Below are 57116 nucleotides of genomic sequence, written 5' to 3' on the forward strand. Positions count from 1 at the left end.
CGGCGGCGAGGGCGACGGAGAGGGCGTGGACGTGTCGGCCGAGTCCGCCGACGAGGACGGGTGGGTATTCCCAGGAGAGCATCAGAATCCGCTGCCGGCCCTCGACCGGACCGCCGGAGGCGGTCGGCAGCCCGACGTGCGGCCGCGAGGTGGGGATGGGGCGGCAGGGGAGGTCCGGGCTGGTTGAACCGTTCGCGAGGTGCTCGCCGACCCGTCGGGGCGTCACATTCGTCTCCGTCCAAGCGAGAGTGGGCACGCCGGCACCGGTGCCGGCAGAAAAAGAGCGGGAAGGGGTGCGGCCGAACCGGCCGGGCGGGCCGTCCCACCGCCACACCGCGGCACGCGACCCCACGTACAAGGAAAGTGCAATCGGGCCGGATCCGCATCCCGAAAAGCCCGAAGGTGACCGACGACACCGGCACCTCGGCCGGGCGTCCGTCAACCGCCTCCACAGTGGTGACCGAGCATCCTCCGATCGGGTCGATCGTCGACCGTCGTTCGACCGTGACCGGCGGGGGGCCACCTCCGGTCCGGAGGGCCGCCGGCCCGGTCGGGTGCTTGTTCCGCGTTCGGCCGGCGTACCACGAACCGCAGGTTAGCTTGTGGTGAGGCGTACGGCGGCGGTCGTCGGCACGGCGACCCGCCGCCCCGGTCGGTCTGCTCGGACGACCAGGGCCACGGGCGGGAGGTGTGACCGGGTGCGTAGCGAAGACGGGGTCGGATCCGCGGAGGAACCGCGCGAGATGGCGACCAGAGGGACGGGGCCGATGCCCCGGCTGCTCGGTGCGCTGAGCGCCGGACTCGGCGTCGCGTTGCTGGCCGTACCGGACCGGCTCGTCGAGGTCGCCGGTCTGGACCACCTGCCGAACCATTCGACCATCCTGCGCGGCGTGGGGGCACGTGAGCTGGCCAGTGCCGCCGGGTTGCTCAGCGGGCGACGGCCGGCGCTGTGGATCTGGACCCGGGTCGCCGGGGACGCGATGGACCTGAGTGTGCTCGGTCTGGCCCTGAGGATGGGAGACCGCGAGCGGCGCCGGCGTCTGGCCGTGACCACGGGCGTCATCGGCGCCATCACCGCGCTGGATCTTCTCGCCGCGATGTCGGCGACCGGCGCCGCCCGTGCGGATCGACGAGTGATGCGGCTGCGGGCGTCGGTGACGGTGAACCGGCCCCCCGACGAGGTCTACCGGTTCTGGCGGGACCTCGCCAACCTGCCCCGCTTCATGCGGCACCTGGAATCGGTACGGGTGGGTGGCGACGGGCGGTCGCGGTGGACGGCCAAGGCCCCGGCGGGAAGCAGCGTGTACTGGGACGCCGAGATCATCGAGGACCGGCCGTCCGAGGTGCTCGCCTGGCGCTCGCTGCCCGGCACGATGGTGCCGAACGCGGGCCGGGTGCGGTTCGTGGCGGTTCCCGGCGGACGGGGCACCGAGGTCAGGGTGGAACTGGGCTACGCGCCGCCCGCCGGCAAGCTCGGCCGGATGGTCGCCAAGCTCTTCGGCGAGGAGCCGACGCAGCAGGTCAAGGATGATCTGCGCCGATTCAAGCAGGTGATCGAGACGGGCGAGATCGTCCGGTCGGACAGCAGCCCGGACGGTACGGATCTCCGTCGACACATGATGCGGCGTCCGGCACAACCGCTGGCCGGTTGAGGGATCGGTAGCGGTCCGGCGAACGGGGGAGCCACGATGCGAGCGAACTGCTGGATGGGCCGCAACACCGTCGAGGTACGCGAGGTGCCGGACCCACGGATCCTCAGTGATCGGGATGCCATCATCCGGATCACCTCGACCGCGATCTGCGGCTCCGACCTGCACCTGTACGACGGCTACATCCCGACCATGAAAAAGGGCGACATCCTCGGCCACGAGTTCATGGGCGAGGTGGTCGAGCTGGGTCGGGAGGTCCGCAACCTGCGCGTCGGCGACCGGGTGGTGGTGCCGTTCCCGATTGCCTGCGGTCACTGCGCCGCCTGTACGCACGGCTTCTTCTCGGTCTGCGAGAACTCGAACCCGAACGCGGCTCTGGCGGAGATGGTGATGGGACACGCGCCGGCCGGTGTCTACGGCTACTCGCACATGCTCGGTGGTTTCGCCGGTGGGCAGGCCGAGTACGCCCGCGTTCCGTTCGCCGACGTCGGCCCGATCAAGATCGAGGGCGATTTCCGGGACGAGCAGGTGCTCTTTTTGTCCGACATCTTCCCGACCGGCTACATGGGTGCGGAGATGTGCGACATCCAACGTGGTGACGTCATCGCGGTCTGGGGCGCAGGCCCGGTGGGACAGTTCGCCATGGCCAGCGCGCGGATGCTCGGCGCGGAGCGGGTGATCGCCATCGACCGGTACCCGCAACGGCTGCGGATCGCTCAGGAGAACACCGGCGCGGAGATCATCAACTACGAGCAGACCGACGTGCTCGAGGCGCTGCGGGAGCTGACCGCCGGCCGTGGGCCGGACGCCTGCATCGACGCGGTGGGAACGGAGTCGCACCACCCGTCGGGTGCGATCAACGCGTACGACCGGGGCAAGCAGGCGCTACGGCTGGAGACCGACCGGCCGCACGCGCTACGTGAGGCGATCATGAGTTGTAGGAACGCCGGCATCGTCTCGGTCATCGGGGTCTACGGCGGGTTCGTCGACAAGTTTCCCATGGGTTCACTGATGAACCGGTCGCTGACTTTGCGCAGCGGTCAGTGCCACGTCCAGCGTTACCTGCGGCCGCTGCTGGATCGGATCCGCCGGGGCGAGATCGACCCGAGCTTCGTGGTCACGCACCGGATGCGGCTGGACGAGGCTCCGCAGGCGTACGAGATGTTCAAGAACAAGCAGAAGGACTGCAACAAGGTGGTCCTGACGGCCTGAGCCGGGTCAGTCCGGGTACGGCCACTCGTGGACGGGCTGGTTGCTGTGCATCAGCGGCATGTAGCGCCGGAGCACCTCGCAGAGCGCGGCCGACCGGTCGAGTCCGCCGACGCGTTCCAGTTCGTGCAGGGTGGCCACCTGCCAGGTCGCGCCGTTACGCCCGGTCAGGCAGCGCTGCTCGATGATGCCGAGCAGCCGGTCGGACTCGGCCGGCGCCAGCCCCCACCGGTCCAGGCCGCTGCGGGCCAGGGGCAGCAGGCGGCGCAGCACCAGTTCGGTCACCGGCAGGTAGCCCAGACCGGGCCAGTAGATATGGGCGGCGATGCCCTGCCGGGCGCAGGTGTGGAAGTTCTCCTCGGCGGCGCTGAACGACATCTGCGACCAGAGCGGGCGGTCGGACTCGGCCAGGCTGCGGACCAGCCCGAAGTAGAAGGCGGCGTTGGCGATGGTGTCGACCACCGTCGGCCCGGCTGGCAGCACCCGGTTCTCCACCCGCAGGTGCGGGCGCCCGTGGACCACGTCGTACACCGGGCGGTTCCACCGGTAGACGGTCCCGTTGTGCAGCCGCAGCTCGGACAGGGCGGGGATGTCGCCGCGGGCCAGGGTGGCCGCCGGTTGTTCGGCGTCGCAGATCGGCAGGAGCGCCGGGAAGTAGCGGACGTTCTCCTCGAACAGGTCGAACACCGAGGTGATCCAGCGTTCCCCGAACCACACCCGTGGCCGTACGCCCTGGGCTTTGATTTCCTCCGGCCGGGTGTCGGTGGACTGCTCGAACAGCGGAATCCGGGTCTCCCGCCAGAGTTCCCGGCCGAACAGGAACGGTGCGTTGGCTCCGAGCGCGATCTGGATACCGGCGATCGCCTGGGCGGCGTTCCAGTACGCGGCGAACTGGGCCGGACTGACCTGTACGTGGAACTGGGTGCTGGTGCAGGCGGCCTCGGGGGTGATGGTGTCGGCGGTGGTCTCCAGCCGCTCCACACCGGCGATCCGGATCGCCACGTTCTCCCCGCGCGCGGCGAAGATCTGCTCGTTGAGCAGGGTGTAGCGGGGGTTCGCCGACAGTGCTTCGACGGTGAGGTGGTCCGACCGCAGCGTCGGCAGGATGCCGATCATGACCAGTTGGGTGTCGACCGTACGGGCCTTGAGGTTCGCCGAGTTGAGGCTGGCCCGTACGTCGGATTCGAAGTCGGCCGTACCGGTGCCGGCGAGTTGGCGCGGTGCGACGTTGATCTCGACGTTGAACTGGCCCAGTTCGGTCTGGAACTGCGGGTCGGCGACCGCGGTCAGCACCTCGGCGTTGCGCATCGCGGGCATCGAGTAGTCGTCGACGAGGTTGAGTTCGATCTCCATCCCGGTGAGCGGCCGGTCGACGTCGAACCGGGACTCGCGCAGCATCTCGGCGAAGACGTCGAGGCAGTGCCGGATCTTCTCCCGGTACCGCGCGCGGTCCTCACGCGTGAACGTCCGCGGGCCAACCTCTTCACCCATCAGGTCACCATCCAGCTACTCCGAGTGGTTCCAACCTCGCACGGCCGGTGCCGCAAGGGAAGTCTCGATCGACATGGTTCCCCGACCGGACCGAGCCGACACACCCGCCACCGGCCCCTCTCGGTCTGCGGGAAGCCCGGATACGGCGGTATCGGCCGAGGGCGACCGTGGGCTCGCGTACGATCACGGGTCGGAAGTCGAAGGAGGGTCGATGCGGCGTACGGCGCAGAAACTGTTCGTGGTGGCCGCGATCGCGGAGGCGATCTCCTGGTTGGCACTGCTGACCGGGATGATCTTCAAGTACGGCCCCACCGAGAACGAGATCGGGGTGCAGATCTTCGGCCCGATCCACGGCGGACTCTTCGTCGCGTACGTCGGACTGGTCCTGCTGGTCAGCCGCCTGGGCCGGTGGAGCTGGTCGGTGACGCTGGTGGCGCTGGTCTGCGCGATCCCGCCGCTGGCCACCCTCGGCTTCGAACGCTGGGCCCGGCGTCGCGGCCTGCTGTCCGACCCCGCCCCGGCCCGGACCCCGGTGCCGGTCGCCTGACCCGCCGTCACCAGCGGCCGGCTCGGTCGGCGCGGTCAGCCGTTGACCACTGTGCAGGCGGCGATCGCACCGATCAGCAGCAGTCCGAAAATCGCCTGGAGCAGCAGCGCCGGTCCCAGGTGCGACCAGACGGTCGGTGGGCGCGGGGTGAGCAGCTGCGCGGTGGTCAGGTTCACGATCCGTTCCACCCGTGGCGCGAGCTGCGTGTCCTTCTGCGGCCGGATGGTCACCTGGATGTGGTCGGCCGGTTCGATGGCGCTCTGCGGCAGGTGACCGTGGATCTCCATCTCGCAGAGCACGCCCTCGCTGTCCCGGATCCGCAACGGCGTGACCAGGAACTCCGGGCCCTTGCGCAGCTCCTTCCAGCGACGCTGCGCCCCGGCTCCGGACCCCGACCGCAGCAGCGAGGCGAACAGCAGCAGGATCACCCGCGCGACCCCGGCCGTGGCGAGCACCGCGACGACGATCGGTTGCTGCACCCGCATCTCGCGTGAGTAGCCCTCGAGCAACCGGATGACCCGGCCGGTGACGATCGGCCCACGCCGGTACGCCACTCGCTCGGGATAGAGCTCGCTGTCCATTTTCACCACCGAGAGTCCGCTTTGGTTCACGCATTGTATCTGTAGCCCCCGGTGGGCGGAAAGTGAGTGAATCCCGCCTCCGGTGATCGCGGTCAGGTGACAAGCCGGACGGCGCGGGTATGCCAGCGGCGAGTTGGAGAGGGGTCGACAACCATGGAGCTGTCCTTCCTGCGCCCGATCTACGCCCGACCGGGACCCTGGGCCTCGGTCTACCTGGATGCCTCACGTGACAGCCAGGACTCCCGCCCGGCGCTGGACCTGCGCTGGCGTGCGCTCCGGGAACGGCTGGCCGAGCAGGGGGCCGACCCGGCGACGGTCGCGGCGCTCGACAGCGTGGTACGCGGACACGATCCGATGGCCGGCGACTACGGGTTCGCCGCCTTCGCCAACGACGGCGAGGTGGTGCTCAGCGAGTACCTGTCCGCCCCACCGATGAAGGATCTCGCCGCGAACGGACCGCTCGCCCACACGATGCCACTGCTGGCCCAGCGCGGCGAACAGATCGCCTGGGTACGGGTGCTCGCCGACCGTACCGGCGCAGACGTCGACGGGGTCAGCGCCGGCGGGGTGACCCGCCGCGCGCAGGTCAGGGGCGGCAACAGCTTCCCCATCCGGCGGGTGGAGCCGGGCGGATGGTCGCAGTCGAATTTCCAACGGGCCGCGCTGACCGCATGGAAGCGCAACGCCAACGACGCTGCCGCGGCCACCGCCGAACTCGCCGATGCCGTCGGAGCCGAGGTGGTGGTGGTCGCGGGGGACACCCGAGCCCGGCAGATGCTCGCCGCCCAGTTGCCGGCACGCTGGCAGGACCGGATCGTGCACACCGACGCGGGCTTCCGGGCCGCAGGCACCGACAATGCCGCGCTCGACGACGTGACCGTGCAGGCCATCGCCGAGGTGGCGACCGCGCACGCCGACGCCGCCCTGGACAAGTTCGGGATGCAGGAGCAGATCGGCAACGGGATGGACGCGGTGGTGACCGCGCTGCAACGCAGCCAGGTCGAGAACATGCTGCTGGTCGACGACCCGTCCTCCACCGACCAGCTCTGGATCGGTCCGGAGCCGACCGACATCGCCACCGGACCGGAGCAGCTCACCGCCATGTCGGTGGCCGACCCGCAATCCGTACGGGCCGACGCCGCCCTGGTCCGGGCACTGGTCGCCACCGACGCCGGGCTGACCGTACTCGGGCCGGACGAGGCGCCGGATCTGCCCGACGGCGTGGGCGCGATCCTGCGGTACGCCGACGCCAGCACCCCGGGGAGGACGGATGGCTGAGCCGACAAGGGTGGTGGCGGACCTGCTCGTCGAGCGGCTGCGGGCGTGGCACGTGCCGCGGGTCTTCGGTGCCTCCGGTGACGGCGTCGAGGGGATCGTCGCGGCGCTGCGACGGGCCGGCGGCAAGCCGGCCTTCGTCCAGGCGCGGCACGAGGAGACGGCCGGTTTCATGGCCACCGGGCACGCCAAGTACAGCGGCGGGGTCGGTGTCTGCCTGGCCACCCAGGGGCCGGGGGCGATCCACCTGCTCGGCGGTCTGTACGACGCCAAGCTCGACGGCAAGCCCGTGGTGGCGATCGTCGGCCAGCAGTTGGACGGCCCGTACGGCGCCGCGTACCGGGAGATCGAGCTGCTCCGGCTGTTCAGCGACGTGTGTGAGTTCGTCCGGGTGGCGAGCACCGCGGAGCAGGTGCCCTCGCTGATCGACCGGGCGTTCCGTACCGCCGTGGCGACCCGGAGCCCGACCTGCGTGATCGTGCCGCAGCAGTTGCAGACGGCCGCCGTACCCGATCTGCCGCCACGGTCGGACGGCGTGTTCTCGATGGCGCCGGGGCTGCCCCCGGCCCGGGTGATGCCGCACGAGGAGGACCTGAACGCGGCGGCGCAGTTGCTCGGCGCCGGTCGGCGGGTGGCGATGCTCGTGGGACAGGGTGGCTACGGCGCGGCCGAGGAGATCGTCGCCCTCGCCGACCGGGTCGGCGCCGGCATCACCACCTCGCTGCTCGGCAAGCCGGTGCTCGACGAGCGGCTGCCGTTCCACACCGGGGTGATGGGGGAGTTGGGCACCACCGCGAGCGCGCAACTGCTCGGCGGTTGCGACACCCTCCTGCTGGTAGGCACGAACGATCCGTGGACCGACTACTACCCGATGCCCGGCCAGGCGGCCGTGATCCAGGTCGACATCGACGGCCGCCGGGTGGCGAACCGTTACCCGGTGGACGTGCCGCTGATCGGGGACGCGGCGGAGACGCTGCGCGCCCTGCTCGACCGGGTGCCGCAGCGGGCCAACCGGGAGTGGCGGGAGACCATAGAGGTCTCCTTCGACCGCTGGTGGAGCGATGCCACGGCCCGCGCCGACGCACCGGCCGAGCCGATGAACCCGCAGCACGTGCTGCGCGAGCTGTCGCCCCGGTTGCCCTGGGACAGCGCGGTCGCGGTGGACGTCGGCTCGGTGACCTACTGGTACGCCCGCCACGTGCAACTGCCGCCCGGTGTGCCGGCGCACCTGTCCAGCACCCTTGGTGCCACGGGCTGCTCCCTGCCGTACGGCATCGCGGCGAAGTTGGCCGCGCCGGACCGGCCCGTGGTTGTCCTCGCCGGTGACGGGGCGATGCAGCTCAACGGCCTGGCCGAGCTGGTCACGGTGGCGAACCGCTGGCACGAGTGGGCCGACCCCCGGTTTGTCGTGCTGGTGCTCAACAACCGTGACCAGGCCGGGATGAGCCAGACCCAGCGCGGGGCGGGACAGGTTGCGGTGCCGGAGGCCCAGCGGCTGCCGGACGTCCCGTACGCGGGGTGGGCCCGGCTGCTCGGCATGCACGGGTTGCGCATCGACCGGCCGGAGATGATGGGGGCGGCCTGGGACGAGGCACTCGCCGCCGACCGGCCCACCCTGATCGAGGCGGTGGTGGACGCCTCGGTGCCGCTCTCCCCGCCCGACCAGCCGTTCGCGGACCTGCGCGGGTTGCTGGCGGACCGCGCGGAGGACGGCGGCGAGGTGGCCAGCCGGGCCCGTGCCGAGCTGGTCCGGGAGCGGGCGGACGGCGGCGACGACCTGACCTGACCTGAGCGGGGTCGTGGGCGCAGGTGGCGACTCAACGCCCGTGTGTTCCGGGACGACGCGCGGTACGCAAGCGGTCACCCGGTAGGCAACCGGGTGACCCGGGATGTGCCGGGCGTTCACGGGCCAGTGGCGCAGAAGGGTGCCGTCCTCGGATTAGTCACGCAGGGTTGCGGAAAGGTCGTTTGAACGCGATCCGGACGGGAAGCCCGCGTGTGGCAAGTGGACGGATGAAGGGCGGGTCCCGGTGCGGGAGATGCAGGAATGGGTGGCCGCGAGTGGGCCCGACGTCCCCGGACCGCGGCGGATCGTGGCGTTGGACAGCCCGGCGCGGGTGCTGCTCGCCGCGGCGTCCCGGGCGCTGCGCGGCGAGGACTGCGCCGATCTCGGCTACCAGCCGATGCTGGCCCGGTTTCCGGGCACCCCGGAGGCGGTACGCCGGGCCGCGGTGGCCCGCGCGGGCGGTCGGGCGGCCCTGCCGGTGCGCCAGGTGGGGCAGGTCGACGCCGAGTGGGTGGCCCGGTGGATGGTGGACCACTATCCGGCCGGCGAGTTTCCCGGCGTGGTCCTCGGTTCGCCCAGCGGTGCCGCCGTGCACCTGGCCACCGCCCTGGGCATGCCGTGGCTCCCGGCCGGTTTCGAGGTCTCGGTGCAGTGGCCCCAGGGGGCGGTGGACAACCTGGCCGGTTCCTACGCGTACGGCTCCCAGGTGGCGCAGCGGCTGGTCGCGGTGAATCCCGGCATCCGGGTCCGGCAGGTGCACGATCCGGCGGTACGGGGGGTGCTCGCCGGGTCGACCGTGTCCCTGGTGCTGCGCTGGCGGCAGTTGCCGCAGGCGTACCGGAACTTCCTCGACGAGCGGCTGGCACCGGGTGCGCCCGTGCTGTTGCTGCGGGACGTACGGACCTGGCCGGTCGCCGATCAGGGGCAGGGACACGCGTTCCAGTTGGGCAGCCCCGGCAGCGGGATGACACCGGCCGACTTCCGCATCCTCAGCGAGCCGCTGAACCAGGTGCTGCGTACCGCGGGTGGCGATCCGCAGCGGTGGGAACCGCCGCCGCCGGTCGGTCCGCAGGGGTACGCCGAGCACGGCATCGAGCCCGGCTTCGAGCAGAGCGTGCTGGACTGGGTCCGGGAGGCCGACAGCGCCCTGCACCGGGTGCTCTTCGCCGAGCCGGAGGCGCTCAGCGCGTCGACCGCGGACGTGTACCGGGGATGGCTGCGGGCCGCCGGCAAGAGCGGTGACCGGTGCGTGGTGGAGTGCGGGCGGCTGATCGATCCGTGGCAGGTGGTCCGGGCGGGGCTGGTGCCGTACTGGTGCGAGAACGCGACCAGTCGTCGGGTGGCCGGCGCGGAGTGGTGGCTGGCCGGCAGTACGGCGTTCAGTTCGGTCGACGTGCTGCCCGAGCCGCCGGGGATGCGTTCACCGGCACTGGCCGGGCTGCCGCAGTGGCTGGCGGTGGCGTCGTTCGGTCGCCGTCGCCGGGCCCTGGACCGGATCGCGGCGCGGGGCTATCCGGTCACCTCGGTACCGACCCGGCACGCCACCGAGGTGTTGCGCGGGCAGCCGTACGACCTGCCGGCGCCGCCGCGCCTCGGGGTGCAGGAGGCACTGGCCGGCCTGCGGGCCAGCGGCACCGCGCACGGACTGCTGGTCTGTTGAGGGCATCCGCCGTCCTGTCGAGGGGGTCCGCCGGCCAAAACATCCCGCGAAAGTCCGGTCCCGTGATTGAGTACCTACAGAGCGGGAACGTCGCTGACTGCAACCGGTTGACTGCGCTACGTGACGAAATGGTGAGCGGGCGCTGTTGGGCTGTTTCCGGTCAGATCTTCGCGCTCCGGTCCGGTCCACCGTGGCGAGGGCGTCACTGGCCGGTTCCGTAAATCCGGGTGGGGGACCTTCCTGAGGGAGGCGCGGATGTTCGGACAGATCAGCACGGGCACGACCACGAACGCGAGTACGACCACGAGCACGGACACACCCACGACTACGCCCACGCCCGCGCCGAACGAACGCGGGCTGGAGGACCTCGACGCGGCCGCGCTGGCGTACGCGGCACGGATCGAGGGCCTGCCGGACGAGCGCCGGCAGGAGGCCCGTGACGACCTGGTCCGGTTCGCGCTGCCGTTCGCCGGCCGGCTGGCCCGCCGCTACCGGGGGCGGGGCGAGCCGTTGGAGGACCTCGAACAGGTCGCCCGGCTCGGCCTGGTCAACGCCGTCGACCGGTACGACCCGGAACGCGGTTCGTTCACCGCCTACGCCGCGATCACCATCGTCGGCGAGATCAAGCGGCACTTCCGGGACCGCACCTGGGGGGTGCACGTCCCGCGCCGGCTGCGCGACCTGATCCTCGAGGTCGGCCAGGCGACTGCCGCGCTGACCAGCGAACTGTCCCGGGCACCGACGGTGGCCGAACTGGCGGCGAGGCTCGAAACCCCGCAGGAGGAGATCCTCGCGGCCCTCGAATCCGCCGCCGGTTACAGCCCGGCCTCGCTCAACGCGCCGGTCGGCGGGGAGAGCTCGGCCGAGTTCGGTGACCTGGTGGGGGAGTCCGACGCCGATCTGGAGTCGGTGGACGACCGGGTGACCGTCAGCGGCCTGCTCGGGCGGCTGCCCTGGCGGGAGCGGCGCATCCTGGCCATGCGGTTCTACGGCAACCAGACCCAGGCCGAGATCGCCGCCCGGTTCGGCATCTCCCAGATGCACGTCTCCCGGTTGCTCTCCCGCGCGCTCACCTGGCTGCGCCAGGCCATGCTCGCCGACGCTCCGGCACCCTGGCAGGCCGGCGGAGTGGATCCGGACGCCCCGGAGACCCGGCTGTCGGTCCGCCAGTCCGGTGACCGTACGGTCATCGCGATCGGCGGCGAACTCGACCGCGACACCAGCGACCAGTTGCGACGCGCGGTCGTCGAGGCGGTGAGCAGTGGGCAGCCCACCGAGGTGGTGGTCGACCTGGTCGACGTGGGACTGCTCGAGCCCGGGGGGATAGCGGCGCTGATCGCGGGCCGGGACGCGGCCGCCCGCAGCGGCGTGGCCCTGAAGCTGACCCGGGCCCAGCCCGGCGTACGGCACTCGCTCGCCTCGGCCGGACTGGCACCGCTGCACGAGTGACCGCCGGGCGGTGGGATCGTCACCACCGCCCGCCGGTCCGGGCCACCACCACGACGGCATCGACTCAGCCCTTCCCGTCCTCTTCCGGCGGTTGGCCGGTACGCCAGTGCTCACTGCTCGGGCCGCCCCGGTCGTTGTCCAGTTGCACGTCCGGCGCGCTCGGCTCGAAACTCGGCCGGCGTACCTCCTCCGGCTCCGGGACCTCGATCGGGCGGGCACCCGAGCGCGGATCGGGCTGCCAGCGGGTCGCCTCGCGGGCACCGTACGCGCCTCCCGGGCTTGACTTGTCCGAGCCGTGGTGCTGCTCGGCGTGCAACTCGTCGCCGATGTCCTGTGGCGGTTTGGTCGAGCGCTGTGGCAGATCCCGGCCGAGATCGGCCACCAGTGGGCCGTACTTGGCGTCGAAGGCGGGACGCTCGGAGCGGATCCGCGGCATCCGGTCGAAGTTGCGCAGCGGTGGCGGGCAACTGGTCGCCCACTCCAGCGAGTTGCCGAAGCCCCAGGGATCGTTGACGGCCACGATCCGACCGAACCGGTACGACTTCCACAGGTTGTAGATGATGAACAGGGTCGAGGCGCCGAGGATGAACGAGCTGATCGTCGAGACCATGTTCAGCGCGGTGAAGCCGTCGGTGGGCAGGTAGTCGGCGTACCGACGGGGCATGCCCTCGTTGCCCAGCCAGTGCTGGATCAGGAAGGTGCCGTGGAAGCCGATGAACATGGTCCAGAAGTGGAGCTTGCCGAGGCGTTCGTCGAGCATCCGCCCGGTCATCTTCGGGAACCAGAAGTAGACCCCGCCGAACGCCGCGAACACGATCGTGCCGAACAGTACGTAGTGGAAGTGCGCCACCACGAAGTAGCTGTCGTGTACGTGCCAGTCGACCGGCGGGCTGGCCAGCAGGACGCCGGTGAGCCCGCCGAACAGGAAGGTGACCAGGAAGCCGATGGCGAACAGCATCGGCGTCTCGAAACTGATCTGCCCCTTCCACATGGTGCCGATCCAGTTGAAGAACTTCACCCCGGTCGGTACGGCGATCAGATAACTCAGGATGCTGAAAAAGGGCAGCAGAACCTGCCCGGTGCCGAACATGTGGTGGGCCCAGACCGTCATCGACAGCACCGTGATGGCGATGGTGGCGAAGACGATGCCCTTGTAGCCGAAGATCGGCTTGCGGGCGAAGACCGGGATGATCTCGGTGATGATGCCGAAGAACGGCAACGCGACGATGTAGACCTCGGGATGGCCGAAGAACCAGAACAGGTGTTGCCACAGCAGTGGGCCGCCGGTGGCCGGATCGTACACATGGGCGTCGATCCGGCGGTCGGCGTAGAGCGCGAGCAGCGCGGCTGCGAGAAGCGGGAAGACCAGGATCACCAGGACCGCGGTGAGCAGGATGTTCCAGGTGAAGATCGGCATCCGGAACATGGTCATGCCGGGCGCCCGCAGGGTGATGATCGTGGTGATCATGTTGACCGCGCCGAGGATGGTGCCGAGGCCGGAGACGACCAGCCCGATCACCCACATGTCGGGTCCGATACCGGGGCTGTGCTGGGCCCGGCTCAGCGGGGTGTAGGCGGTCCAGCCGAAGTCGGCCGCCCCGTCGGGGGTGAGGAAACCGAGCACCACCAGCGAGCCGCCGAGCAGGTACAGCCAGTAGGCGAATGCGTTCAGCCGGGGGAAGGCAACGTCCGGTGCCCCGATCTGCAGCGGTACGACGTAGTTGCCGAACGCGAAGACCAGCGGGGTGGCGAAGAGCAGCAGCATGATCGTGCCGTGCATGGTGAAGAGCTGGTTGTACTGCTCGTTGGAGAGGAACTGGAGTCCGGGGCGCCCCAGCTCGGCCCGCATCAGCATCGCCATCACGCCGCCGAGGATGAAGAACACGAACGAGGTGGTCAGGTAGAGCAGGCCGATCTGCTTCGCGTCGGTGGTGCCCAGCAGCTTGATCAGGTGGCTGCCCCGGATCGCCTGCCGGATCGGACCGGGGTATCCGCCGAAGCGCGCCGGTGCCAGCACGATAGGCCCTCGTTCGCGTTCCCGCTCGGTGGTTACCCGCTTCGGCATCGCTTCTCACCCCGTCATCACCGCAGAAAGGACGGGCGTGGCTACCCGGTCTGCGCGGGTCGAAACCCGGCACGTCGGGAAATTTCGGTCTAGCGGGACGCCGCCCCTCGGGGCGGCACCTTCGAGCAGTCGGAACCCGATCGGATCGTCGGGCCGCGAACCGGTGGAGGACATGCCGGACCGGGCCTCCGGTGCCGCCCCGCCGACCGGCTGGCGTGGCGACACCGGGGGTCGGCCAGCCCGGTCCCGGACGGGCCGGGCGGGGAGGCGGTAACCGTCACCGGTCGACCGGTGCGCGGGTGGTCAACAGCCCGAGGCCGATCATGCCGAGCCCGAGGCCGAAGTGCAGCCAGTCGTCGGACCGGTTGAGCGGCAGGAAGTTCGCCGCGGTCTCGTGCCCGATCACCAGGCCGTACAGCCACAGCAACAGGTAGACCGCGCCGCCGCCGACCAGGAACCCCCGGGACCCGGCGATCGTACGAGCCAGCGCGATCCCGGCCAGCCCGAACGCCAGGTGCACCAGGTTGTGCAGGACCGACACCTGGAACACCCCGAACAACTCGGCGCCGGAGGCGTGCCCGGCGAAGCCGAGCCGGTCGTACCCGGTGGTGACACCGGGGATGAAACCGAGCACACCGATCAGCAGGAACACCGCTCCCACCGTCGCCGCCGAGATCCGGACCAGCGCCGGTCCGGACCATCCGCGCGTCGCCTCGGTGGATCCGCCGGTCGGGGCGTGGAACTCTCCGGCCATTGCCGTACCTCCGTCCGCCGGCCGGCCGGATTCCCGGTGCGCCACCGGACAAACCTCCCCCGCCGGACCGTGTTGCCCTTGTCCCCAGCCGGGTCAGGCGGCCCGCAGTACGGGCCCGGCCAGTGACCGGACCCGGTGGTAGAGCTCGACGTAACGCTCCGCCATGATCGCCGGGGTGAACCGGCGCGCTGCCTCCCGCCGGCACTCGTCCGGGTCGATCAGGCTGGCGGCGACCAGCAGGTCGGCCAACTCGTCCTCGTCGTCGGTGAGCAGTCCGGTCCTCCCGTGCGCGACCAACTCGGGCAGGCAACCACGCGCGGTCGCCACCACCGGTGTGCCCAGCGCCAGTGACTCGACCACCGCCGTTCCGCCCGGCTCCTCCCACCGCAGCGGGAACAGGGTCGCGCGGGCGCTCGCCACCAGGTCGTCGCGGTCCCGGCCGGCGACCGTACCGACCCACCGGACCCGGACACCGTCGACGTGCGGCGCCACCCGCTCGTCCCAGTACCGCACGTCCGGGTTCTGGCGGGCCTGCTCGTCCGCGGCGGCCAGGTCCTCCGGCCGGTGGTACGGGCCGACCGGCCCCGCCAGCACCAGCGGGAAGCCGGCCCGGTGGGCCAGCCGGGCGGCGACGTCCTGCCCCTTGCCCGGGTTGATCCGCCCGAGCACCACCACGTGCTCGCCCTTCTCCACCGCCGGCCGGCGGTCCGCGTCGACCGCCAGCGGGGTGGCCAGGTGCACGTGACCGACCGAGTGGGCGCGCAGTGCCGCCGGGGCGCGGGCCAACTGCGCCGCCGAGACGCCGTTGACCCGTACCCGGTCCCCGCCGTCGAGCTGTCCGTAGAGGTCCGGGTGCTTGCCCAGATCCCAGTGCAGGGTGTGCAGTACGGGCGGCCCGTCGGGGCCCATCGCCGCCAGTGTGGCCAGGCCGACCGCCTCCACGTGGTCGTGCACCAGGTCGATGTCGTCGCGCCCGCGTACGGCCCGGACCACCCCGCCGAGGTGCGCCTGGGCGATCCCGCACACCTGGTTGTACGGCCGCTGCAACGACGGGAACTGGCCGTCGGCGAAGACCGACAGCCGCTCGTCCGCGGCCAGGGTGCTGGAGCCGACCGAGGCCAGCACCACCCGTACGCCCAGCCGTCGCAGCTCGGGCACGAGGGTGGCGACCACGTTCTCGATCCCGCCGTAGCCCGGTGGCGGTACGGACAGCCACGGTCCGGCGTTCATCAGCACGGTCAGCCCCATCGGGACCCGGCCCGGCTCACTGCGGCACCGCTTCGCCCTGCCAACGCCGCATCGTCTCGCGGAACTGGATCAACGGCGGGCGCTCCTGCACCGACACGTCGCTGACCACGATCTCCCGTTCCAGGTTCGGCAGCGCCTCCGTACCGCCCCGGCGGAACTGGGTGAGCAGGGTGGCAGGCGGCGTCTTCGACCTGACCTGACCCTGACGGTGCAGCCGGGACCACGCAGTCAGCATGATCTGGGCCGACATCCGCCCCAGGGCCGCCGTGTCCTGGTGCCGGTGCAGGCGTTCGCCGAGATCCACCTGGGCCAGTGCGTCGAGCCCGACCAGTTCGAGCAGGTCGATCAGCATCGCCGTCTCGACGCCGTACCCGGAGACGAACGGGACCCGTTCCAGCACCTCGCGGCGGCCGGCGTACTCACCGGCGAGTGGCTGGACGAACCCGGCGAGTTCCGGCCAGAACAGGTTGAACAGGGGCCGGGCCATCAGTTCGGTGACCCGTCCGCCGCCGTCCGGCTCGACGGTGCCCGCCTCGATCAGCGGACGGTGGTAGAAGCCCTTGACGAAGCAGACCGACGGGTCGGTGAGCAGCGGCCCGAGCAGCCCGGTGACGAAGTGCGGACGGAACTCACGCAGGTCGGCGTCGACGAAGGCGATCACGTCACCGGCCGCCGCGGCCAGGCCGGCCCAGAGGGCGTCACCCTTGCCGTCGAGCCGGGGCAGCCCCCGGGTCACCTCGTCCTGGCTGACCACCCGCGCCCCGGCGGCGGCCGCGACCTCGGCGGTGCGGTCGCTGGACCGGGAGTCGACCACGATCACCTCGTCGACCAGTGCCACCCGTTCGACCAGGTGCTCGCGGATCGTCGCCACGATCGCGCCGACGGTCGCCTCCTCATCGAAAGCGGGTATGACCACACTGACCGTGGTGTCGCCCTTGGCCCGGCCGAGCTGATGCGCGGTCCACTGCCGAGCCGAGCCGGTACGGTACGTGGACCAGGCTTCCACCACGGGTGAGACGGTCGTTTGCGAGTGCCGCACAGGCCCACCCCCGAGTCATGAGTCGATCGAAGCGTTAGCGGATTTCCCGGACGGGGACCCAACTAACCGGTGACGCTCTAACATATTGATCACCAAAATCTGCTATTTCCTGTCTCGTCCCGATGAACGTTTGATGTCGCCCCTGTCGTGGCAACAGGTGTCCGATGATGTCACTGGGGCCTGAGCGGAGGTCGGTTTGATGGCCAGGTGTCGTATTGGCCTCATCGGCGCGGGGAATGTGGCCCAGCGTCACGCCCGGGTCCTGGCCGGTTTTGCCGACGTGCACCTCACCGGCGTCACCGACGTACTGCCCGACGCCTGCGAGCGCCTGGCCGACCAGCATGCCGCTCCGGCGTACCCGGACGTCGCCACGCTGTTGGAAGCGGACCTGGACGCGGTCTACGTCTGCGTACCGCCGTTCGCGCACGGCCCGGCGGAGGAGGCGGTGATCGCCGCCGGACTGCCCATGTTCGTGGAGAAGCCGGTCGCCGCCGAGTTGGCCACCGCCGAGCGGATCGCCGGCCTCGTCGCCGAACGGGAGATCCTCACCGCGGTCGGCCACCACTGGCGTTACCTGACCGTCCTGGACCGGATGTGGGACCTGCTGGCCGGCCGTCCGGTACGGATGGTCGGCGGTGCGTGGCTGGACAAGGTGCCGCCGGTGTCCTGGTGGAGCCGGCGGGAGCTCTCCGGTGGCCCGGTGGTCGAGCAGGCCGCCCACGTGCTCGACCTGCTCCGGCTGGTGGCCGGGGAGGCGACCGAGGTGAGCGCGTACGGCGACGGCCTCCCGCCGGACGTGGACGGGGCCGACATCGACTCGGTCACCACGGCGAGTCTGCGCTTCACGACCGGGGCGGTGGGCACCCTGGTCTCCGGCTGCACCCTCGGCTGGAAGCACCGGGCCGGCGTGGAGATCGTCGCGGACGGGCTGGTGCTGACCCTCGGCGAGGACGGCCTGGCGTGGCGGGACGGGGCCGGGGAGGGTTGGCTGCCGGCCGATCCGGAGGCTGCCCGGATCGCGGTGGACCGAGCCTTCGTCGACGCCGTACGCGGCATCGGGGACGACATCCGGGTCCCGTACCCGGAGGCGTTGCGTACCCACCGGCTGGCGTGCGCGGTGGCGCGGTCGGCGGCGACCGGGCGTCCGGTACGGATCGCCCCGGCGGTCGAGGCGCTCGCGACCGCCACCCACGGCGCCAGGGTCGGATCAGGGCTCGATGCCTGAACGGGTGATCGTGGTGTCCGGGCCGGGTGAGGTGGCGATCCGCGAGGAGGAACCCGGGCCGCTGCGGCCGGACACCTACCGGGTCCGGACCCTCTACACCGGGATCTCGGCCGGCACCGAGCTGAGCTATGTCAAGGGCACCAACCCGTACCTCTCGGCCGGCTGGAACGCAGACCTGGGGCTCTTCCGACCGGGCGAGCCCGCCGCCGCCTATCCGGTGAACCGGCTCGGTTACATGGAGGTCGGCCAGGTCACCGAGAGCCGGACCCCGGCGGTCACCGAGGGCGCCATCGGGGCGATGGTCTACGGGCACCGCACCGGCTACCTGGCCGATCCGCTGGTCGACCGGTTCGTGCCACTGCCCGACGACCTGGACCCGTTGCTCGGGATCTACGTCGCGCACATGGGTCCGATCTGCGTGAACGGGCTCCTGCACGCCGCCGCGGACCTGTTCGGCCCGGACGTCCGTTCGGTCGGCGACGGGGTGCGCGGGCGCCGGGTGGCGGTCACCGGTGCCGGCGTGGTCGGCCTGCTCACCGCGTTGCTCGCCCGGCATCACGGCGCGGCGTCGGTGGTGGTCCTCGATCCCACCCCGACGCGTCGGGCGGTGGCCGGCGCGCTCGGCCTGGAAACGCTGGACCCGGGCCCGCTGACCGATAGTGATCAGGGGTTCGGTGATCCGGCGGTGCTGCTCAAGACGCGATGGGCGCACGGACCGGGGGACCGGGGCGCCGACGTGGTGTTCCAGTGCCGGGGGCAGGGCGGTGCGCTGCGGCTGGCCCTGCGCCTGGTACGCCCCCAGGGGACCGTGGTCGACCTGGCGTTCTACCAGTCCGGCGCGGAGCAGGTCCGGCTCGGCGAGGAGTTCCACCACAACGGGCTCACCCTGCGGTGCGCGCAGATCGGCCGGGTGCCGCGCGGGCTCGCACCGACCTGGGACCGCGAGCGGCTCTCCGGCGAGACCGTCGCCCTGCTCCGGGCGTACGGCGAACTCGTCGCCGAGCACCTGGTGTCGGCGATCGTGCCGTTCGACGACGGCCCCGCCCTCCTCACCGACCTGGCCGCCGGCCGACGGCAGGAACTCCAGGTCGTGCTCGCCTGCTGACCCCGACCGGAGCGCCAGGTCGTGCCCTCCGGCGGCGCGTCGCGGGGGCCGGGAGGCTGGTCGGCCCGGTTACGGTGGAATCCATGACCGCGCCCCCCACCGCCCGGCGCGTCGGCCTGCCGGCGCTGCTGCCCTACCTGCGGGCGCACCGAGGCACCCTGTTCGTCGTCGCCGTGCTGTCGCTGCTCAGCGCCGGGGCGGCGCTGGTCCAACCGCTGCTCACCCGCGAGGTGCTCGACGCGATCGGCGCCGCGCAGCCGGTCACCCGGCTGGTGGGTCTGCTGGTCGCCCTGCTCGTCGTCGGCGCGGCCCTCGACGGCGTACGCGACTATCTGCTCCAGCGCACCGCCGAGGGACTGGTCCTGGGCACCCGACACCGCCTCGCCGGACACCTGCTCCGGCTGCCGATCGTCGAGTACGACCAGCGTCGCACCGGTGACCTGCTGTCCCGTGTCGGCGCCGACACGACCCTGCTGCGGGCGGTGGTGACCTCCGGCCTGTTCGAGACCGTCACCGGCTTTGTCATGGTGCTCGGTGCCGGTACCGCGATGATCCTGCTCGACCCGCTGCTGTTCGGCGTGACCCTCGCCGGGGTCGGGGTCGGCCTGAGCGTCGCACTCTTCTTCGCCCGCCGGGTGCGCGGCCTGTCCGAGCAGGCGCAGGCGCGGGTCGGCGAGATGACCTCGGCGGTGGAACGGGCGATCTCCGCGGCCCGCACCATCCGGGCCAGCCGGGCCGAGGAGCGGGAGACCGACGGGGTCGGTACGGCGGCCACCCAGGCGTACGCGGCCGGTCTGCGGGTCGCCCGGATACAGGCGCTGATCGGACCGGTCAGCATGACCGCCGTCCAGGGCGCCTTCCTGGTGGTCCTCGGTGTCGGGGGCGCCCGGGTGGCGACCGGTGCGATCAGCGTCGGTGACCTGGTCGCCTTCATCATGTTCCTGTTCTTCCTGGTGCTTCCGCTGGGACAGGCGCTGAACGCCTACACCCAGTTGCAGACCGGTCTGGGGGCGTTGCAGCGGATCGAGGAGGTGCTGGACCTGCCGGTGGAGGGCGCGGGGGACACCCCGGCGGTCCTGCCACCGCCCCGCCGTCCGGCCGCTGCCACGGCGGCAGCGGTCGAGTTCGACCGGGTCAGCTTCGGTTACGCCGACGCCGGGCCGGTGCTGCACGAGGTGAGCTTCACCGTGCCGTACGGCACCCGGACCGCGCTCGTCGGCCCCTCCGGCGCTGGCAAGTCGACCCTGCTGGCGCTGGTCGAGCGCTTCTACGAGGTGACCGACGGCCATGTGAAGGTCGGCGGGGTGGACATCCGCGACCTGTCCCGCGACGCGCTGCGCGCCCAACTCGGTTACGTCGAGCAGGAGGCACCGGTGCTGGCCGGGACGCTGCGGGAGAACCTGCTGCTGACCGCGCCGGACGCGACCGAGGAGCGCCTGCTCGCCGTACTGGCCGAGGTGAACCTGACCCGGGTGGTGCAACGCTCCCCGCTGGGGCTGGACACCCAGGTCGGCGAGGGCGGGGTGCTGCTCTCCGGCGGGGAACGCCAGCGCCTGGCGATCGCCCGTACGCTGCTGGCGAACCCGCCGGTCCTGCTTCTGGACGAACCGACCAGCAACCTCGACGCGCGCAGCGAGGCGGCCCTGCGTCGGGCGATCGACGCGGTCGCCGCCGACCGGACCCTGTTGATCGTGGCGCACCGGCTGGCGACGGTGGTCGACGCGGACCAGATAGTGGTCCTCGACGCGGGCCGGGTGGTGGCGGTCGGACCACACCTGGAACTGACCGAGACCAGCCCGCTGTACCGGGAGCTGGCCGCGCATCAGCTTCTCGTCGGCTGAGCCGCTGACCAGGGGTTCCCGGACCGGACATACCGCTGCGGCAAGCCGGGCCGCACAGTTGCGCCGAAGTCGGCTACCGTTGCCGCTCATGGGTGTGTCGACACGGTTGAAGAGCAGGTTCCGGCGTTTCTTGCAGCGGCCGGGTAGCACGGTGGATCTGGCGCCGCTGGAGAAGCTGCTGCCCGCGATCGAGGCGCGCGAGGAGGAACTCTCGGCCCTCGACGACGCCGAGCTGACCGAGGCGGCCGGCAAGGCCGAGGACTTCGCGGAGATCTGCGCCGTCGGCCGCGAGGCCGCCCGCCGCGGCATCGACCAGCGGCCGTACGACGTACAGCTGCTCGGCGCGATGTCGCTGCTCGCCGGCAAGGTCGCCGAGATGGCCACCGGTGAGGGCAAGACCCTGACCGCCACGATCGCCGCGTACGGGCACGTTCGGCGCGGCAACGGCCCGGTGCACGTGCTGACCGTCAACGACTACCTGGCCCGCCGGGACGCCGAGTGGATGGAGCCGATCTACCGGCTGCTCGGGCTGAGCGTCGGCTGGGTGACCGAGGCGTCGACCCCCGAGGAGCGTCGCGCGGCGTACGCGTCCGACGTCACCTATGTCTCGGTCAGCGAGGCCGGTTTCGACTACCTCCGCGACCAGCTCGTCACCGACCTCGAGGACCGGGTGCAGCCGAAGCTGACCACCGCGATCGTCGACGAGGCCGACTCGATCCTGATCGACGAGGCCCGGGTGCCGATGGTGCTGGCCGGTGCGGTGCCCGGCGAGCAGGACCCGGTGCACGCCGCGGCGGCGCTGGTCCGCGGGCTGCGCGCCGGGGAGGACTACGAGATCGCCGACGACGGCCGCAGTGTGGCTTTCACCACCACCGGGCTGTCCGTGATCGAGGCGAAGCTCGAGGACGTCAACCTCTACGCCGACGAGAACATGGAACAGCTCTCGGCGGTCAACGTGGCGCTGCACGCGCACGCCCTGCTGCACCGGGACGTGGACTACATCGTCCGCAACGGCGCGGTGGAGCTGATCGACGAGATGCGCGGCCGGGTCGCCCAGCGCCGCCGCTGGCCGGACGGTCTCCAGGCGGCGGTCGAGGCCAAGGAGGGACTCACCGCCACCGCCGAGGGCGAGGTCCTCGGCACGATCACCGTGCAGGCGTACGTCGCGCTCTACCCGACCGTGTGCGGCATGACGGCCACCGCGGTCCTGGTCGGTGACCAGCTCCGGGAGTTCTTCTCGCTCGAGGTCGCGGTGATCCCGCCGAACACCCCGTGTGTCCGGGTGGACGAGCCGGACCGGATCTACGCCACCCGGGCCGAGAAGGAAGAGGCCCTGGTCACCGAGATCAAGTCCAGCCACGAGACGGGCCGGCCGGTGCTGGTCGGCACGCTCGACGTCAAGGAGTCGGAGAGCCTGTCCAAGGCCCTGCTCGCCGCGGACGTGCCCTGTCTGGTGCTGAACGCGAAGAACGACGCCGAAGAGGCGGCGATCATCGCCGAGGCCGGCGCGTACGGCGCGGTGACCGTTTCCACCCAGATGGCCGGTCGGGGTGTCGACATCCGGCTCGGCGGCAGCGAGCAGACCGACCGGGACCGGGTCGCCGAACTCGGCGGCCTGTACGTCATCGGCAGCGGCCGGCACGACAGCCGCCGGGTCGACGACCAGCTCCGTGGCCGGGCCGGCCGGCAGGGCGACCCCGGTCGGTCGGTCTTCTTCGTCAGCCTCGAGGACGAACTGGTCCTGCGGCACGCCTCGGACGCGATCCCGCCCTCGCCGAAGATGAACGCCGACGGTCTGGTCCAGGACGAACAGGTCGACTTCGCGGTCGAGCACGCCCAGCGGGTCGCGGAGGGGGTCAACCACGAGATCCACCGCAACACCTGGCGTTACAGCGTGGTGATCGAGCAGCAGCGCAAGGCCCTGGCCGAGCGTCGCGAGCGGCTGCTGAGCAGTGACGTCGCCGCCGACATGCTGAAGAACCGGTTCCCGGAGAAGACCGAGGAGATCGACTCCGAGGTGCTGTCCCGGGCCGCCCGGTCGATCGCGCTCTACCACCTCGACCGGCTCTGGGCCGAGCACCTGGCCGAGCTCTCCGAGGTCCGGGAGGGTGTGCACCTGCGTGCCCTGGGCCGGCTCGACCCGCTCGACGAGTTCCACCGCGCGGCCGTGCCGGCGTTCACCGCCCTGGTGCCGGAGATCGAGACGCGGACGGTGGCGACCTTCGAGGAGGCCGAGATCGGCGAGGACTGGCAGCCGGACGAGTCGGAGCTGGTCCGGCCGAGCGCGACCTGGACGTACCTGGTCCACGACAACCCGTTCGGGTCGGAACTCGACCGCCTGATCGCCGCGGTCGGCCGGCGGCTCACCGCCGCCTCCCGCTGACCGGAAGCCGGGGCCCCGCACACCGCAGGTCGGTGGGCGGGGCCGTCGCTTTCCCGGTTTGATCCTCGGCCCGCACGGGTAGTAGGGCGGGTCCGATCAGGCCGGGGAAAGGCGAGACATGACCGAGGCGAGCGAACGAGCGGGGCGTGCCGCGCGGTACGCGGTGGTGGCCTGGGCCCCGGCCCGGTGAGCCTGGAGATCCGGGCGGCGCACCCCACCGAGACGCTGGGTGTGCTGGAGACCGCCGCCCTGCTGCGCGAACTGACCGCCGGGCTGATCGCGAGCAACGACTTCGACGACGCCCTGGAGCGACTCGTCCGGACCAGCCAACGGGCCATTCCGGGGGTGACCTGGTGCGGGGTGACCGTGTTGCGGGCCGGGGCGCCGGCCGCCGTGGTGGCGTCCGATCCGGCCTCCCGGAGTCTGGACGACATCGAGTACGGCACGGACGGGCCCTCGCTGACCGCGATCCGTACCCGGGACCTGGTGCACGTCGCCGACCTGCGCCGGGAGTCCCGGTGGCCGGGCTGGACCCGGCGGGCGCGGGCGCTCGGCGTACGGGGGGTGATCTCCGCCCCGGTCGACGTCGACGATCATGTGGTGGGGGCGATCAACCTCTACGCGCGTGAGCCCGGGGCGCTCGGTGAGCAGCGGCAGGTGACCGCCATGCTGCTCGCCGAGCATGCCGGGCTGCTGCTCGCCTCCGTACGGGACCGGGCCAGGCAGCACGCGCTGAGCGGTGAGCTGGACCGGACCCTGGCCAACGGTGAGCTGGTCGGCCAGGCGATCGCGGTGATCATGACGGAGCGGGGCTGTTCCGCGCCGGAGGCGTTGCAGGTGCTCCGGCGTACCTCGGGAGCCCTGTCGATCCCGTTGCGGGAGGTGGCCGAGCGGCTGGTCCGATCCTTGGCCCGGTCGCGTACGTCGTGATCTTCTCCCGGCGCGCCGTGGGCGGCGCGCCGGGAGATTCTCGCTGATCGCGTCGGAAGGCGATACAGAGCGTGTCGGAAATCCGGTTCGGCGCGATACCGTGCGGGGTAGGGCCTGACGGTAGTCGATGAACGAACCGGGGAGGTCGCCGCCGTGGAGAGCCGTTTGCGGGTGCAGGGTCACCCGATCCAACCGATGCTGGTGACCTTCCCGTTCGGGTTGTTCGTCAGTGCCGTGGTCTTCGACCTGACCTACCTCGCGGGCGGTCCGACGTTCCTCGGTGAGGTCGGCTACTGGACGGTGGTGGCCGCGCTGGTCGCGGCGGCACTGGCCGCCGGGGCCGGACTCGTCGACCTCTGGGATGTCCCGGACGGGCGTACCCGCCGGACCGCGATCACGTTCAACCTGGTCAACGCCGGGGTGGCGGTGCTGTTCGTCTTCGCCTGCCTGATCCGCTCCGGTTCACCCGAGTACGCCGCCACCGGTGTCCTGGTCGCGGTCGAACTGCTGGCGCTGGCGGTCGGAGCGGTCGGGGTGTGGCTGGGCGCCGTCCTGGTACGCCGCTTCGACCAGGGCGGCGGCGAGCCCGGCTCGCTCGACACCCTCCGCCCCGACTTCGAACCCGCCCCCCACCCCCACCGCACCTGACCCCCACCCCGCGCACCGCTCCCCGATCAGCGCTGATTCCCTGAAAGAGGCGCAATCGGACCCGGAATTGCCCCTCTTTCTCTCAAGAGCGGTCTTGGGCGGGTGCGGGGGAGCGGGCGGCGGTCAGTGGGGGACGGCGGAGCGGTGGGCGGCCAGGACGTCGTCGCCGAAGTCGCTGTGCGGGCGGCGGAGCACCGTGTGCGGGTGGTTGCCGTCCTCGCTGGTGTTGTCGTACTCGATCAGCAGGTCGTCGCCCTGGATGCGGTAGTAGTGCCGCTGGCGGGGGACGGTCGGGCCCTGCCAGGCGAAGTGCAGGTCGCCGCCGGCGACCCGTACCGCCTCACGGGCGGCCAGTTCCGGCGGTAGCCGGTCGAGGTAGAGGGCGACCAGCTGGTCCAGCATCGCCCGCGCGGATAAACCCAGCCCGGCGGCCCGGAGCCCGAGCGGTTCGATCCGGGCCGGCGCCACCGGCGAGGGGCCACTGCGCAGGTCGTCCGGCGCCCGGTCGGAGACGATCGCGGCGGCCCGGCCGACCGGGCCGATCGCGTCCAGCAGCTCGCGGGCCAGATCCTCCTCCGGGGCGAGCGGGCGGCTGACCGGCCGCCCGGCGTAGCTGACCGTGGCGGGGTTGGCGCCGAGGAAGACGGGGGTGGGGAAGACCTGGTCGTCCAGGACGGTCATGGTCACCGAGAGGTGGTGCCCCTCGAACCGCCAGGACCAGTGGTCGTCCCGGTCCGGGTCGCCGAAGACGGCCACCCAGTAGTCGTTACTGTGCCGCTGCCGGCGCCAGTCCTCCTGCCGGTCGAGCACCTCCTCCAGCGCGATGATGCCCATCGCCTGGGCGTACGCGTGCGGACTCAGCGCGGTGGCGAGCAGCCGGTGCGCGGCCTTGCGGGCGGCCCGGTCCAGGTCGGCGATGCAGGCCCCGGGGCGGGGTCGGGGACGGTACTCGATCCACCGCCGGTCCGCGTCCGCGTCGAAGGGGCGGGCCGCGAGTTCGCGCTCCGGGCCGGCGAGCGCGCTGAGCAGCGCCGTCGCCGCGGTCCGCATCTGCCGGTGTACGGGATCATCCACCCGCCCTGTATACCTGGTCGCTCGCCTCGACCTCGGCCTGGGTGACGCCCGCGTCGGTCACGCCGTCGTAGGCGAACACCACCATCGGGGTGCCGTCCCGGTCGTGTTGCCGGTCGGTACGCCGATAGCGCTGGACCAACCCGTCGATCTCCAGTTCGACGCTCGAGGCGTCCTCGGCGCTGAACAGCGTGCCGTCCCGGGGCCCTCCGACGAGCAGGGCGTCCGGTGTCTGCGGGGTCGTCATGGCCGGCCGGCTACCCGTCCTGGGCCCGGTCAAACGCCGCGACCGAACGACTGCGACGACCGGTCAGGCGCGTTGCAGCAGCGCGAGCATGTCGGGCAGTTCGAAGAACCGGGCCGTCTCGATCGCCGACGGGCTGCCCTGGGTCGGGACGGCGCCGGCGTCCAGCAGGGCGGTGACGGTCTCGGTGGAACGGCGGAAGACGGCCGCGGCGAGTGCCGTCTGTCCCCGGTCGTTGGTCCGGTCCGGGTCGGCGCCGTGGCTCAGCAGCGCGGCGACGGTGTCGGCATGCGAGTGGTACGCGGCCAGGATCAGCAGCGTGTCGCCTTTGTCGTTGGTCAGGTTGACCGGGAGCCCGGCCGCCACGTTGCCGACCAGTTCCTCGGTCCGGCCCTCCCGCGCGAGGTCGAACATCCGGTGCGCGAACGCCAGGGTTTCCTCGTCCAACTCCTCGGCCATCGGATCAGCTTAGGCAGTACACGGCCGGTGGTGGCCGGCGGCCCGGTTTCCCGGCGACCACCACCCCGGGTCGGCGCCCCTACTCGGTCAGCAGCCCCTGCATGCGTTGGATCTCGATGTTCTGCTCGGACGCCACGGCAGTGGCGATCTCCTCCACGATGAGGTCGACACCGACCTTGAGCAGGTTGATCGACATGTCGATCGCGCCCTGGTGGTGGTTGGTCATCATCTCGATGAACAGCCGGTCGAACTCGGCGCCACGGGCGGCGGTGAGCCGGGCGATCGCCTCGGGGCTCTGCATGCCGGCCATCGTGCCGTGGTCGTGGCCGCGACGCTTGTCCTCGTCCGGGTCCAGCCCGTACGACTCCAGCCAGCCGCGCATACGCAGGATCTCGGGCCCCTGGGTGTCCTTGATCCGTCCGGCCAGCACCTTGATCCGGGGGTCGGCGGCACGGTCGGGCACCAGTTCGGTCATCAGCAGGGCCTGGCTGTGGTGCGGGATCATCATCCGGATGTACTCGGCGTCCATTGTGTTGTAACGCGGTGTGTTCGGTGCGACCTGCTCACCGGGTGGCGCGATCGAGGCGGACTCGCCGGGCCGGCCGGGCATGATCACCGGAGCGTCCCCGCCGGTGCCCGCGGAGGGGCTCGGGGTGCCGCCGGCGGTGGCCCCGGCGGTACGGTCGTCAGTGGACGAACCACCGGAGAACCCTTGTGCGGCGGCGATGCCGCCGACCACCAGCAGTGCCACCAGGGCGACGAGGACGATCCGCCGTCGGCTTGTTCCAGTCATCTGGTCTCTCCTCGTCGAAGATCGTCTTGGATAATAGCCAGGTGACGCGCGAGTTCCTCGATGTGATACTCATCACATCGAGGAATTGATGGGTTAGGTAAGGTCCTCAACATCGTTAACCCCTTTCGAAGGGTGCCGCCAGATGTTCAACCTTTCCCCACCAGGGTCGCGGCGACTCCGCATCGTCGGGCTTGCCGCGAGTGCCCTGCTCGTGCTCGGCGTGGCGACCGCTCCGCCCAGCAGCGCCCAGGAGCGGACCACCGCTCCGTCCACCGTGGACGCCATACCCGGTGTCGATGAGATCTCGAGCAGCCCGAACCTGCGCCAGATCGCCAACGTACCGAAGGTGGGCCCGTTCAACACGGAGGCCGCCCTCAACAGCGACCTCGCCTTCTCGGGGAACTACGCCTTCGCCGGCAACTACGACGGGTTCGTCATCTTCGACGTCAAGAACCCGCGGTCGCCGAAGGTCGTGTCGCAGGTGCTCTGCACCGGCTCGCAGAACGACATCACCGTCTACGGTGACCTGTTGTTCCTGTCGACCGACTCGTCCCGCAGCGATGACTCGTGTGCCAGCACGTCCCAGTCGGCGGCCAACCCCGCCTCCTGGGAGGGCATCAAGATCTTCGACATCAAGGACAAGAAGAACCCCCGCTACATCAAGTCCGTCGAGACCAAGTGCGGGTCGCACACCCACACCCTGGTTCCGGGCAAGGACAAGAAGTCGGTCTACCTGTACGTCTCCTCGTACAGCCCGAACGCCGCCTTCCCGGACTGCCAGCCGCCGCACGACCTGATCTCCATCATCAAGGTCCCGGTGAAGAAGCCGACCGACGCCGCTGTGGTGGCCACGCCGGTGCTCTTCCCGGACGGCGGTAACCCGGGTGGCAACGGCAGCTCGGCCACCGCCGGCTGCCACGACATCACCGTCTACGCGGAGAAGGACCTCGCCGCGGGCGCCTGCATGGGCGATGGCGTGCTGTTCGACATCAAGAACCGGGAAGCGCCCCGAGTGATCAGCTCGGTACGCGACACCGTGAACTTCTCGTTCTGGCACTCGGCCACGTTCAACAACGCGGGCACCAAGGTCGTCTTCACCGACGAGCTCGGTGGCGGCGGCGGCCCGACCTGCAACCCGACGATCGGTGCCACCCGTGGCGCCGACGGCATCTACGACATCACCGGTCGGGGCGACGGTCGCACGCTGGTCTTCCGTAGCTACTACAAGATCCCGCGGGAGAACACGAACTTCGAGAACTGCGTGGCCCACAACGGCTCGCTGATCCCGGTGCTCGGCCGCGACATCATGGTGCAGGCGTGGTACCAGGGCGGCATCTCGGTCTGGGACTTCACCAACTCGGCCCAGCCGAAGGAAATTGCCTACTGGGAGCGGGGTCCGATCTCGGACACGCGCCTGGTGACGGGTGGATCGTGGTCGGCGTACTACTACAACGGCTACATCTACTCGAACGACATCCAGAAGGGCCTGGATGTGCTCGACCTGAACGACTGGCGTACCTGGACTGCGAAGCTCCAGCCGTACAAGGAGTTCAACCCGCAGACCCAGCCCAGCTACTGGTCCTGGTGAGCAACTCCCGGCGCCGGTAGCTGTCGCTGCCGGATCCGGGTGAACGGCTCCGCAACCAGCGGGTCCGACCTTCCTCGCGGAGGTCGGGCCCGCTGTTCCATGTGTACGACGTGGAGCGATTCCATCGACGTACATTGCTTAATGGATCGCCCTGTGGTCGAATGTCGGTGCGTGCCGGTCGCGAGTGGCCGTCTGCGCCGACGGTTCCCGGGCACGGAGCGAGGTGGGCGACGCTCCGGATGCGGACCGAGTGGTGCGGACGCGAGACACCGTCCAGATCTTCGGCGTCGGGCACCCGGGTGCAACTCCTACGGTGGCCCGAGCCCACGTTCCCGCAGCTTCCGCGACCCGTCCTCCGGGCGGACGCGCGAGTGACGGCCGTGGCCGCACCGAAAGGAAAGTACGTTGCGAATCAGACGCAGGCTGGCGGTCATCGCCGCCGCCGCGATCCTGGGTAGCGGGCTCCCGCTGCTCCTCAAGCCCGATGCCGTACTGGCCCACGGGGCTATGACGTACCCCGCGACTCGTACGTACGCGTGTTACCTCGACGGTCGCGCCGGTGGGGGCGGCGACCTGAACCCGACCAACCCCGCCTGCGCCGCGGCGGTCGCCCAGGGCGGCAAGCAGCCGCTCTGGGACTTCTTCGGCGTCCTCATCAGCAACGCGGCCGGCCGGCACCGGGAGATCATCCCGGACGGCGCGCTCTGCGGCGCCGGGACGACGAAGTACGCCGCGTACAACGCGGCCTCGGCCGACTGGCCCACGACGAACCTCCAGTCCGGCGCCGCCATCACGTTCCGGTACAACGCCTGGGCCCCGCACCCCGGCACCTGGTACCAGTACGTCACCCGGGACGGGTGGAACCCGAACGCGCCGCTGAAGTGGTCGGATCTGGACGCGACGCCGTTCGACCAGATCACCAACCCGCCGCTGGGCAGCGGGGCATCGGGCGCCGAGTACGTCTGGAACGCCCGCCTGCCCAACAAGAGCGGGCGACACATCATCTACTCGATCTGGCAGCGCTCCGACAGCCCGGAGGCGTTCTACAACTGCTCCGACGTCAACTTCGGCGGTAACGGTGGCCCGACCGACCCGCCGCCGACCACCGCACCGCCGACGCCGCCACCCACCACGGCACCTCCGACCACCCCGCCCGCCGGTGGGGGAGCATGCACCGGCTCGGTACGCGTCGACAGCTCCTGGTCCGGCGGCTACCAGGCCACGGTGACCGTACGCAACAACGGGACCGCGGCGGTCAACCCGTGGACGGCAAGCTGGACCATGCCCAGCGGCAACACCATCAGCCAGGGCTGGAACGCCACCGTCTCGCAGAGCGGCAGTACCGCCACCGCCGCCGCACCGAGCTGGGGTGCCTCGCTGGCACCGGGCGCGTCCGCGACGATCGGCTTCATCAGCAGCGGTTCGTCCAGCCCACCACCGAGCGGATTCAAGCTGAACGGCGCCACCTGCACCGCCTGAGCCACCGACGACGGGACCTCCCGCAGTCGTGGCGGGGGGGGGTAACGGGGCGGGGTGTCACCGGTTCAACCGGCTGGCGCCCCGCCCTCGTCCGCCCCGGCGGTCGCGGTGCCGGCGGACGGGCTGCTCGTCGGGGTCATCCGAGCCACCGGTCGAACCAGGCCCGGGTGCGGCGGAGCACGTCGAGCTGGTGGTTGCGCTCGCGGATCCGGTGACCCTCGCGGGGATATACGACGTACGTGTGCTCGACGCCGAACCTGCGTAGCGCGCGGTGGAAGAACTCCGCCTGTGACACCGGAACGTTCGTGTCGTCCTCGCCGTGCAGGATCAGCACCGGCGTGCGGACCCCGGAGGCGTACGAGATCGGGCTGAGCCGGTCGTGGCGGTGCGGACCCGTCCCCTCCCAGCCGCTGCTGCCGCCCAGTGCGGACTCGAACGGCCCCTCCTCCCCGGTTGCGGCGAGCATTCCCCAGTCGCTGATTCCGGCTCCCATCACGGCGGCCTTGAACCGGTCGGTCTGCCCGACCGCCCATGCGGCCATGAACCCGCCGTGGCTCCAGCCACCGATGCCCAGCCGGTCGGGATCGGCCACCCCGTCGGCGACGAGCAGATCGATTCCGGCGCAGATGTCGGTCCACTCCTCGGCGCCGACCGCACCGGCGACGCGTATCGCGAAGTCGTGGCCGTGCCCCCTGCCACCGCGCGGGTTCGGCAGGAACACGGCGTAGCCTGCGGTCGCGAGGCCCTGGCCGGACGGGAACCAGCCGAGCTTGAGCCGGTCGTCGTGCCGGTCGTACGGGCCGCCGTGGACCAGTGTCACCAGGGGAAAGGGCCCGTCCTCGCGGGACCGGCCGGCGGGCAGGATCAGCAGGCCGTCGAGGGTCAGCCCGTCCGATGCCTCGTACGACAGGCGCTCCTGGACACCCCAACGGATGTCCCGGAGTTCGGGCCTGAGGTCGGTCAGCCTCGTCAGCGGCCCGCTCGTGGGCCCGGCGTGAACGTTCTGCGGCTCGTAGGACGTGCTGAGCACCGCCGCGACAGCGTCACCGTGCCGGTTCGCGGTCAACGACATGGCGAGGCCGTCGACCCGGTACACCTCCACGAAGTCGGGCCCGACCGGATCGAGCCGGTGGATCGCGGTGTCGAGCCCGTCGGCGACCAGGGCCAGCGGCGGACCGGTGTCGACCTGGACCAGGTGGATCGGGCAGCAGGTCAAGCCGGCGGTCAGGTTGCGGTGCTCGCTCACCGGCCCGCTCACCGGTACGGCGACGTCGAGGACCGCGTGTCCGCCCACCAGGGTGGGTGGGGTCTTCGCGACATACGCCAGGTGCCAGCCGTCGTCCGCGGACCACCAGACGAGCGACGACGCGTCCGCCGCCGCCGGGCCGAGGTCCCGTGTCCCGCCACCGTCCGGGTCGAGCAGGTGGAGACCGGGATCGACCAGGCCCGGGTCCACGTCCGGGGTCGACCAGGTGAGGACCGCCAGCGTTCCGTCGTCGGGCCGCCGGGCCACCTCGACGACATGGCGATTCCCGAACCCGTCCGGTGTCCGGACCTCCCGGCTCCGCACGTCGAGCAGGCGCAGCCGGTCCGGGCGTACGCGTTCGCCCCACACCCGGGCGTCGTCGCGCTCCCTGGCCCGACGTTCGTCCTCGGCCGACGGTTCGTCGGCCGCGATCACGACGACCAGGTCGGGATCGGCCAGCGGGAGGTGACCCGACACCCCACCGGACCAGGACGTGAGCGCCTGCACCACACCGTCGACCAGCCCGACCCGGTGTACCTGCGCCGTGCCACGCTCGGCCCGGTCGGAGAGGAAGTAGACCACCACCGAGTCCGCGGCCCACCTTGGCGCCGAATCGTGCGCCTCTCCCGAGGTCAATCGTCGGGGCGACCCTGTCCCGTCGGCGGCGGCCACCCAGAGTTCGCTCACGGGGTGGTCACCGGCCTGCCCGCCCGGTGCGACCACGTAGGCGACCCACCTGCCGTCCGGCGACAGCGCCGGTGTGCGCGGAGCACGACCGTCGACCACCAACTCGGCGGTGAGCTGTGTATGGGCCACCGGGGCACAGTATCGATCATCCACCGCCTGCGCGGGCCCGGCCCGGATCGATCGTCCCCGGGCCGGGCCGGGCCGGGCCGGCGCTCACGCGCCGGGCGGAAGCACGCCGGCGCGCGAGATACGTCCGTCTACCGGTTGAACGCGGCGAACAGGCCGGGCTCGTAGGAGCCGCCCCTCTGGTGCACGATCACGGCGAGCCGGTTGGCCGCGTTGATCAGGGCAACCAGGGCGACCAGCGCGGCAATCTGGTCGTCGTCGTAGTGCTTGCGTACCTGGTCCCAGGTCTCGTCGGACACGCCCTGGTGGGCGTCGGCGAGCCGGGTGCCCTCCTCGGCCAGTGCCAGGGCGGCCCGCTCGGCCTCGGTGAACACGGTGGACTCCCGCCAGGCGGCCACCAGGTGGAGCCGGACCGCGCTCTCCCCGGCGGCCGTGGCCTCCTTGGTGTGCATGTCGATGCACCAACCGCAGCCGTTGATCTGGCTGGCGCGCAGGCTCACCAGTTCCTGGGTGGCCTTCGGCAGGGGCGACTGGACGATCACCAGGCCGGCGTTGGCGAACCGCTTGGCGAACTTGGCGCCGATCTCGTTGCTGAACAGGTCGATACGGGGTTCCATGACTTCCGTCCTCACTCGTGGTGTCGCGGGTGCTGTCGCAGCACTTGACGAACACGAGATGCCGGCGGGACGGGCCCTGTGACAGCACCGAGGACGTGACGAGTGCCACCGACAGGTGACGAACATCGGTAGCGTCCCGGTGTCACAGAACGGCGGTCCCCGGTGTCTGGTGGGTGACCCAGTCGAACGTGAAGAGGAGCCCCTCATGACCGGCACGTCGCGAACCGCAGCCGACGATCGCGGCCGGGGCGGTAGCCGCGACGACCGTCCGGACCCGGCCACCGAGGCGTTCCTCGCCCACCGCAACCTGCTGTTCACCGTCGCCTACGAGATGCTCGGCTCGGCCGCCGACGCGGAGGACGTCATCCAGGAGACCTGGCTGCGGTGGGCGGGCGTCGACCTCGACACCGTACGGGACCAGCGGGCCTACCTGGTCCGGATCACCACCCGGCAGGCACTCGTCCGGCTGCGTACGCTCGGCCGCCGCAGGGAGTCCTACGTCGGCTCCTGGCTGCCCGAGCCGCTGCTCACCGCGCCCGACGTGGCCGAGGACGTCGAGTTGGCCGAGAGCGTCTCGATGGCGATGCTGCTGGTGCTGGAGACACTCACGCCCACCGAGCGGGCGGTGTTCGTCCTGCGCGAGGTGTTCGACCTCGGGTACGACGAGATCGCGGAAGCCGTGGACAAGAGCGCGGCAACGGTCCGCCAGATCGCCCACCGGGCACGGGCACACGTCGCGGCGCGCCGACCGCGCGGAGTCGTCACCCCGGCCGAGACCCGGAACGCGCTGGAGGCGTTCCAGCGGGCGACCGAAACGGGTGACCTGCAACGTCTGCTGGACATCCTCGCACCGGATGTTGTCCTTCTCGGCGACGGTGGCGGAGTCAAGCAGGCGGTGCCGAGGCCCATCGTGGGCGCCGACCGGGTGGCCCGCGTACTCGCCGCCGGGCTGCCCCGGGTCGCCGCCCTGGCGTCGCTGCGGCCGGCGCAGGTCAACGGCTGTCCGGCGTTGATTCTCCGGATCGACGGCGAGATCGACAGCGTTCTCGCGGTGCGCATCGACGACGGCCTCGTCACCGGCATCTACGCGGTGCGCAACCCGGAGAAGCTGTCGCACATGGAGCGGGAGACCACCCTGCGCCGCTGAGTCCGGGCCTCGGAAGCGAGGTTGATCGGGTCGGAACCGTGCGGTCGATCGATCAGCGACAACGGCCCGAACCATCAAGGTCCGGGCCGTCCGTGCTGTCGTGGGCCGTTCGTGGCCCTATCCTCGGCCCGCAACGGCCATGGGTTCAGGCGGTGCAGGTGACCGTCGGTACGGGGTTCGAGCCGTTCCAACTCGCGAGGAAACCGAACGTTGCCGTCGCGCCCGGCGCCAGGTTGCCGTTCCAGCCCACGTTGCGAGCCGACACGTTCGTCCCGGACTGGGTCAGCGTGGTGTTCCACGCCTGGCTGACCTGCTGACCGGAACCGAAGCTCCAGGAGGCGGCCCAACCGGCGAAGACCCCGGTGCTCCCGTTGCGTACGGTCACCTCGGCCTGGAAGCCGCCCTGCCACTGCCCGATCACGCGGTACGTCGCGGTGCAGCCGCCGATCGGGGGTGCGGTTGTTGTCGGCGGCGGGGTGGTCGGCGGCCCGGTCGTCGGGGTACGGGTCGGAGTCGGGCTCGCCGTGGGCGTACGGGTGGGTGTCGGGGTGGCGGTCGGGCTCGTCGTCGGGGTGACGCCGTTGAGCGCGGCGGTCAGCGCCGGGTACCAGCGGTCGGACATCTTCTGGTCGCCCGCGGCGTTCGGATGCACCCCGTCATAGGTGTCACTGCCGGTGCTGAAAGCGGTCCACTGGTCCACCACCACGACCGGTGACGCGGTGGTGCTCTTCGCGGCGGCCCAGCCGGGGATGGCGTCGTTCAGGGCGACCACCCGCTGGCCGCACTCCGCGCAGGTGCTCGGCGCCATCGGGATGATCTTGGCAACCAGGACCCTCATCGCCGGGTTGCTGGCCCGCATCTGGTCGACCAGCTTGCCGTACGCCGTGAGGATGGTCGCCGGTGCGACGTTGCTCCAGACATCGTTCGTGCCGAAGTGCATCAGCACGATGTCCGGTCGGGTGGCCGACAGCCAGGTGGGCAACTGGTTCTGGTTGGCCACGTTGGTCACCAGAGCCCCGCCGTGGCCCTCGTTCTCGCCGTCGTACGGCTGTCCGCAGCCCTGCGGGCCGAGCGTGCCGACGAAGTCGACGTTGGTGTAGCCGGTGCTCTGGAGCCTGTTCCAGAGCATGGACCGCCAGCAGCCGGGCGAGCCGGTGATCGAGTCGCCGAGCGGCATGATCCTGACCGGGGCGAGGGCGGTGACCGGCGCGGAGGCGGCCGGAAGGGTGGGCGTCGCGATCGCGAGCCCGATCAGTACGGCCAGCGTGGCCAGCACGGCCTGACCGAGGGGTTTGCGGAGCATGGTCGTCTCCCGTCACGGTGCTGGGTGATAGGTATGACGGCCCGGTGCTCCCACCGCATTGAAGCAGGTAACTTTCCTTTGCTCAACCGTCGCCCCCGACGGTCGCCATTTGCGGGTAACCGCCCCATGTTCCGGGAAATCGGGTGATTATCGGCGTAGCGACGGCGGCGCCGCCGGACCGGGCGAGCAGGGCTGAGGAGTGGGACGTGGACGAGCAGGCACAACAGCGCGCCCTCGACAACGCCGAACGGCTCCTCGGTACACCGTTGGTGATTCCCATGGGACCCGGCGAGCCGGCCTCGGGCGCGGACTTCCGTGCCCTGGCCACCGCCCACACCTTCGGTGACTCCTGGACCAGGACCGCCCTCGACGACCGGAGCCGGGCGCTGGTCTCCGTCGCGATCGCCGCCACGCTGGGCACCCACGAACCCCTGCGCGGACAACTGCGGATCGCGCTGAACGTCGGCGTCACCAAGGACCAGATCGTCGACCTCTTCGTGCACCTGGAGGCGTACGCGGGTGCGGCCCGCGCCTTCGACACGTACCAGGTTGCCCTGGCGGTGTTCGCGGAGCGCGAGGGCGAGTGACGCTGCGGCTCACGGCCGTGACCACCCGTGCCGTCGGCTCTCCCTCCGCCGCGGGTGCCGATCTTAACCTGCCGAGGTGAACGCGGGTATCCCCGCGACGATGATCAATTGCAGCGTGTCATTTCTCCGAACAAGCCTGTAACAGATTGGCCATTGTCCACCCCGGCAAGTGTCACTAAGGTCCTACGCCATCCACCCGGAAACACCCGAGGGAGGAACGACCGTGGCCGACAGCATCCGCGCCGCCCTGGTGCAGACGAACTGGACCGGGGACAAAGAGTCAATGATCAAGGCTCACGAGGAGTACGCCCGCCAGGCGGCCGCCCAGGGAGCACAGGTCATCTGTTTCCAGGAACTCTTCTACGGTCCGTACTTCTGCCAGGTGCAGGACCCGGGCTACTACGCGTACGCCGAGTCGATCCCCGGCCCGACCACCGAGCGGTTCCAGGCCCTCGCCGCCGAACTCGGCCTGGTGATGGTCCTGCCGATGTACGAGCAGGAGCAGCCGGGCGTGCTCTACAACACCGCGGCCGTGGTCGACGCCGACGGCAGTTACCTCGGCAAGTACCGCAAGACGCACATTCCGCAGGTGCACGGCTTCTGGGAGAAGTTCTACTTCCGTCCCGGAAACCTCGGCTTCCCGACCTTCGACACCGCGGTCGGCCGGATCGGCGTCTACATCTGCTACGACCGGCATTTCCCGGAGGGCTGGCGGGCACTCGGGTTGGCCGGCGCGACGATCGTGTTCAACCCGTCGGCGACGAGTCGGGGCCTTTCGTCGTACCTGTGGCAATTGGAGCAACCGGCCTCGGCGGTCGCGAACGAGTATTTCATCGGTGCGATCAACCGGACCGGTATCGAGGACCTCGGCGACAACGACTTCTACGGCACCTCGTACTTCGTCGACCCCGAGGGCAAGTTCGTCGGCGCGGTCGGTGACGCGTACCAGCCGGAGCTGATCGTGCGCGATCTCGACCTCGGGCTGCTCGCCGAGGTACGCGACCGGTGGGCCTTCTACCGGGACCGGCGCCCCGACGCCTACCAGGGACTCGTACAGCCGTAGCCCTCCGGGGCCGTGCGCCTCCGGCAGGTCGGAGCCCGGCGTCGTGTCGATCGAAACGAACGGGAGGAGCGGGAGATGGCACTGCTGATCACCGGCGGAACCGTGATCGGCCCCACCGGGGCGCACCACGCGGACGTCCTGGTCGAGGGCGAGACGATCGCCGCCCTGTTCGCGCCGGGACGGGCGCCGGACGGCGACCACGAGGTCATCGACGCCACCGGGCGGTACGTCATCCCCGGCGGCATCGACGCGCACACGCACATGGAACTGCCGTTCGGTGGCACGAACGCCTCCGACACCTTCGACACCGGGACCCGTGCGGCGGCGTACGGCGGCACCACCACGATCATCGACTTCGCGGTGCAGCGGACCGGTGAGGTGGTCCAGGACGGGCTGGCCGCCTGGCACGCGAAGGCGGCCGGCAACTGTCACGTCGACTACGCCTTCCACATGATCCTCGGCGGGGTCGACGACGACTCGCTCAAGGCGATGGACCAGCTCGTCGCGGATGAGGGGATCACCAGCTTCAAGCTGTTCATGGCGTACCCGGGGGTGTTCTACTCCGACGACGGCCAGATCCTGCGGGCGATGCAGCGGGCCCGGGAGAACGGCTCGATGATCATGATGCACGCCGAGAACGGGATCGCCATCGACGTCCTCGTGCAGCAGGCCCTGGCCCGGGGCGACACCGATCCGATCCACCACGGACTGACCCGGCCGGCGGCGCTGGAGGCGGAGGCGACCCACCGGGCGATCCGGTTGGCCGAGGTGGCCCGCGACTGCCCGCTCTACATCGTGCACCTGTCCGCCAGCGAGGCACTCGAACAGGTCGCGGCGGCCCGCGACGCCGGACGCAACGTCTTCGCCGAAACCTGCCCGCAGTACCTCTACCTGACCCTGGAGGAGCAGCTCGGCGCGCCGGGCTTCGAGGGGGCCAAGTGGGTCTGCTCCACCCCGCTGCGCAGCGGACACGAGTCGCACCGCCGCGACCTGTGGCGCGGACTGCGCGCCAACGACCTGGCCATCGTCTCCACCGACCACTGCCCGTTCTGCTTCAAGGACCAGAAGGAACTCGGCCTCGGCGACTTCTCGAAGATCCCGAACGGGATCGGCGGCGTCGAGCACCGGGTCGACCTGGTCTACCAGGGTGTGGTCGACGGCAAGCTGTCGCTGGAGCGCTGGGTCGAGACGATCTCCACCACGCCGGCCCGGATGTTCGGCCTCTACCCGCGCAAGGGCATCATCGCGCCCGGCTCGGACGCCGACATCGTCCTCTACGACCCGGCCGGGCAGACCACGATCAGCGTGGAGACCCACCACATGAACATGGACCACTCCGCGTACGAGGGTTACCGGATCGCCGGTCGGGTCGACACGGTCATCTCCCGGGGCGCCGTGCTGGTCTCCGACGGGACGTACCACGGGCGGGCCGGTCACGGCCGGTACCTGCCCCGTGGCCTGTCGTCGTACCTCGGTTAGCGAGCAAGGGAACGTGAGGAACATGCGCGAGATTCCACACTGGATCAACGGGGTCGAGGTCGCCGGCACCGGCGACCGCCGGCTGCCGGTCTTCGACCCGGCCACCGGAGAGCAGCAGGCCGTCGTGGTCGCGGCCACGGACGAGGAGGTACGCGCCGCGGTCCTCGCCGCCCGTGCCGCCCAGCCCGGTTGGCGGGCCGCATCGCTGTCCCGCCGCGCCGAGGTGATGTTCCGCTTCCGGGACCTGGTCGACGCGCACAGCAAGGAGATCGCCACCCTGCTCTCCGCCGAGCACGGCAAGACGGTCGCCGACGCCGCCGGTGAACTCGCCCGGGGGTTGGAGAACGTCGAGTTCGCGACCGGGGCGCCGCACCTGCTCAAGGGCGACTACAGCGAGCAGGCGGCGACCGGGGTGGACGTCTACTCGATCCGCCAGCCGCTCGGGGTGGTCGCCGGTGTCACCCCGTTCAACTTCCCGGCCATGGTTCCGATGTGGATGTTCTGCACCGCCCTCGTCGCCGGCAACACTTTCGTACTCAAGCCGAGCGAGAAGGACCCGAGCGTCTCGCTGCTCCTGGCCGACCTGCTGCGCCGGGCCGGGCTGCCGGACGGGGCGTTCAACGTGGTGCAGGGGGACCGCTCGGCGGTGACCGCGCTGCTCGCCGACCCGGACGTGGCCGCGCTGTCGTTCGTCGGTTCGACCCCGGTGGCCCGTGCCGTCTACGAGGCCGGGACGAGGGCAGGCAAGCGGGTGCAGGCGCTCGGCGGGGCGAAGAACCACATGGTGGTGCTGCCCGACGCCGATCTCGGCGCGGCGGCCGACGCGGCGATCTCGGCCGGCTTCGGCTCGGCGGGGGAGCGGTGCATGGCGGTTTCCGTGGTGGTTGCCGTCGGGGCGGTCGCGGATCCCCTGGTCGCGGCGATCGCGGAGCGGATCGGGCGGATCCGGGTCGGCCCGGCGACCGACCCGGACGCCGAGATGGGGCCGCTGATCAGCGGCGAGCACCGGGACAGGGTGCGGTCCTACCTGGACCGGCCCGGTGGCGAGCTGGTGGTCGACGGGCGGACGTTGCCGGCCGCCGACGGACCCGGGTTCTTCCTCGGCGCCTCGCTGGTCGACCACGTCCGCACCGACTCCGACCTCTACCTCGACGAGATCTTCGGCCCGGTGCTGTCGGTGGTCCGGGTCGACACCTACGAGCAGGCCGTCGACCTGGTCAATGCCAACGAGTACGGCAACGGCACGGCGATCTTCACCCGCGACGGCGGTGCGGCCCGCCGCTTCCAGTACGACGTGGTCTGCGGCATGGTCGGGGTGAACGTGCCGATCCCGGTGCCGGTGGCCTACTACAGCTTCGGCGGCTGGAAGGCGTCCCTCTTCGGCGACCTGCACATGTACGGGCCGGAGGGGCTCCGGTTCTACACCCGTACCAAGGTGGTCACCTCGCGTTGGCCGGACCCGGCGACGAGCGAGGTCGACCTCGGTTTCCCCAAGGTCCGCTAGCCCGACCACGAGGAGCAGACGATGGACATCGGAGTCGTGTTCCAGTGCGACCCACCCGCCCGGGAACTCGTGTCGCTGGCCCAGAGGGCGGAGGCGGCCGGGTTCAGCCATGTCTGGACCTTCGACTCGCACCTGCTCTGGCAGGAACCGTTTGTCATCTACTCGCAGATCCTGGCCCGGACCGAACGGGTGGTGGTCGGCCCGATGGTGACCAACCCCGGCACCCGGGACTGGACCGTCATCGCGTCGCACTTCGCCACCCTCAACGAGATGTACGGCAACCGCACCGTCTGCGGCATCGGTCGGGGCGACTCGGCCCTGCGGACGCTGGGGTACCCGCCGACCAGCATCAACGAGCTACGCGACTGCGTCACCGTGATCCGGGAACTGGCCAACGGCCGATCGGCGAACTACCGGGGGCAGGAGCTGCGGTTCCCCTGGGCGGCCGGTGGTGAGCTGGAGGTCTGGGTGGCCGCGTACGGGCCACGGGCGCTGGCCCTGGCCGGCGAGGTCGGCGACGGATACATCCTGCAACTCGCCGACCCGGACATCGCCGCCTGGATGATCGGCGCGGTGCGGGCGGCGGCGGAACGGGCCGGTCGGGATCCGGCGGCGATCCGGTTCTGCGTCGCCGCCCCGGCCTACGTCGGCGACGACCTGGCCCACCAGCGCGACCAGTGCCGGTGGTTCGGGGGCATGGTCGGCAACCACGTGGCGGACATCGTCGGCCGGTACGGCGCGACCGGGGCGGTACCGCAGGCGCTCACCGACTACATCGCCGGCCGGCAGGGTTACGACTACGCCGAGCACGGCCGGGCCGGCAACCGGCACGCGGACTTCGTACCGGACGGGATCGTCGACCGGTTCTGCCTGCTCGGCCCGGTCTCGGCGCACCTGGAGAAGCTCGAACGACTGCGCGGCCTCGGGGTCGACCAGTTCGCGGTCTACCTCCAGCACGACGCCAAGGAGGAGACCCTGGCCGCGTACGGCGAGCAGATCATCCCGGTACTGCGCGACGGGACCCGGCGGCACAGCCCGGTGCAGCGGGCCGGCTCGGCCGCGAACGCCGTATGACCGGCGGCTTACCCGACCCTGGGTCGGCCGCCCCGCCACCGGGTCGGCGCGGTGTGCGTACGGCGCTCGGGGTGCTCGGGGCGGTGGTGCTCGGCGGGCTGCTCTGGGAGGGCTACAAGGCGGTCGGCGACCCGGACGGCACGGTGCTGTTCGGCGTACGGGTGCTGCCCCGCGCCGACGACGCCGCCATGCCGCACCTGACCGAGATACTGGGCCGGTTCGGCGATCCGGAACGGGTCGGCGGGGATCCGATCTGGCTGGTGGTGACAGACGCCGGCCTGGTCACCCTCCGCAGTGTCGCGGTCGGGTTCCTCGCCGGCGCCCTGGTCGGGTTGCTGCTCGCGGTGCTGATGCAGCGCCTGCGCTGGGTCCGGCGCGGGCTGCTGCCGTACGTGGTGCTGTCGCAGACCGTTCCGCTGATCGCGCTCGCCCCGGTGATCGCCGGATGGGGCGGGCGGCTGTCGATCGGGTCGTACCCGTGGCAGCCGTGGATGTCGGTCGCGACCATCGCGGCGTACCTGGCGTTCTTCCCGATCGCCGTCGGGCTGCTGCGCGGGCTGACCTCGCCGGCACCGATAGCCGAGGAACTGATGCGCAGCTACGCCGCCGGCTGGTGGCGGACGCTGGTGAAACTGCGGTTGCCGGCGGCCACGCCTTACCTCTACCCGGCGTTGCGGCTGGCCGGCGCGGCGGCCGTGGTCGGTGCCGTGGTCGGGGAGATCTCCACCGGCACCCGGGGCGGCATCGGCCGGCTGGTCATCGAATACTCGCGCGAGGCGACCACCGACCCGGCCAAGGTCTACACCGCGCTGCTCGGCGCGGTGCTGCTCGGCCTCCTGGTGGCGGGCGCGGTCGGGCTCGCGGAACTCCTGCTCACCCCCGGACGAAGGGCGTCGATGCGGTGACCACCACGGAACACGGACCGGCGGTCGAGATCACCGGCGTGACCAAGGTCTTCAACCCCGGCCGCCCGGACCGGGTGACCGCGCTGACCGGCGTCGACCTGACCGTACGGCGGGGCGAGTTCGTCAGCCTGATCGGGCCCTCGGGCTGCGGGAAGTCGACCCTGTTGCGCCTGGTCGCCGACCTGATCCCGGTCACCGAGGGGACCGTACGGGTGGCCGGGAAGCCGGCCCGGACAGCGCGCCTTGACCGGGAGTACGGCATCGCCTTCCAGCAGGCCGGCCTCTTCGAGTGGCGTACGGTGCAGCGCAACGTCGAGCTGCCGCTGGAACTGCGCGGCACCGGCCGGCGGGAGCGGCGGGTACGGGCACGCGAGATGCTGGACCTCGTCGGGCTGGCCGACTTCGCCGGGCACTATCCACCGCAACTGTCCGGAGGCATGCAGCAGCGGGTGGCGATCGCCCGCGCCCTGGCGGTGCACCCGCCGCTGCTGCTGATGGACGAACCCTTCGGCGCCCTGGACGAGATGACCCGGGAGCGGCTCCAGGACGAGTTGTTGCGGGTCTGTGCCCGTACCGGCACCAGCACCATCTTCGTGACGCACTCGATCCCGGAGGCGGTGTACCTCTCCGACCGGGTGGTGGTGATGTCGGCCCGTCCCGGACGGATCACCGCCGAGATCGCCATCGACCTGGCGGAGCGGAACGAGACCACCCGGCAGACCGCCGAGTTCTTCGCCGGCATCACCCGGGTCCGGCAGGCCCTGCGCCACGGGCCGCCGGCCGGCCCGCCGGGTGGACCGGACCCGGCCGACCAACCGGGGGAACCGGAGCCGGCGGATCCGGCGGTGTCGCGGTGACCGTCGGCGGCGGGACGCGCCGGCTCCTGCGTGGTGTCGGTCCGCCCCTGCTGGTTGGGGTGGGCGGGCTGGTGGCGTGGGAGCTGACCGTCACCCTGGGGCGGGTGGCGCCGTTCCTGCTGCCGGCCCCGTCCGCGATCGGCAGCGAACTGGTCGACAACCGGGCGGTGATCTGGCAGGTCGGACTGGCCAGCGGCACCAACGCGCTGGTCGGGCTGGTCGCCGGGGCGGTGCTGGCGATCCTCGCCGCGATGCTGGCCAGCCGGTTCGACTTCCTCGGCGAGGTGGCGGTGCCGGTCGCGGCGGCCCTCAACGCCCTGCCGATCATCGCGCTCGCGCCGATCCTCAACAACATGTTCGAGTCCACCAGCAGCATCCCGCGCCGCAGCGTGGTGGCGATCGTGGTGTTCTTCCCGGTCTTCCTCAACACCCTGCGCGGGCTGCGCGAGGTCGACCCGGTGCACCGCGAGCTGATGACCAGCTACGCCGCTCCCGGCTGGACCTTCACCCGGTTGGTACGCCTGCCCGGCGCGCTGCCGTTCGTCTTCACCGGTCTGCGTCAGGCGTCCTCCCTGGCGGTGATCGCGGCGGTGGTCGCGGAGTACTTCGGGGGTCGGCAGGACGGCCTCGGATCGCGGATCACCTCGGCGGCCTCGTACACCGCGTACCCGCGCGCGTGGGCGTTCGTGGTCGGCGCGTGCGTGCTCGGTCTTGTCTTCTATCTGGCCGCCCTCGGCCTGGAACGCCTGACGATGCCCTGGCGGGCGCGGCGGTCCGGCTGACGACGGCCGTGCTGGGCCCTCGCCCGCCCGGCGCCGCCCGACGTCGGGGCCGACCGGTCCCGATGCGCAGAGTCAACCGCTGGAGGACAGATGGGTAGTCTCAGCAGACGGCGCCTTGTCGCCGGGCTCGTGAGTTGTGCGGTGCTGGCCGGCTGCGGCACCGCGGACGGCACCGGTTCCGGGTCCACCGCGCCGGGCGGGAGGACCTCGGTCAAGCTGCAGTTGCAGTGGTTCGTGCAGGCCCAGTTCGCCGGGTACATCGCCGCCGTCGACAGGGGCTTCTACCAGGAGCAGGGCCTCGAGGTGGAGATCGTCGAGGGCGGTGTCGACATCGTCCCGCAGACGGTGCTGGCGCAGGGACAGGCCGACTTCGCGGTGGCCTGGGTGCCGAAGGCGCTCGCCTCGCGGGAGCAGGGCGCCGGGATCACCGACATCGGTCAGATTTTCGCCCGGTCCGGGACGTACCAGGTGAGCTTCGCCGACCGGGGAATCCGTACGCCGGCCGACCTCAAGGGCCGCAAGGTCGGCAACTGGGGGTTCGGCAACGAGTTCGAGCTGTTCGCCGGGATGACCAAGGCGGGACTCGATCCGGGTAAGGACGTGACCCTGGTGCAGCAGCAGTTCGACATGCAGGCGCTGCTGCGCGGTGACATCGACGCGGCCCAGGCGATGAGTTACAACGAGTACGCCCAGTTGCTGGAGGCCAAGGACCCGAAGACCGGTCAGCTCTACCGGCCGGAGGCGTTCACGGTGCTGGACTGGAACACGATCGGCACCGCGATGCTGCAGGACGCGGTCTGGGCCAACAGCGAACGGTTGGCCAAGGACAGGGCGTACCAGGAGACGGCGGTGAAGTTCCTCACCGGCACGATCAAGGGGTGGGCGTACTGCAGGGACAACCCGCAGGTGTGCCGGGACCTGGTGGTCGCCCGGGGCGCCAAGCTCGGTGCCAGCCACCAGCTCTGGCAGACCAACGAGGTCAACAAGCTGATCTGGCCGGCACCGAAGGGGGTCGGGCTGATCGACGAGACGGCCTGGAAGGCAACCGTCGACCTGGCCCTGACCACCCGCAACCAGGACGGGCAGACGGTGCTGACCAAGCAGCCGGATCCGGCGGCGTACACCAACGAGTACGTCCAGCGGGCGCTGGACGCGCTCAGGGGTTCGGGGGTCGACGTCACCGGTGCGGGCTTCCAACCGGCCACGGTCACCCTGAACGAGGGCGGCGCCTGAGCTTCGTCCCGGTCCCGTCGAGGAGGTCCGTCCCGTCCTGTCCGGCGGGGCGGGCCTCGTCCGGTTCCCAACAGGTGAGACAAAGCCAATTACCTACCAAGCCTATAGGTTTTATTGGCTAGGGTGGGGGCACTGGACCGATCGCCTTCGACGAGGAATGACGATGACCATCAACTCCACCGACCCGCTCGCCATCGCCCGGCAGTACGCCTCGAACCCGGCCTCCTGGCCCGTCACCGCCCAGTTCGACCCGGTCGAACGCTGGTACGCCCGGCTGGCCGGCACCGACGAGTACGAGGTCTGGCTGCTCACCTGGCTGCCCGGCCAGACGACCGACCTGCACGACCACGGCGGTTCGTCGGGTGGCTTCCTCGTGTCCGCCGGTGCGCTGACCGAGGAGATCGTCGTCGGTGGCGAACTCCGGCCGACCGTGCTGGCGGCCGACAGCGGACGGCAGTTCGGTCCACGGCACGTGCACCGGGTCAGCAACCGGGGCACCGAGCCCGCGGTGAGCGTGCACGTCTACCTCCCGGCGCTGCGCCGGATGACCCGTTACGAACTCGACGGCGGCAAGCTGCGGGTGGCCGAGGTGGCTGAGGCAGGGGTGGCCTGGTGAAACTGATCAACTCATCGCTCCGACAGGCGGACTGTCCGGACACGACGGCACCGGCCGGCTCCCGCGGCATCGACGACATCCTCGATGCCGCCCGGCTGCGGCTGCACCGGCTCGAACCGGAGGCGGGGCACCTGGCGTACCGGGGCGGGGCGCTGCTGGTCGACATCCGACCGGCCGCCCAGCGGGCCGCGACCGGCTCGATCCCCGGCGCGCTGGTGATCGAGCGCAACGTGCTGGAGTGGCGGCTCGACCCGCGCAGCTCGGCCCGGTTGCCGGTCGCGGACCGGTACGACCTGCCGGTGGTCATCTTCTGCCAGGAGGGTTACACCTCCTCGCTGGCCGCCGCCGCACTCCAGGACCTCGGCCTGTACCTGGCCACCGACATCGCGGGCGGGTTCGCCGCCTGGCGGCTGGCCGGTCTGCCGGCGTTCGGCCCCACCGACGTCTACGCCCACCTCACCACCGCGCCCCCGGCGATCGCCGGCCGGGCGTACACCTGATCCCGCGCGCCACCGCGCCGCGGGACGGCACGGAACACCAGCGCTAGGAGGCGCCTCATGTCGGTCATCGCGATCAGCCCGCGCACGTACCCACCGTCGAGCGGATCGGTACGGTCGACCCTCGGCCGCCGACGGATCGAACCAGGCAACGCCCCCACCACCCTCACCGTCACCCTCGACATCACGTTGAGCGGTGGCGACACCCTGACCCCGCAGGCGTCCCGCCTGCTGGAGCTGGTCCAGCAGTTGGTCGAACAGGGTGACCGGGCGGCGATCACCGGTGCTCCCGGTGCGATCGGGCTGGTCGTCGAGCCGGCACCGGCGCGAGTCTGGGGTGAGGAGGCCGACGCCCCCGCCCAGGACTCCACTCCACTTCGGATCCTCGCCGGCTCCCGGAAGGTGCTGCGCGGCGGTGCGCCGATCCCGCTGACCCGGCTGGAGTACGACCTGCTGGTCTTCCTGGCCGAGCACCCGCGTCGGGTCTTCACCCGCCTGCAGTTGCTCAACAGCGTCTGGGGCTACGAACACGCGGTCGCCCGTACGGTCGACGTGCACGTACGCCGGCTGCGGGCCAAGGTGGGCGAGACGGTGCCCCTGGTGACGACGGTGTACGGGGTCGGCTACCGGCTGGCCGACGAGGCCCGGATCAGCCTGGACCGCGACGCGTAGCCCGCGCACCGCGCGGGGGTCCGGCTCAGCCCAGCCAGGCCGCGATGGCCACCAGCATCACGGCGGCGGCGAGGGTGGAGAGCACGACGGTGTCCCGGGCCAGCGACTCGGCTCGCTGGTACCGGGTGGCGTAGACGAACACGTTCTGCGCGGTCGGCAGGGCGGAGGTGACCACCGCGGCCAGCAGGGCCGGCCCGGTGAGGCCGAGGGCGAACCGTCCGATCAGGTAGGCCAGCGCCGGCTGTACCAGGACCTTGAGGCCGACCGCGGTGTACCGCTCGCCCGCCTCCGGGCCACCGGCGAGCGGACGGCTGCCGCGCAGCGACATGCCCAGGGCGAGCAGCGCCAACGGTACGGCGGCCGACCCGACCAGCTCGAACGGGCGCATCACCGGTTCGGGCAACGGCAGTCCCGTGACCGTGACGGCCAGCCCGGCGGCACACCCCAGCATGATCGGGTTGCGGGCCGGAAGCAGGGCGAGACGGCGTACCGAGGGCCGGTTTCCGGTGGCCGTGGCGTCCAGCACGCCGAGTGCCAGCGGTGAGGCCAGCAGCACCTGGAACAGCAGCACCGGCGCCACGAAGGACGGATCACCGAGCACGTACGCCGCCACCGGCAGGCCGAGGTTCGCCGCGTTGACGTACGAGGCGCTGAGCGCGCCCACGGTCGCCTCGCCGGCCGGCCGGTGCCACACCCACCGGGCGAGCGCCAGGTAGACGGCGGCGACCAGCACCGTACTGAGCACGAAGGCGGCCAGGGCCGGGGTGAACACCTCGGCCAGCGAGGAACGCGCCAGCGTGGTGAACAGCAGTGCCGGGGCGGCGACGAAGAAGGCGAGTCGGGCCAGCACCGTCGTCCCGTCCGGGCCGAGCAGACCGATGCGGCCGATCAGGTAACCGGCGAGCGTGACCGTCCAGATGGCCGTGAAACCGGCCAGTACTCCCCGCACTCGATCATCGTGGACCGCCCCGCCGGATTTCCCAAGATCTGGTACGCAGAGCGAGCGTTCAGTTCCGATGCGTGCGTCAATTGTCACATTCATGCAACGTAGTGGCCCCTTGACCCTAACCGTGGTGCCCGGAAACATCGAGCGTGCGGCACCACGGGCCGCGGGGAATTCCCCCCATCAGCCAAGGAGGACCATGTCGGTCAGCCCCGCGTCGTCGCGTGCCGGATGGCATACGTCCCAGCCAGCGGGACCCGGTCGCCCGCCGGGTGCCCAACGCCGTCCCAGCAGCGCCGGGGCGCCCGCGCTGACCGTGACCCTCTCCATTCCCCTGAGCGGGGAGGAGGCGCTGACCCCGTCGGCGCAACGACTGCTGGACGCCGCCCGTGAGCTGATCGAGCACGGCCAGGCCACGGTCATCCCCGGACCGACGTACGCGGACCGGCGTACCGCCGAACCGGCCGCGTTGCGCCCGCCGCCCCGGCCGGTGCCGGAGTCGAGCCAGACCGGACCGTCCATCGCCGACCCGAACGTGCCCGAGGTACGCATTCTCGCCGCCTCCCGCTCCGTGCTGGTCGACGGCCAGCCGCTGCCGCTGACCCGGTTGGAGTTCGACCTTTTGCTGCACCTGGTGGAACACCCCCGTCGGGTCTTCACCCGGCTGCAACTGCTCGCCGCGGTGTGGGGGTACGAGCACACCGGCGTCCGTACGGTCGACGTGCACGTCCGCCGGCTGCGCGGCAAGGTCGGCGCCGACGTACCGCTGGTGACCACCGTGTACGGCGTCGGCTACCGACTCGCCGACGAGGCGCGGGTCACCGTCGACCAGATCGGCTGACCCGTTCGGGCAGTATGGACCGGGTGAAGATCCGCCCGATCAGCCCGGAGTCGCTGGTCCAGGAGCTGGCCGACCGGCTCGCCGGGGAACGCCCCGGGCAGCCGTTGCGGGTGGCGGTCGACGGTCCGGCCGCCGCCGGGCCGGACCGGCTCGCCGACGCCCTGGTCGACCCCCTGCGCCTGCGTGGCCGTCCGGCGCTGCCGATCAGGGCCGAGGACTTCCTCCGGCCCGCGTCGCTGCGGTACGAGTTCGGTCGGGACAACCCGGACGCGTTCTACACCGACTGGCTCGACGAGGCGGGGCTGCGGCGGGAGGTGCTCGACCCGGCCGGACCCTCGGGCAGCGGTCGGATCCTGCCGTCGCTGTGGAACGCGCGGACCGACCGGGCCAGCCGGGCCGGCTACCTCGACCTGCCGACCGGGGCGGTGCTCCTGGTCAGCGGCGCGTTCCTGCTCGGCGGCGGGCTCCCCTTCGACGTCACCATCCACCTTGTCCTGTCGCCCGCGGCGCTGGCCCGGCGCACCGACCCGGCGGACGCCTGGACCCTGCCCGCCTTCGCCCGCTACCGCGAGGAGGTCGTTCCGGCGACGTTCGCCGACGTGGTCGTACGGATGGACGACCCGCGCCACCCCGCCCTGGTGGAACCGGGCGATCCGGACTGAACCTCGCCCCCGGCCCGGCCCGGCGCCCAGCGGTCGGGGACACGATCGCGGGGCGCAAATTTTCCGTGTTTGACGGCGGGCCGGTACGGGTATGCGCCCGGTCACGGTGGACCGCGCCGGACCAACCGGGTCCTGGCAGCGAGTCCACCGCCGTCACGGAAAGGCAGGGCAAACGCATGCTCGTCAACGATGCGGTCGTCGTCAACGATGCGGTCGGCACGGCCCGCTCCCAGGCGGACACAGACCTGATCCGGCTCGCACTGGAGGCTCGTTTCGACGAGCTGACCGGCGAGTACGACGACGCCGTGCTACAGAGCCAGGTGCTGCGGCTGGTGGAGGTCGGCGACACCGCCGGCGACGACCAGGCCGACAGCGGCACCAAGACCGCCGAGCGGGACACCGCCCAGTCGCTGCTGCGGACCATCCTCGACCGCCGGGCCCAGTTCGAGCACGCACTGGCCCGGTTGGAGGAGGGAACGTACGGTTGGTGCGAGGGCTGCTCCGCGGCGATCCCGGTGGAGCGGTTGGAGATCTTCCCGTCCGCCACCACCTGCGTCTCCTGCAAGCAGTCGCGGGAACGCCGGGCCGCCTGAGCGGATCCGTTCACCCGGCCGGGGTGAACCCCGCTCACCCGCCCCGGCGCGACCCTGGGGAGATCACCGGTGGGAGAGCCGGTGCACTCACCGGACGGGGGAACATGGTGGCGAGCAATCCGTACTCGACCTTCGAGGCGTCGATCGAGAAGACGAACCTCATCCTCAAGGACATCGAGCAGGCGTACGGGTGGCCGAAGCATCGGCGCAACCAGTCGTACGCGGCGCTGCGCACGGTGCTGCAACTGCTCCGCGACCGGCTTCCGGTGCAGGAGAGCGTCCAGTTCGCGGCCCAGTTGCCGGTGCTGGTGCGCGGCGTCTACTACGAGGGCTGGGAGCCGAGCGACGTACCGGTCAAGCTGAACCGCGAGGACTTCCTCTACGAGGTTCGGCAGGGCTTCCCGTACGAGGTCGACGGGGGCGCCGAGGGAGTGGTGCAGACCGTCCTCGACGCCCTGCGGCGGCACATCAGCCCGGGGGAGTGGGACGACGTCAGGTCGACCATGCCCGAGGACCTGGCGACGATCATCCCCTGACCGCGTACCGGGCGGGTCCTACCGCACCGTCACCTCCGCGACCATCCGCCGCCGGTGGTCCACCCGGCGCTCGACCCCGGTCAGGCGCAGCGGCACCACGAACCGGTGTTCGGCGCTCGACGCCGACAGTCGCAACTCCAGGTCACCGGGTTCGACCACCCGGTGGCCGTCGCGGCCGGTGAACGAGGTGAGGTCGGCGTGCACCCGGAAGGTCACCCGCCGGGACTGGCCCGCGGCGAGCGGGACCCGGGCGTACCCGGTCAGCCGGACCACCGGGCGGGTCACCTGGGCCACCGGGTCGTGCAGGTAGAGCTGCACCACCTCGGCACCGTCCCGCTCCCCGGTGTTCTCCACGGCCACCGAGACCGTGACCGTGCCGCCGGTGGGCACGTCGGTGCGCTGTCCTTCGGTCGGTGCGACACCGTCGACGAGGACGTCCCGCCAGTCGAACCGGGTGTAGGACAGGCCGTGCCCGAACGGGTGGCGGGCGGTCGGGTCGATGTTGCTGACCTCGGTGCGGTGACCCAGCGCCGGGGCCAGGTATCCGGCCGGCTGCCCGCCGGGATCACGGGGCACGCTGACCGGAAGCCGCCCGGACGGGTTGACCCGCCCGCCGAGCACCCCGGCGATCGCGGGACCGCCCTCCTCGCCGGGGAAGAACGCCTGCACCACGGCGGCGAGTCGATCCGCCCACCCGCCGAGGGCGTACGGACGCCCGGCGAGCAGCACCAGGACCACCGGGGTCCCGGTGTCGAGCAGCCCGGTGAGCAGCTCCTGCTGGACTCCGGGCAGGTGCAGGTCGGCCGCGTCTGAGCCCTCGCCCGAGGTGCCGGCGCCGAACAAACCGGCCCGGTCGCCGAGGACCGCCACGCACACGTCGGCCTCGGTGGCGGCGGCCACCGCCTCGGCGATCCCGGCCCGGTCCGTACCGTCGACGGTGCAGCCGGCGGCGTGGCTCAACCGGGCCGAGGGCAGTTCGGTGCGCAGCGCCGCCAGCAGGGTGGGGATGTCCACCCCGGCCGGTACGCCCGGATGCTGGCCGCCGACGTGGCTCGGGAAGGTGTAGCAGCCGAGCATCCCGGTGACGCCGTCGGCCAGCGGCCCCACCAGCGCGATCCGCGAGTCGGGGGCCAGCGGGAGGACTCCGTTGTTGGCGAGCAGGACCACCGACTCCTCGGCGAGTTCCCGGGCCAGCGCCCGGTTGGCCGGCGGGTCCAGGTCGACGGTCCCCTCCAACTCGGCCGGTTCGTCGCCGCGACCGGCCAGGGCCGGCGGACCGGGTTGCCACTCCGGGTCGAGCAGCCCGAGCGTGCACTTCTGCCGCAGGACCCGGGCAACGGCCCGGTTGACCAGGGCCTCCGGCACGGTCCCGGCGCGGACCGCGGCGACGAGGGCCGGGCCGAAGCAGCGGACGGCGGGCAGTTCGACGTCGACCCCGGCGGTGAGCGCCAGCCGGGCCGCGTCCACGGCCGAGTCGGCGACGTGGTGCAGCAGTTGCAGGAAGGCGACGCCGAAGTAGTCCGCGACGACGGTTCCGGTGAAGCCCCACCGGACCCGCAGCAGGTCGGTGAGGAGCCGTTCGTCGGCCGCCGCCGGCACGCCGTCGACCTCGGCGTACGAGTGCATGACCGATCCGGCCCCGCCGTCGCGTACCGCCATCTCGAACGGCGGGAGGAGCACGTCGGCGAGTTCGCGTGGACCGACCGCGACCGGGGCGAAGTTGCGGCCGGCCCGGGAGGCGGAGTAACCGGCGAAGTGCTTCAGGGTGGCGATGACCCCGGCCGACTGCAACCCCCGCACGTACGCGGTGCCGATCGTCGCGACCAGGTACGGATCCTCGCCGATGGTCTCCTCGGTCCGGCCCCAGCGCGGGTCGCGGGTCACGTCGAGCACCGGCGCCAGCCCCTGGTGTACGCCCACCTGCCGCAGCGCCGCCCCGATCTGCCCGGCCATCCGCTCGACGAGCTCGGGGTCGAAGGTGGCGCCCCAGGCCAGCGGGGTGGGATAGACGGTGGCGCCCCAGGTCATGAAGCCCGACAGGCACTCCTCGTGCGCGATCGCCGGGATTCCGAACCGGTTCGCGGCGACGATCTCGGCCTGCATCCGGGCGAGCGCCCGCGCACCGAGCGCCGGGTCGATCGGGGCGGTGCCGAACGGCCGGGTGAGCTGCCCCAGCCCGACCCGGATGAGTTCCCGCCAGTCCGGTATCTCGTCCACCATGTCGTGCTGGTGCGGGGCCATGTCCTCGTCGGACACGTCCGCGCCGACCCAGACGCCGTACAGCTGGGCGATCTTCTCCTCCAGTGACAACCGGCCGAGAAGGTCGTCGACCCGTACGTCGACCGGTCGGGACGGGTCCTGCCACGCTGCCAGTGGCGCCGCCGTCAGGGTGCGGTGGCCGTTGCTGGCCCGGGGATCGCTGCTCATGGCAGCCTCCTGTCGCTTGTACCGGCACTCCGAAGTCCCACCGGCGACGTCGTCGTGCCGGGGGCTGATGCCGTTGCTTCCGATATGTTTCCGGAAACCTGGCCTCCCGTCGAGGGCCTCCATGCTCTGCTCCCGGCCCACCGTCTCGGCGGGGACAGGGTCGGCGTGATGAAGCAGCGGTCCAGAGTGCGTGCCGCGACGGCCTGAACTATCGGACCGGGGCCGAAAATTTGCGGTACCGCTCGGCGGGGGTGGACCCAACCCTGCGACTCGGCCACCACCCACCCCGGACCGTGTTAATTTCAGGCTGCCGCGCCCCTCTCACGTGGCAACGGATCGGCCGACCCCCGTCACGCACGCGTCCATGCGAGAGGAGTCGAGATGCCGTACATCAGTGTCGGGGTTGAGAATTCCGCGTCCATCGACATCTACTACGAGGACCACGGCGCAGGTCAGCCGGTGTTGCTCATTCCCGGGTACCCGTTCGGCGGCACCGCGTGGGAGAAGCAGGTGCAGGCGTTGGTCGATGCCGGATACCGGGCCATCACCTACGACCGTCGGGGCTTCGGCAAGTCCAGTCAGCCCACCATGGGCTACGACTACGACACCTTCGCCGCCGATCTGGACCAGATCATGAACACCCTCGACCTGCGCAACGTCACCCTGGTCGGGCACTCGATGGGCACCGGCGAGGTGACCCGCTACCTCGGCGCGTACGGGTCCGCGCGGGTGAACCGGGCGGTGGTGGTCTCGCCGATCCCGCCGTTCCTGCTCAAGACGGCCGACAACCCCGAGGGGGTCGACCAGAGCCTGTTCGACGGCTTCATGGACCAGATCCGCAAGGACCGGTACGTCTGGTACACCCAGTTCCTGCAGAACTTCTTCAACCTCGACGTCAACGCCGGCAAGCTGGTCAGCGACGACGCGGTACGGGCGAACTGGAACATGGCCATCAGCTCCTCCCCGACGGCGACCCTGGCCGCCGTACCGGCCTGGTTGACCGACTTCCGGGACGACCTGCCCCGGATCGACGTGCCGCTGCTGATCATCCAGGGCGACGCCGACCGGGTGCTTCCGTTCCCCTCCACCGGAAAGCGCTTGGCGGGCATGGTCAACGGCAGCAAGCTCGTGGTGCTCAAGGACGCGCCGCACGGGATCCCGTGGACCCACGCCGACGACGTCACCCGGGAACTGCTCAACTTCATCAAGGAGCGGGTGCCGGTCGGCGCGTGAGCCGGGGCAGCAGGGCGGGCACCACCCGCATGTGTTCCCGATAACCGGGCCGGCGGTCCAGCGACCGCCGGTCCATCAACGGAATGCTCACCCCGGTGAACAGCGCCACCATCACCAGCGGCCCGACCACGGTCCACCAGCGCGGCGCGGCGGCCAGCCCGAACAACCACAGTCCCCACCAGAAGGCGATCTCGCCCAGGTAGTTCGGGTGCCGGACGTACCGCCACACGCCCCGGTCGGCGATCCGGCCCCGGTTCGCCGGCTTGCCGGTGAACCGGTGCAACTGGCGGTCGGCGAGCGCCTCCAGGGCGATCGCGGCGGCGGTGAGCCCGGCCGCGACCGCGTCGAGCCAGCCCAGCGGCCGGTCGCCGGTGACCGCCGGCCAAACGGCGACCAGGCCGGCGAAGACGACCAGGGTCGGCATGAGTTGCACGCCGGTGAGGTTGACCAGCCACCAGGGCAGCCGACCCGCGGTCTGCCCGCGTATCTGCACGTAACGCCAGTCCTCGTGGCTCAGGCCCGTCCAGCCGGCGGCCCAGTTGCCGGTGAGGCGTACCGCCCAGACGGTGACCAGGACGAGCACCAGTGCCTGCCGTACGCCGACTCCGTGCCCTGCGGCGACCACCCAGCCGAGGACGATCAGCGGCGGCGCCACGCTCCAGTACGGGTCGTAGAGGCTGGCGTTGCGTGCCACCACGGAGGCGGCGAAGACCACCACGGTGCCGACCAGATCGGCCCAGAGGGCCACCGCCAGCGGGTGGTGGTGCGGGGCGAGCAGCCACCAGGTCAGTGCGCCCGCGCCGCCGGCCACCAGATAGACCCCGGCCACCAGGCCGAGGGAGACCGCGCGCGAGGTCCGCGCGAAGACACCGCCGATCACGTACGACGACACCGCCGCACCCTAACCCGAGGGCGCGCCCGCCGTCACCGCCCGCCGACGGGCCGACGAGGCCCCGGGTACGGGCATCGCCGGCACCGCCGACGGTCGAGGATTACTTGACGTCGACCAGGTCGACGACGAACACCAGCGTCTCGCCCGGCTTGATCAGGCCGCCGGCGCCCTGGTTGCCGTACCCGAGGTGCGGCGGGATGACGAGCTTGCGCCGGCCGCCGACCTTCATACCGGCCACGCCCTGGTCCCAACCCGCGATGACCCGCCCGGCACCGACCTGGAAGCCGAACGGCTCGCCCCGGCCCCACGAGGAGTCGAACTCGCCGCCGGTGGAGTGGGAGACGCCGACGTAGTGCACGGAGGCCCACTGGCCGCGCCCGACCTCCGGACCCTCGCCGACGGTGATGTCCTCGATGACCAGGTCCGCCGGGGGCGCACCCTCGATCGGTCCGATGTTCGGCTTTTCCATGTCCAGTCCTTCCGGGGACGAAATGCGTGATCGGGAACGGAACTAACGAATCATCCTTGCTCATCGAGATCCGCCGACGTGTCTCGGCCGGGGGCCCACCGGCGATCCGGCGTGCCGCGTACCCGAATCGGACCTGGCCCGGCGCGGACCCGGAGGGCCGGATCCGGCGGTCGCGCCGGTAAGTCGCCGCGTCGGCGCGACGAAGGTCGGTAACGTGCGGGGCATGCAGGGGGAGACCATGGTCGGATTCGGCCACAAACAGTCCTGGTTGGCGGTCCGGGACGCCGACGTCGAGGCTCTCACCGGGGCCCTGGCACTGCGCGACCTCGGTACGGTCTCCTGGCGGGACGGCATCGACCTGGCCTACCTGACCGACGACCGCCTGGTGGTGACGCCGCCGCTGCCCGGTGCCCGCGACGCCCGCTGGCTGCTCGCGACCGGCCGTTGGCTGCTCCGGCCGAACACCGTCGTGGACGTGGTGGAACTCTCCGCCACGCTCGGCACCGAGGTGCAGCTCTTCGCCACCTACCGGGTCTCCGAGCTGCACCGGTGGGCCCGAGCGGTCGACGGCGTCGCGGTACGCGCGTTCGGTTTCCTCGGCGAGATCGGTGAGGTCACCGAGTGGCGGGGCGACCCCGACGACGTGGAGCAGTCGATGGGGCTGCCGCCCGCGCTGGACGGACAGCCCGACATCCTGGTTTCCGAGCACGACGTGATGCGCCTCGCGGGTGCGTGGAGCGTGGATCCGAGCACGCTCGACGCCCGCCCGGCGCCGGGCCCGCTGCACGCGTACGCCACTCCCTGAGCCCGGCTCGGGGCCGACCGATGCCGCCTCCGCCGAGCCGGGCTCCGGCGGTCCGGGACTGGTGACTACACACAGTGATCGGGCTCGGCGAAACCGGTGGTCCGCCCTGGCCGAGTGGTCGGGGTTTCTGCCCGCCACCGGGAATGCACCGATGCAATGGACGGCTATGGTGATGGGCGGCGAGGTCCGTTCGGCACCCCGATGACTCCGGTCGAGCCGTCCGGGCTGCCGCGCGGTGATCGGAAACAGGCGGGCAGGGGAGGCGGTCGGGCCATGCGCGAGTCCACCGGTCCCGGCGCGTTTGTGCACCCGGCCCTGTTCTACGCGAACCGGTACGAATACCTGGCCGGCACCGTGCCGTTCATCCAGGCGGGACTGGCCGCCGGTGAACCGGTGATGGTCGCCGTGCCCGAGGAGAACCTCGACCACATCCGCACCGCCCTCGGCGCCGACGCGGCCGACGTCCAACTCCACGACATGGGCGTGGCCGGGCGCAACCCCGGCCGGATCCTCCCCGGTGTCCTGCTCGCCTTCGCCGACGCCCACCCCGACCGGGCCGTACGCATCATCGGAGAGCCCCTCTGGGCCGGGCGGACCGCCGACGAATACCCCGCCTGTGCCCAGCACGAGGCCCTGATCAACGCCGCCTTCACCGGCCGGCGGGCGACCATCCTGTGCCCGTACGACACCGGTCGGCTGGACCGGAACTGGCTCGACGACGCGTACCGCACCCATCCGACCGTGCGGACCGCCACCGCGGCCTGGGACAGCCCGCACTACGCGGATCCGCTCGTGGTGGCC

General features: G+C 71.3%; 53 protein-coding genes (1 of these 53 running past the window's edge). 35 read left to right on the forward strand and 18 right to left on the reverse strand.

Annotation, left to right across the window (positions count from 1 at the left end; translation table 11 throughout):
* Nucleotides 1–226: glycogen/starch synthase (locus ACWEFB_RS00005; RefSeq protein ID WP_452280656.1), on the reverse strand; the 226-nt coding region annotated here is incomplete at its 3' end.
* A gap of 472 nt (nucleotides 227–698) precedes the next feature.
* On the opposite strand from ACWEFB_RS00005, the gene ACWEFB_RS00010 reads away from it, so the two are divergent.
* Both ACWEFB_RS00010 and ACWEFB_RS00015 read left to right on the forward strand, forming a co-directional pair.
* Nucleotides 699–1652: an SRPBCC family protein gene (locus ACWEFB_RS00010; protein ID WP_452280658.1), complete on the forward strand. Its 954-nt coding sequence runs from the start codon at nucleotides 699–701 to the stop codon at nucleotides 1650–1652.
* A gap of 36 nt (nucleotides 1653–1688) precedes the next feature.
* Nucleotides 1689–2861, forward strand: a complete 1173-nt coding sequence (locus ACWEFB_RS00015) for a zinc-dependent alcohol dehydrogenase (RefSeq protein ID WP_452280660.1) — start codon at nucleotides 1689–1691, stop codon at nucleotides 2859–2861.
* A 6-nt stretch (nucleotides 2862–2867) separates the two neighbouring features.
* Here ACWEFB_RS00015 and ACWEFB_RS00020 read toward each other — a convergent pair whose 3' ends face one another.
* Nucleotides 2868–4349, reverse strand: a complete 1482-nt coding sequence (locus tag ACWEFB_RS00020; protein ID WP_452280662.1) for a glutamate--cysteine ligase — start codon at nucleotides 4347–4349, stop codon at nucleotides 2868–2870.
* Nucleotides 4350–4560: 211 nt separating this feature from the next.
* On the opposite strand from ACWEFB_RS00020, the gene ACWEFB_RS00025 reads away from it, so the two are divergent.
* Nucleotides 4561–4896 carry a DUF3817 domain-containing protein gene (locus tag ACWEFB_RS00025; RefSeq protein ID WP_326558707.1) on the forward strand — a complete coding sequence of 112 codons (336 nt, stop codon included), beginning with the start codon at nucleotides 4561–4563 and terminating at the stop codon, nucleotides 4894–4896.
* A gap of 35 nt (nucleotides 4897–4931) precedes the next feature.
* Here the strand turns inward: ACWEFB_RS00025 and ACWEFB_RS00030 are convergent, their stop codons facing one another.
* Entirely contained in the window at nucleotides 4932–5486 is a 555-nt protein-coding gene (locus ACWEFB_RS00030; protein WP_326563319.1) for a hypothetical protein, read from the reverse strand.
* Nucleotides 5487–5630: 144 nt separating this feature from the next.
* Between ACWEFB_RS00030 and ACWEFB_RS00035 the strand changes: the two genes are divergently transcribed.
* The 4 genes from ACWEFB_RS00035 (at nucleotide 5631) to ACWEFB_RS00050 (ending at nucleotide 11647) form a co-directional block, all read left to right on the forward strand.
* Nucleotides 5631–6755, forward strand: coding sequence for a baeRF2 domain-containing protein (locus ACWEFB_RS00035; RefSeq protein ID WP_452280664.1), 1125 nt, complete (start codon nucleotides 5631–5633; stop codon nucleotides 6753–6755).
* Nucleotides 6748–8538: a thiamine pyrophosphate-requiring protein gene (locus tag ACWEFB_RS00040; RefSeq protein WP_452280666.1), complete on the forward strand. Its 1791-nt coding sequence runs from the start codon at nucleotides 6748–6750 to the stop codon at nucleotides 8536–8538. Before ACWEFB_RS00035 ends, ACWEFB_RS00040 begins: the two co-directional genes overlap by 8 nt.
* A 253-nt stretch (nucleotides 8539–8791) precedes the next feature.
* Complete coding sequence (locus ACWEFB_RS00045) at nucleotides 8792–10198, forward strand: hypothetical protein (protein ID WP_452280668.1); 1407 nt, start codon at nucleotides 8792–8794, stop codon at nucleotides 10196–10198.
* 255 nt (nucleotides 10199–10453) lie between these two features.
* Nucleotides 10454–11647 (forward strand): SigB/SigF/SigG family RNA polymerase sigma factor, encoded by a 1194-nt coding sequence (locus ACWEFB_RS00050; RefSeq protein ID WP_452280670.1) that lies wholly within the window; start codon nucleotides 10454–10456, stop codon nucleotides 11645–11647.
* A gap of 64 nt (nucleotides 11648–11711) precedes the next feature.
* Here ACWEFB_RS00050 and ctaD read toward each other — a convergent pair whose 3' ends face one another.
* The 4 genes from ctaD to ACWEFB_RS00070 form a co-directional block, all read right to left on the reverse strand.
* Nucleotides 11712–13712 (reverse strand): aa3-type cytochrome oxidase subunit I, encoded by a 2001-nt coding sequence (gene ctaD / locus ACWEFB_RS00055; protein ID WP_452280672.1) that lies wholly within the window; start codon nucleotides 13710–13712, stop codon nucleotides 11712–11714.
* A 277-nt stretch (nucleotides 13713–13989) separates the two neighbouring features.
* The gene (locus ACWEFB_RS00060; protein WP_452280674.1) at nucleotides 13990–14466 is read right to left on the reverse strand and encodes a DUF4383 domain-containing protein; all 477 of its coding nucleotides are present in this window, start codon (nucleotides 14464–14466) and stop codon (nucleotides 13990–13992) included.
* A 93-nt stretch (nucleotides 14467–14559) separates the two neighbouring features.
* Nucleotides 14560–15714 carry a glycosyltransferase gene (locus tag ACWEFB_RS00065; RefSeq protein ID WP_452280676.1) on the reverse strand — a complete coding sequence of 385 codons (1155 nt, stop codon included), beginning with the start codon at nucleotides 15712–15714 and terminating at the stop codon, nucleotides 14560–14562.
* A 16-nt stretch (nucleotides 15715–15730) separates the two neighbouring features.
* On the reverse strand, nucleotides 15731–16723 hold the full coding sequence (locus tag ACWEFB_RS00070; protein ID WP_452280678.1) for a glucosyl-3-phosphoglycerate synthase: 993 nt from the start codon (nucleotides 16721–16723) through the stop codon (nucleotides 15731–15733).
* 229 nt (nucleotides 16724–16952) lie between these two features.
* Here ACWEFB_RS00070 and ACWEFB_RS00075 point away from each other — a divergent pair, with 229 nt between their 5' ends.
* The 6 genes from ACWEFB_RS00075 to ACWEFB_RS00100 all read left to right on the forward strand — a co-directional run bounded on the left by ACWEFB_RS00075 (nucleotide 16953) and on the right by ACWEFB_RS00100 (nucleotide 24885).
* A complete protein-coding gene (locus ACWEFB_RS00075) occupies nucleotides 16953–17978 on the forward strand; it encodes a Gfo/Idh/MocA family protein (RefSeq protein ID WP_452280680.1) in 1026 nt (341 codons plus the stop codon).
* Entirely contained in the window at nucleotides 17971–19083 is a 1113-nt protein-coding gene (locus ACWEFB_RS00080; protein ID WP_452280682.1) for a zinc-dependent alcohol dehydrogenase, read from the forward strand. Before ACWEFB_RS00075 ends, ACWEFB_RS00080 begins: the two co-directional genes overlap by 8 nt.
* Before the next feature lie 83 nt (nucleotides 19084–19166).
* The gene (locus tag ACWEFB_RS00085) at nucleotides 19167–20924 is read left to right on the forward strand and encodes an ABC transporter ATP-binding protein (RefSeq protein ID WP_326558696.1); all 1758 of its coding nucleotides are present in this window, start codon (nucleotides 19167–19169) and stop codon (nucleotides 20922–20924) included.
* Between the two features lie 88 nt (nucleotides 20925–21012).
* Nucleotides 21013–23307, forward strand: a complete 2295-nt coding sequence (gene secA2, locus ACWEFB_RS00090; RefSeq protein ID WP_452280685.1) for an accessory Sec system translocase SecA2 — start codon at nucleotides 21013–21015, stop codon at nucleotides 23305–23307.
* Nucleotides 23308–23493: 186 nt separating this feature from the next.
* The gene (locus ACWEFB_RS00095; protein ID WP_452280687.1) at nucleotides 23494–24237 is read left to right on the forward strand and encodes a GAF and ANTAR domain-containing protein; all 744 of its coding nucleotides are present in this window, start codon (nucleotides 23494–23496) and stop codon (nucleotides 24235–24237) included.
* A gap of 153 nt (nucleotides 24238–24390) precedes the next feature.
* Nucleotides 24391–24885: a DUF2231 domain-containing protein gene (locus ACWEFB_RS00100; RefSeq protein WP_326558693.1), complete on the forward strand. Its 495-nt coding sequence runs from the start codon at nucleotides 24391–24393 to the stop codon at nucleotides 24883–24885.
* A 123-nt stretch (nucleotides 24886–25008) separates the two neighbouring features.
* Here ACWEFB_RS00100 and ACWEFB_RS00105 read toward each other — a convergent pair whose 3' ends face one another.
* The 4 genes from ACWEFB_RS00105 to ACWEFB_RS00120 all read right to left on the reverse strand — a co-directional run bounded on the left by ACWEFB_RS00105 (nucleotide 25009) and on the right by ACWEFB_RS00120 (nucleotide 27452).
* Nucleotides 25009–25935, reverse strand: coding sequence for a DUF3500 domain-containing protein (locus tag ACWEFB_RS00105; RefSeq protein WP_452281385.1), 927 nt, complete (start codon nucleotides 25933–25935; stop codon nucleotides 25009–25011).
* A gap of 16 nt (nucleotides 25936–25951) precedes the next feature.
* The gene (locus ACWEFB_RS00110; protein WP_452280689.1) at nucleotides 25952–26203 is read right to left on the reverse strand and encodes a hypothetical protein; all 252 of its coding nucleotides are present in this window, start codon (nucleotides 26201–26203) and stop codon (nucleotides 25952–25954) included.
* Nucleotides 26204–26266: 63 nt separating this feature from the next.
* A complete protein-coding gene (locus ACWEFB_RS00115) occupies nucleotides 26267–26659 on the reverse strand; it encodes an ankyrin repeat domain-containing protein (RefSeq protein ID WP_452280691.1) in 393 nt (130 codons plus the stop codon).
* Nucleotides 26660–26738: 79 nt separating this feature from the next.
* Nucleotides 26739–27452, reverse strand: a complete 714-nt coding sequence (locus ACWEFB_RS00120; protein WP_452280693.1) for a DUF305 domain-containing protein — start codon at nucleotides 27450–27452, stop codon at nucleotides 26739–26741.
* Between the two features lie 142 nt (nucleotides 27453–27594).
* On the opposite strand from ACWEFB_RS00120, the gene ACWEFB_RS00125 reads away from it, so the two are divergent.
* Entirely contained in the window at nucleotides 27595–29040 is a 1446-nt protein-coding gene (locus ACWEFB_RS00125) for an LVIVD repeat-containing protein (protein WP_452280695.1), read from the forward strand.
* A gap of 405 nt (nucleotides 29041–29445) precedes the next feature.
* A complete protein-coding gene (locus ACWEFB_RS00130) occupies nucleotides 29446–30519 on the forward strand; it encodes a lytic polysaccharide monooxygenase (RefSeq protein ID WP_452280697.1) in 1074 nt (357 codons plus the stop codon).
* Nucleotides 30520–30655: 136 nt separating this feature from the next.
* Here ACWEFB_RS00130 and ACWEFB_RS00135 read toward each other — a convergent pair whose 3' ends face one another.
* Complete coding sequence (locus ACWEFB_RS00135; RefSeq protein ID WP_452280699.1) at nucleotides 30656–32581, reverse strand: S9 family peptidase; 1926 nt, start codon at nucleotides 32579–32581, stop codon at nucleotides 30656–30658.
* A gap of 128 nt (nucleotides 32582–32709) precedes the next feature.
* Complete coding sequence (locus ACWEFB_RS00140; RefSeq protein WP_452280701.1) at nucleotides 32710–33195, reverse strand: carboxymuconolactone decarboxylase family protein; 486 nt, start codon at nucleotides 33193–33195, stop codon at nucleotides 32710–32712.
* Between the two features lie 205 nt (nucleotides 33196–33400).
* On the opposite strand from ACWEFB_RS00140, the gene ACWEFB_RS00145 reads away from it, so the two are divergent.
* Nucleotides 33401–34342 carry an RNA polymerase sigma-70 factor gene (locus ACWEFB_RS00145; protein WP_452280703.1) on the forward strand — a complete coding sequence of 314 codons (942 nt, stop codon included), beginning with the start codon at nucleotides 33401–33403 and terminating at the stop codon, nucleotides 34340–34342.
* A gap of 145 nt (nucleotides 34343–34487) precedes the next feature.
* Here ACWEFB_RS00145 and ACWEFB_RS00150 read toward each other — a convergent pair whose 3' ends face one another.
* On the reverse strand, nucleotides 34488–35645 hold the full coding sequence (locus ACWEFB_RS00150; RefSeq protein ID WP_452280705.1) for a cellulose binding domain-containing protein: 1158 nt from the start codon (nucleotides 35643–35645) through the stop codon (nucleotides 34488–34490).
* Between the two features lie 143 nt (nucleotides 35646–35788).
* On the opposite strand from ACWEFB_RS00150, the gene ACWEFB_RS00155 reads away from it, so the two are divergent.
* The 12 genes from ACWEFB_RS00155 to ACWEFB_RS00210 all read left to right on the forward strand — a co-directional run bounded on the left by ACWEFB_RS00155 (nucleotide 35789) and on the right by ACWEFB_RS00210 (nucleotide 46914).
* Nucleotides 35789–36232 carry a carboxymuconolactone decarboxylase family protein gene (locus ACWEFB_RS00155; protein WP_452280707.1) on the forward strand — a complete coding sequence of 148 codons (444 nt, stop codon included), beginning with the start codon at nucleotides 35789–35791 and terminating at the stop codon, nucleotides 36230–36232.
* A gap of 223 nt (nucleotides 36233–36455) precedes the next feature.
* Entirely contained in the window at nucleotides 36456–37295 is an 840-nt protein-coding gene (locus ACWEFB_RS00160) for a nitrilase-related carbon-nitrogen hydrolase (protein ID WP_363601688.1), read from the forward strand.
* Nucleotides 37296–37370: 75 nt separating this feature from the next.
* On the forward strand, nucleotides 37371–38774 hold the full coding sequence (gene hydA / locus ACWEFB_RS00165; RefSeq protein ID WP_452280710.1) for a dihydropyrimidinase: 1404 nt from the start codon (nucleotides 37371–37373) through the stop codon (nucleotides 38772–38774).
* A 22-nt stretch (nucleotides 38775–38796) separates the two neighbouring features.
* On the forward strand, nucleotides 38797–40278 hold the full coding sequence (locus ACWEFB_RS00170; protein ID WP_452280712.1) for a CoA-acylating methylmalonate-semialdehyde dehydrogenase: 1482 nt from the start codon (nucleotides 38797–38799) through the stop codon (nucleotides 40276–40278).
* A gap of 21 nt (nucleotides 40279–40299) precedes the next feature.
* Nucleotides 40300–41352 carry a TIGR03842 family LLM class F420-dependent oxidoreductase gene (locus ACWEFB_RS00175; RefSeq protein ID WP_452280714.1) on the forward strand — a complete coding sequence of 351 codons (1053 nt, stop codon included), beginning with the start codon at nucleotides 40300–40302 and terminating at the stop codon, nucleotides 41350–41352.
* Nucleotides 41353–41405: 53 nt separating this feature from the next.
* A complete protein-coding gene (locus tag ACWEFB_RS00180) occupies nucleotides 41406–42257 on the forward strand; it encodes an ABC transporter permease (RefSeq protein WP_326558677.1) in 852 nt (283 codons plus the stop codon).
* Nucleotides 42254–43114, forward strand: a complete 861-nt coding sequence (locus ACWEFB_RS00185; RefSeq protein WP_452280716.1) for an ABC transporter ATP-binding protein — start codon at nucleotides 42254–42256, stop codon at nucleotides 43112–43114. Before ACWEFB_RS00180 ends, ACWEFB_RS00185 begins: the two co-directional genes overlap by 4 nt.
* A complete protein-coding gene (locus ACWEFB_RS00190; protein WP_452280718.1) occupies nucleotides 43111–43896 on the forward strand; it encodes an ABC transporter permease in 786 nt (261 codons plus the stop codon). The genes ACWEFB_RS00185 and ACWEFB_RS00190 overlap by 4 nt, the downstream gene beginning before the upstream one ends.
* A 90-nt stretch (nucleotides 43897–43986) precedes the next feature.
* A complete protein-coding gene (locus ACWEFB_RS00195) occupies nucleotides 43987–45129 on the forward strand; it encodes an ABC transporter substrate-binding protein (protein WP_452280720.1) in 1143 nt (380 codons plus the stop codon).
* Nucleotides 45130–45292: 163 nt separating this feature from the next.
* A complete protein-coding gene (locus ACWEFB_RS00200; protein WP_452280722.1) occupies nucleotides 45293–45745 on the forward strand; it encodes a cysteine dioxygenase in 453 nt (150 codons plus the stop codon).
* Nucleotides 45746–45747: 2 nt separating this feature from the next.
* On the forward strand, nucleotides 45748–46245 hold the full coding sequence (locus ACWEFB_RS00205; RefSeq protein WP_452281387.1) for a rhodanese-like domain-containing protein: 498 nt from the start codon (nucleotides 45748–45750) through the stop codon (nucleotides 46243–46245).
* A gap of 57 nt (nucleotides 46246–46302) precedes the next feature.
* Nucleotides 46303–46914, forward strand: a complete 612-nt coding sequence (locus tag ACWEFB_RS00210; protein ID WP_452280724.1) for a winged helix-turn-helix domain-containing protein — start codon at nucleotides 46303–46305, stop codon at nucleotides 46912–46914.
* 25 nt (nucleotides 46915–46939) lie between these two features.
* Here ACWEFB_RS00210 and ACWEFB_RS00215 read toward each other — a convergent pair whose 3' ends face one another.
* The gene (locus ACWEFB_RS00215) at nucleotides 46940–47863 is read right to left on the reverse strand and encodes an AEC family transporter (RefSeq protein ID WP_452280726.1); all 924 of its coding nucleotides are present in this window, start codon (nucleotides 47861–47863) and stop codon (nucleotides 46940–46942) included.
* Between the two features lie 193 nt (nucleotides 47864–48056).
* Between ACWEFB_RS00215 and ACWEFB_RS00220 the strand changes: the two genes are divergently transcribed.
* From ACWEFB_RS00220 to ACWEFB_RS00235, 4 genes are all read left to right on the forward strand, one after another.
* Nucleotides 48057–48698, forward strand: coding sequence for a winged helix-turn-helix domain-containing protein (locus tag ACWEFB_RS00220; RefSeq protein WP_452280728.1), 642 nt, complete (start codon nucleotides 48057–48059; stop codon nucleotides 48696–48698).
* A gap of 23 nt (nucleotides 48699–48721) precedes the next feature.
* Nucleotides 48722–49360 (forward strand): uridine kinase, encoded by a 639-nt coding sequence (locus ACWEFB_RS00225; RefSeq protein WP_452280730.1) that lies wholly within the window; start codon nucleotides 48722–48724, stop codon nucleotides 49358–49360.
* 176 nt (nucleotides 49361–49536) lie between these two features.
* A complete protein-coding gene (locus ACWEFB_RS00230) occupies nucleotides 49537–49953 on the forward strand; it encodes a TraR/DksA family transcriptional regulator (protein ID WP_326558668.1) in 417 nt (138 codons plus the stop codon).
* Nucleotides 49954–50057: 104 nt separating this feature from the next.
* Nucleotides 50058–50489, forward strand: coding sequence for a DUF2267 domain-containing protein (locus ACWEFB_RS00235; protein WP_452280733.1), 432 nt, complete (start codon nucleotides 50058–50060; stop codon nucleotides 50487–50489).
* A gap of 18 nt (nucleotides 50490–50507) precedes the next feature.
* On the opposite strand, the gene ACWEFB_RS00240 is transcribed toward ACWEFB_RS00235, so the two are convergent.
* Nucleotides 50508–52916, reverse strand: a complete 2409-nt coding sequence (locus ACWEFB_RS00240; protein WP_452280735.1) for a beta-xylosidase/alpha-l-arabinosidase — start codon at nucleotides 52914–52916, stop codon at nucleotides 50508–50510.
* A gap of 381 nt (nucleotides 52917–53297) precedes the next feature.
* Here ACWEFB_RS00240 and ACWEFB_RS00245 point away from each other — a divergent pair, with 381 nt between their 5' ends.
* Nucleotides 53298–54149: an alpha/beta fold hydrolase gene (locus ACWEFB_RS00245; RefSeq protein WP_452280737.1), complete on the forward strand. Its 852-nt coding sequence runs from the start codon at nucleotides 53298–53300 to the stop codon at nucleotides 54147–54149.
* On the opposite strand, the gene ACWEFB_RS00250 is transcribed toward ACWEFB_RS00245, so the two are convergent.
* Together ACWEFB_RS00250 and ACWEFB_RS00255 are read right to left on the reverse strand one after the other, a co-directional pair.
* Entirely contained in the window at nucleotides 54121–55041 is a 921-nt protein-coding gene (locus ACWEFB_RS00250; protein WP_452280739.1) for a DUF1295 domain-containing protein, read from the reverse strand. The genes ACWEFB_RS00245 and ACWEFB_RS00250 overlap by 29 nt on opposite strands.
* 100 nt (nucleotides 55042–55141) lie before the next feature.
* On the reverse strand, nucleotides 55142–55510 hold the full coding sequence (locus tag ACWEFB_RS00255; protein WP_326558663.1) for an FKBP-type peptidyl-prolyl cis-trans isomerase: 369 nt from the start codon (nucleotides 55508–55510) through the stop codon (nucleotides 55142–55144).
* 223 nt (nucleotides 55511–55733) lie between these two features.
* On the opposite strand from ACWEFB_RS00255, the gene ACWEFB_RS00260 reads away from it, so the two are divergent.
* The gene (locus ACWEFB_RS00260; protein WP_452280741.1) at nucleotides 55734–56315 is read left to right on the forward strand and encodes a hypothetical protein; all 582 of its coding nucleotides are present in this window, start codon (nucleotides 55734–55736) and stop codon (nucleotides 56313–56315) included.
* A gap of 273 nt (nucleotides 56316–56588) precedes the next feature.
* On the forward strand, nucleotides 56589–57116 hold the 5' portion of the coding sequence (locus ACWEFB_RS00265; protein WP_452280743.1) for an anti-sigma factor RsbA family regulatory protein. It continues 408 nt past the right edge of the window; 528 of the gene's 936 nt are visible here — the first part of the coding sequence; the start codon lies at nucleotides 56589–56591; its stop codon lies beyond the right edge, outside the window.

It is taken from the genome of Micromonospora sp. NPDC004704, assembly GCF_053601675.1.

Coding starts and splice junctions, on each gene's coding strand:
- ACWEFB_RS00075 (WP_452280680.1), top strand. CDS start 16,953: ATGGCCAGGTGTCGTATTGGCCTCATCGGCGCGGGGAATGTGGCCCAG.
- ACWEFB_RS00115 (WP_452280691.1), bottom strand. CDS start 26,659: ATGGCCGAGGAGTTGGACGAGGAAACCCTGGCGTTCGCGCACCGGATG.
- ACWEFB_RS00060 (WP_452280674.1), bottom strand. CDS start 14,466: ATGGCCGGAGAGTTCCACGCCCCGACCGGCGGATCCACCGAGGCGACG.
- ACWEFB_RS00065 (WP_452280676.1), bottom strand. CDS start 15,714: ATGGGGCTGACCGTGCTGATGAACGCCGGACCGTGGCTGTCCGTACCG.
- ACWEFB_RS00230 (WP_326558668.1), top strand. CDS start 49,537: ATGCTCGTCAACGATGCGGTCGTCGTCAACGATGCGGTCGGCACGGCC.
- hydA (WP_452280710.1), top strand. CDS start 37,371: ATGGCACTGCTGATCACCGGCGGAACCGTGATCGGCCCCACCGGGGCG.
- ctaD (WP_452280672.1), bottom strand. CDS start 13,712: ATGCCGAAGCGGGTAACCACCGAGCGGGAACGCGAACGAGGGCCTATC.
- ACWEFB_RS00150 (WP_452280705.1), bottom strand. CDS start 35,645: ATGCTCCGCAAACCCCTCGGTCAGGCCGTGCTGGCCACGCTGGCCGTA.
- ACWEFB_RS00120 (WP_452280693.1), bottom strand. CDS start 27,452: ATGACTGGAACAAGCCGACGGCGGATCGTCCTCGTCGCCCTGGTGGCA.
- ACWEFB_RS00210 (WP_452280724.1), top strand. CDS start 46,303: ATGTCGGTCATCGCGATCAGCCCGCGCACGTACCCACCGTCGAGCGGA.
- ACWEFB_RS00245 (WP_452280737.1), top strand. CDS start 53,298: ATGCCGTACATCAGTGTCGGGGTTGAGAATTCCGCGTCCATCGACATC.
- ACWEFB_RS00260 (WP_452280741.1), top strand. CDS start 55,734: ATGCAGGGGGAGACCATGGTCGGATTCGGCCACAAACAGTCCTGGTTG.
- ACWEFB_RS00020 (WP_452280662.1), bottom strand. CDS start 4,349: ATGGGTGAAGAGGTTGGCCCGCGGACGTTCACGCGTGAGGACCGCGCG.
- ACWEFB_RS00235 (WP_452280733.1), top strand. CDS start 50,058: ATGGTGGCGAGCAATCCGTACTCGACCTTCGAGGCGTCGATCGAGAAG.
- ACWEFB_RS00170 (WP_452280712.1), top strand. CDS start 38,797: ATGCGCGAGATTCCACACTGGATCAACGGGGTCGAGGTCGCCGGCACC.
- ACWEFB_RS00035 (WP_452280664.1), top strand. CDS start 5,631: ATGGAGCTGTCCTTCCTGCGCCCGATCTACGCCCGACCGGGACCCTGG.
- ACWEFB_RS00080 (WP_452280682.1), top strand. CDS start 17,971: ATGCCTGAACGGGTGATCGTGGTGTCCGGGCCGGGTGAGGTGGCGATC.
- ACWEFB_RS00220 (WP_452280728.1), top strand. CDS start 48,057: ATGTCGGTCAGCCCCGCGTCGTCGCGTGCCGGATGGCATACGTCCCAG.
- ACWEFB_RS00105 (WP_452281385.1), bottom strand. CDS start 25,935: ATGCGGACCGCGGCGACGGCGCTGCTCAGCGCGCTCGCCGGCCCGGAG.
- ACWEFB_RS00125 (WP_452280695.1), top strand. CDS start 27,595: ATGTTCAACCTTTCCCCACCAGGGTCGCGGCGACTCCGCATCGTCGGG.
- ACWEFB_RS00045 (WP_452280668.1), top strand. CDS start 8,792: ATGCAGGAATGGGTGGCCGCGAGTGGGCCCGACGTCCCCGGACCGCGG.
- secA2 (WP_452280685.1), top strand. CDS start 21,013: ATGGGTGTGTCGACACGGTTGAAGAGCAGGTTCCGGCGTTTCTTGCAG.
- ACWEFB_RS00110 (WP_452280689.1), bottom strand. CDS start 26,203: ATGACGACCCCGCAGACACCGGACGCCCTGCTCGTCGGAGGGCCCCGG.
- ACWEFB_RS00145 (WP_452280703.1), top strand. CDS start 33,401: ATGACCGGCACGTCGCGAACCGCAGCCGACGATCGCGGCCGGGGCGGT.
- ACWEFB_RS00255 (WP_326558663.1), bottom strand. CDS start 55,510: ATGGAAAAGCCGAACATCGGACCGATCGAGGGTGCGCCCCCGGCGGAC.
- ACWEFB_RS00050 (WP_452280670.1), top strand. CDS start 10,454: ATGTTCGGACAGATCAGCACGGGCACGACCACGAACGCGAGTACGACC.
- ACWEFB_RS00240 (WP_452280735.1), bottom strand. CDS start 52,916: ATGAGCAGCGATCCCCGGGCCAGCAACGGCCACCGCACCCTGACGGCG.
- ACWEFB_RS00085 (WP_326558696.1), top strand. CDS start 19,167: ATGACCGCGCCCCCCACCGCCCGGCGCGTCGGCCTGCCGGCGCTGCTG.
- ACWEFB_RS00200 (WP_452280722.1), top strand. CDS start 45,293: ATGACCATCAACTCCACCGACCCGCTCGCCATCGCCCGGCAGTACGCC.
- ACWEFB_RS00175 (WP_452280714.1), top strand. CDS start 40,300: ATGGACATCGGAGTCGTGTTCCAGTGCGACCCACCCGCCCGGGAACTC.
- ACWEFB_RS00040 (WP_452280666.1), top strand. CDS start 6,748: ATGGCTGAGCCGACAAGGGTGGTGGCGGACCTGCTCGTCGAGCGGCTG.
- ACWEFB_RS00195 (WP_452280720.1), top strand. CDS start 43,987: ATGGGTAGTCTCAGCAGACGGCGCCTTGTCGCCGGGCTCGTGAGTTGT.
- ACWEFB_RS00025 (WP_326558707.1), top strand. CDS start 4,561: ATGCGGCGTACGGCGCAGAAACTGTTCGTGGTGGCCGCGATCGCGGAG.
- ACWEFB_RS00140 (WP_452280701.1), bottom strand. CDS start 33,195: ATGGAACCCCGTATCGACCTGTTCAGCAACGAGATCGGCGCCAAGTTC.
- ACWEFB_RS00015 (WP_452280660.1), top strand. CDS start 1,689: ATGCGAGCGAACTGCTGGATGGGCCGCAACACCGTCGAGGTACGCGAG.